Genomic DNA, 56,644 nt, shown 5'->3' with positions numbered 1-56,644 from the left:
CGATGGCCAGGTACAGCGGCTCGCGCTCCGACAGGGTCGACAGCGACGGCACCAGTCCCGCCATGACGGCGTTCCAGTCGGGCTTGACGAAAATGAGTTCGGTGAACAGGCAGGTGGCCACCGTCAGGATCAGCGCCAGCACGATCGCTTCGATCTGGCGGAAGCCCTTGCCCTTGAGGCCGAGCACCAGCAAGGTGTCGAGCGCGGTGAGCGCGACGCCGACGGGCAGCGACACGCCCAGCAGCAGCTTGAACGCCAGCGCGCAGCCGAGCACCTCGGCCAGGTCGCAGGCGATGATGGAAATCTCGGCGAAGCCCCACAAGGTCTTGGCCACCGGCGGCTTGTATTGCTCGCGGCAGTGCACGGCCAGGTCCTTGCCGGTCACGATGCCCAGGCGCATGCTCAGGCATTGCAGCACGATGGCGGCCAGGCTCGACAACACCACCACGAACAGCAGCTGGTAGCCGAACTGCGAGCCGCCCTGGATCGCCGTGGCCCAGTTGCCCGGGTCCATGTAACCGACCGAGACCAGCAGGCCGGGACCGGCGAAGCGCAGCACTTTCTTCCAGAAGGGATCGCCCTCGGGCACCTGGACGGTGCCGGCCACTTCCGACGGGCAGAACGGCGCGGTGGCGGTGGTGGGGAGCTTGAAGGGGAGTGAGAACATGGGCATCCTGATAATGAATGCCCAAATTCTACTTGAGTTGGTGCAACTTCGTCCCTATCCCTTGCGGAGCGGATAGGGACGTATGGCTTATTTGCCGGCGTCGTTGGCCGCTTCGTCGCCGTGGCACTTCTTGTACTTCTTGCCGCTGCCGCAAGGGCAGTCGTCGTTGCGGCCGACCTTGGGCTCGTCGCGCTTGACCGTGGCCACCGGCGCCTTGCGGCGTGGCACCCAGAACTTGTAGATCAGCGGCAGGTTCGCTTCCAGGTCCTGGGCCAGCTTGTGGGCCTTGACCGGATCTTCGACCAGCGGCAGTTCCTCTTCCTCGATCTCGTCGGCGCCGAGCAGGTAGATCGGCTTCATCAGTTCCTGCACGTCCGAGTCCCAGATCTCCTGCCACGAGCCCGGACGCAGCTCCATGCCTTCCCAGAAGCCCCAGCACCACGCCTCGGCGTCGATCAGGGTCTGGCCTTCGTGCTCGTGCTCGACGAACAGCGGCTCGAACTCCTTCGGCGCGACCTCGAACGTCACCAGCACCTCGTTCATGAAGCGCATGATCAGGTTGAGGATGCGTTCCTCTTCCTTCGGGTTCTTGAATTTCGGGACGTCGGCTTCTTCCTGGCCCCACACGCGCTTGAGCCACTCGGCCGGCATGATGGTTTCCGGGCCGATGGCGATGGCGGTCAGGTAACCGTGCAGCATGTCCATCGTCATCGCGTCCTCGGGGCTGCGCTCCGATAACAGGAAATTGTCTAATTCGTCGAATTCTTTGTCGCTCAGTGGCTGGTCGAGTTGCATGGCTTGCTCTTTTTCTTGGATTGAAGGCCACAGTATACACGCCGCGCCCCGTACAATGCGGGGATGAACCAAGATAACCAAGATCACTTAGACGACGAAGAAGAAGACGCCCGCGCCGCCGCGCTGGCCGCCGCCATGGCCGGGCCGCAGGGCGGCGCCGATTCGGCCGATGACGAAGGCGCCGCGGCGCCGGCGCACGTGCCGCACCCGTATTCCGCGCTCAATCCCGAATGCGTGCTCGACGCGCTCGACAGCATCGGCCTGCGCGGCGACGGCCGCCTGCTGGCGCTGAACAGCTACGAGAACCGCGTCTACCAGGTCGGCATCGAGGACGCGTTGCCGCTGGTGGTCAAGTTCTATCGTCCGGGACGCTGGAGCGACGCCGCCATCCTCGAGGAGCACGCCTTCACCGAGGAGCTGGCCGCGCGCGAGATCCCGGTGGTGCCGGCGCTGGCGCTGGACGGCAGGACCCTGCATCACTTTAACGGCTTCCGCTTTGCCGTTTTCACCCGCCACGGCGGCCGCGCGCCCGAGCTGAGCGATCCGTCGGTGCTGGAGTGGACCGGGCGTTTCATCGCCCGCATCCACGCGGTCGGCGCGGTCAAACCGTATCTGGAGCGGCCGGCGCTCGACATCGCCACGTTCGGCACCGAGCCGTGCGAATTCTTGCAGACCAATCAATTCATTCCGGCGGATTTGCAAGAGGCGTATGCCAGCGTCTCGCAGCAGGCGCTCGACGGCGTGCGGCGCGCGTACGACCGGGCGGGGGAGTTGCCGCAACTGCGTTTGCATGGCGATTGCCATGGCGGCAATGTGCTGTGGACCGACGCCGGGCCGCACTTCGTCGACTTCGACGACAGCCGCATGGGGCCGGCGATCCAGGACTTGTGGATGATGCTGTCCGGCGACCGGGGCGAGCAGGTGCGGCAGATGAGCGATATCCTGGCCGGGTACGAGGATTTCTGCGAATTCAACCCGCGCCAGTTGCATCTGGTCGAAGCGCTGCGCACCTTGCGGTTGATTCACTACTCGGCCTGGCTGGCGCGGCGCTGGGACGATCCGGCGTTCCCGGCAGCGTTTCCGTGGTTTAATACACAACGTTATTGGCAGGATCGCATTCTGGAGTTGCGCGAGCAGGTCGCGTTGATGGAAGAGCCGCCGTTGCCGGTTTGATATGAAACCCAAACCCGTCAACCAAGCCGTCGTGGCGCCGGCGCCTGGGTTTGGGGTCGTACCCCGTACGGGGTACGATCCCGCTTGGCCGTGCGGGTTTGCCCTTCCGCGATGGGTTAAACTGGAATAAGCGGGTTTTCTCCCCTCTGCTTGCCATTCGGCCCGCATGTTCCCTGTTTGATAATGAGAGCAGTCCCGTCATGTGCCGGGGCACATCGTCAAGCGAGAAACCTCATGCAAGCAGAACTGGCTCAACGCGAAAGCGCAATCGAAGACGTCCAATTGGGCGTGGCTTTTTCCGCCGATACCGTTCCCACCGTCGTCTTGCATGACCCCGACGAACCGCTCGCCAACGTGCCGACCCCGCGCGCGGCGATGGAAATGAAAGCCATCCAGGAAGCCATCGCCCGCGTCGAAGCCGAAGCCAAGGCCGCCTGCGCCGCCGAGAGCCGCGCCCACGCCGAAGCCCGCGCCCGCGCGCTGGCCGAGGACCGCGCCGCCATCGACGCCGCCGCCGCCGCCGTCGCCCAGCAAAACGCCCAGGCATCGGAAGAAGCCATTGCCGCCAACCGCGACCGCCTCGAATCGCTGCGCGCCGCCGCCCAGGCCAGCGTCGCCCGCCTCGACGCCGTCAAACAGGAAACCGCCGAACTGCGCGCCCGCGTCGAAGCCGACACCCAAATCCGCCTGGCCGCCGAGACGCGCGCCAAGGCCGAAAGCGAAAGCCGCCAGCGCGCCTTCGAGCAGATCGCCGCCGAATCCGAGTTGGCCGAGCAGGCAGCCCGCGCCGCCGAGGAACTGCAAGTCCAGACCGAACAAGCCCGCCTGCAGGCCGTCGAGCGCGTCGCCGCCGTGCAGGCCGCCAAGGATGAAGTGGTCGGCATCGCCAGCGCCGACGCCCGCGTCGCCACGCTGGCGCGCGAACGCGAGCGCCAGGCCTACGCCGCGCGCCAGACCGCGCAGATGCTGGCCCAGGCCGAGGCCGAAGCGCTGGACCTGACCGTGCAGCGCGAACGCGCCGACCAGATCGCGCTCGAATCGGCCTTCAACCGTGCCGCCGCCGAGGTGCGCGCGCTGGAAGAGGCCCGTGCGCTGGCCCATCTGGAACAGGAGCGTGAACAGATCGCCCTGGCCAAGGCCGAATCGGAACGCAGCGCCGCCCAGTCGCTGCACCTGCGCCTGCAAACCGAAAAAGAGATCCGCGACGCCGCCATCCACCGCGAACGCCTGGAAATGGTGGCCGCCGCCAGCGCCAAGGCGCGCCGCGACGCCGACGCCAGCATCATGGCCGCGACCGAGGCGCGCATCGAAGTCGACAGCCAGCTGCGCGCCGTCGCGCTGGCCCGCGTGCAGGCCGAGCAGGAAGCCGAGCTGAGCACCCATGCCAAGGTCGAAGCCGAGTCGCTGGCGCTGGCGCAAGCCAAACAGCGCCAGGCGGCGGACGAGGTCGCCGCCGAGGCGGCCCGCGCCGAGACGCAGGAACAGCAGCGCGCCGCCGCGCTTGCCGAGGAACGCGCCGCGCTGTCGCGCGCCGCCGCCGAGCTGGCCGCCAGCGTCAACGCCGCCGAGCAAGAGGAAGTGGCCACGATCGCGCGCCAGGTCGAGGCGCAACGCCAAGCCGACGCGCTGGCGAAACAAAAGGCCGATCAGGCCGAGGTGTTGCTGCAAGCCGAGCAGGCGCGCGCCGCCGACGAGCAGCAAGCCATCGCCGCGCTGAAGGAGAAGTTGGCGGCCGAGGAGGGCGCCAGCGCGGCTGCCAAGCATCGCATCGCCGCCGAGCGCGCGCAGACCGAGGCGCTGCGCCGGCAGCAGGAAGCCGAACAACGCCTGGCCGACGCCGCCGACAAGCAAGCCGACGCGGCAAGCGTGATCGCCGCGCAAGTGGCGCTGGAAGCGGAGCAGCAAGCCACCGCGGCCCAAGCGCTGGCCGCGCAGGCGCGCCTGGCCGTGGAATTGGGCGTGGTGCACGCCGAGCGCGCCCGGATCGAGCAGGACAAGGCCGCCGCCGCCGAAGCGCTGTTGCAGGCCGAACGTGAATTCATCGAAACCGAGCGCGAGTCGCTGGCGCTGATCGAGCAGAAGCTGGCGCAGCAACGGTTGACCACGGCGTCGGAAGTGCGGGCGTCGAAGGCGATCGCGGGGCGTCTGGAGGCGGAGCGGCAGATGGCCGAGGCGGCGCGTCAGCGCGCCGACGCGGAGCAGGCGGAAGCGGATGCGATGGCGCAGCGCGCGCAGGCCGAACGGGCGGCGGCGCAAGCTGCGGTGGACAAGGCCGCAGGCCAGTTGGCGTTGCTGGAAACGGCCAAGGCGCATGCCGACATGCAGCGCAAAGTGGCCGACACGACGGTTGCGATGACCGCGGCCAAGCAGAAGTTGTTGGAATTGGAGACGCGCCGTCATGGCGCGGTGCAAAAGGCGCTGGATGGCGTGCAGGCCAAGGTGGACGCGGCCGAAGGCGCCGTGGTCGAAACGCTGGATGCGGCCCGCGCGCGCAAGGAAGCGCGTCAAGCCCAACCGGTGTGGCGCGCACGCTGATCCGGGAACGCGGCTGCGGGGATTCGTGGAGACACGTAGGGCGGATTAGGCGGAACGCCGTAATCGGCCATTTATGAGCCGTCGGCGGCGTAACCATGGCCGATTACGCTACGCTAATCCGCCCTACGTGGTTTAGAAGGGATCGAGTGTCAATGGCCAGGCTTTTATTTTACGGCTGCACCTGCACCTTGGTGATGTAGTACTCCGTCTCGCCGAAACACTGCGTCGGTACGCCCTTGTGCTGCGAGTAGCTCAAAATCACACGCTTGCCGGTGGCGTCGGTCAATTGCTTGGCCACCGCCTCATCGCGCACGCTGAACTCGAACTTCTCCGGTATCGCGCCCGGCATCGAGGTTAGCAAAATCTCCCCCTCCCAAGTCTTGCATATCCAGCCACGGGTGGAAAACTTTTGCAAATAGCCCGCGCGCTCGCCATCCGAGTAGGAAATATGCAACATCGCCCAAGTATAAGCGACGAAAACCAGCAGGGTGGCGGCCACCAGGGCGATGAAGTACAGCACGATACGCGATGATTTTGTCATAAGTAAGCCGGTTGGATTTCCAAATTAGTCTGCAATGTTTTCAATCTTATCACGCGGGGTGCAGGCGCCTGTGACGGATCGACGACCATAGCGACACGGCGATGAACGCCACCCCGGACAAGCCCGTAAACCACTCCGGAATATGGTATTTGACACTGGCCAGCATGATCAGTGCCAGAATCCCGATCGCATAGTGCGCGCCGTGCTCCAGATAGACATATTCGTCCAGTGTGCCCTTGTGCACCAGGAACACCGTCAGCGAACGCACGAACATGGCGCCGATCGCCAGACCCAGCATGATGATGACGACATCCTTGGTGATGGCGAACGCGCCGATCACGCCGTCAAAACTGAACGACGCGTCCAGCACCTCCAGATACAGGAAGCCGCCGATGCTGCCGCGCGACACGGCCGAGACCACGGCGCCGACGCCGGCCTCGGTGGTGTCGCCGTCCTCGGCCGGCGGGTCTTCCTCCAGCAGGCTGCTGATCCAGCCCACCGCCAGATACACCAGCACGCCGACCACGCCGGCGGTCAGCACGCTCAATTTCTCCGCTTCCGGCACCAGGTAGACGCAGCCGAACACCGCCGCCAGGGTCAGCAGCACGGCCAGGCTTTCGGTGCCGTGTTCGCCCAGCTTGGCCTCGATCCAGCCCAGCCAGTGCAGCTCCTTTTCCTCGTCAAACAGGAAGTTGAGGAACACCAGCAGCAGGAAAGCGCCGCCGAAGGCCGCCACCTGGGCGTGGGCGCCGGTCAGGTAGCGTGAGTATTCGTCCGGATTGGTGGTCGCCATGGTCCACACGTCGAGCAGGCCCAGGCCGGTGGCCATGGACACGATCAGCAGCGGAAACAGCAGCCGCATGCCGAACACCGCCACCAGGATGCCGACCGTCAGGAACAACTTGCGCCAGAATTCGTTCCAGTGGCGCAGCACGGAGGCGTTGACAACGGCATTGTCGAACGAAAGCGACACTTCCATGATGCCCAGTACTGCGCAAATCCACAACGCCTGCAGCAGACCCGAGCTGCCGCCGTGATTGAAGCCCCACCAGCCGGCCAGGCCCAGGAGGATGAAGGTGACGAGGAAGGAAATGCCGAAATGTCGCATGTGTATTTTTTTGAAATGATGTGATGTATTGAATTTTATCTGAGTTGCTTCCGCCACTGTGAACCCATCTGCGATAATTGCGCCACAAAAATGCAAAGGAACTACCGATGGACATCGCTTACCTCGTCACGCCCCTGATTACCTGGCTCACCGTCGGCCCGATCAAGTTTCTTATTAATAGCGCCAAGGCGCGCAAATGGGCCTTCAATTTGGTCGGCAACGGCGGTTTTCCGAGCAACCATAGCGCCGTGGTGTCGAGCATGGCGACCCTGATCGCGCTGCGCGAGGGCATAGGCCACCCGGCGTTCGGGGTTGCCGTGACCTTGTGCTTCATCGTCGTCATCGACGCCAACAGCCTGCGCCAGCACGTCGGCAAGCAGGCCGCCGCCATTAATAGGCTGGCGTCGGCGGAGAGCCGGCCCGCCGCCGTGCCCGCCGGCCACACCTGGCTGCGCGAGCGCATGGGCCACACCGTGGTCGAGATCATCGGCGGCTTGTGCACCGGCATCGCCATCGCCCACGCCATCCACGCCGTTTTCGGGCGCGGGTGACCCTGGCCGGGCGCCCGTCACCGGTACCGTTCAACCCGCACGGCGGCACACAGGAGTCGTGCCCCGTACGGGGTACGACCCCGCCTCACCGGGTCACAGCCGGGCTCAATCGGCTGCCGTAATTCCCTTCCGCTCTACCGTTCATCCTACTATTCGGCATTTCAGCCACAAATTCTGCCGTCCGTCGCACGTCGATTGACCTCTGCCGGCCACTCGGGGATACTCTGCGCGCTGTAGTCTGGCTAAAATACTAATAGCACCACGTCCACTTTCTCGGAGAACTTTATGTTGCGCAAAACCCTACTCGCTCTCGCCGTCGCTGCAGCCTTGGTTGCATGCGGCAAGTCTGCCAAGGAGCCCGAGAAAGGGGCGGCGGCCTCCGCCACCGCCAAGGCGGACGGCAAGGGCGACAAGGACGCCAAGAAAGAGCCGGAGGTGGTGTTGCAGATGGCCCAGGAGGATATCCTCGCCGTTGAATCGAACGCGCTCGCGTCCGGCCCGGTGATCACCGGCTCGATCCAGCCCGAGCGCCGCGCCGACCTGCGCGCCGAGGTGAGCGCGGTCGTAATTCAAGTACTCAAGGAAAACGGCGAGGCCGTCAAAAAGGGCGATGTGCTGGTGCGCCTCGATGAAACCTCGATCCGCGACAGCCTGACCTCGGCCGAGGAAGCCTCGCGCGCGGCCCAGCAGTCGCTGGCCCAGGCAGAGCGCATGCACGAGCGTAACACCACGCTGCGCGCCTCCGGCATGGTCTCGACCCAGGCGCTGGAAGACGCCGAAATCCGCCGCAACAACGCCCTGAGCGACCTGTCGGCGGCCCGTTCGCGCCTGGTGGCGGCGCGCCAGCAGCTGAGCCGCACGACCGTGCGCGCGCCGTTCGACGGCATCGTCAGCGAGCGCAAGGTCTCCAACGGCGACACCGCCCAGGTCGGCAAAGAGTTGATCAAGGTGATCGATCCGTCGAGCATGCGTTTCGAGGGACTGGTCTCGGCCGACAAGATCGGCGAGGTCAAGGTCGGCCAGCCGGTGCTGTTCCGCGTCAACGGCTATCCGGGCCAGAACTTCAGCGGCAAGGTCAAACGGGTCGATCCGGCCGCTAACGCCGTCACCCGCCAAGTCGAGGTGCTCGTCGAGTTCGCCGAGTCGGCGCAGCCCCGCGTGGCCGGCCTGTACGCCGAAGGCAGGGTCGAGTCGAAATCGTCGTCGTCGCTGATGGTGCCGCCGTCGGCGCTGGTGCAGGCCGGCGACAACAACTATGTGTGGCGCGTCAAGGGGGGCACCCTGAGCAAGGCGCCGCTGACCATCGGCACGCGCGACGAGCGCAGCGGGCGCTGGCAGGTGCTGTCCGGCCTGGCCGCCGGCGACACCATCGTGCGCGTGCCCGGCTCGGGCTTCAAGGACGGCCAGAAGGTCGTGCTCAGCGCGCCGAAGGCGGTCGCCGCCGCGTCGGCCTCGGCCTCCACCGTCGCAGAAAAATAAGGAATAACCGCGATGTTCTTATCCGATTTCAGTATCAAACGGCCGGTCGCGACGATCGTGCTGATCCTCGCCATGATGTGCCTGGGGCTGATGGCCCTGAGCAAATTGCGGGTCAACCAGAATCCCGACGTCGAAGTGCCGTTCATCGTCGTCATGATCCCGTACCCGGGCGCTTCGCCCGAGACGGTCGAGCGCGAGATCGTCAACCGGCTGGAAAAGTCGTTCCAGTCGATCACCGGCGTGACCGAGGTCAACTCGACCGCGTCCGAGGGCCAGGCGCGGGTGTTCATCAAGTTCGCCTTCAGCAAGAACCTGATCGAGGCCTCCGACGAGATCCGCAATTCGATCGCGTCGGTGCGCTACAAGCTGCCGATCGAGATGCGCGAGCCGATTTTGCAGCGCATCGATACCTCGGCCCAGCCGGTCATGCAGCTGGCGCTGTCGTCGAGCGTGCAAAGCCACGCCGTCATCTCGCGCCTGGCCGAGGACAAGCTGGCCGACCGCTTCCGCGGCATCGACGGCGTGGCCTCGGTCAACATCGACGGCTCGCTCAAGCGCGAGCTGAGCGTGCTGCTCAAGGCCGAGAAGCTGCGCGAATACAACGTCTCCGTCGGCGACGTCGTCAACGCCTTGCGCAACCAGAACACCAACGCGCCGGTGGGCAAGGTCAAGGGCGAGCTCGACGAGAAGAGCATCCGCCTGGTCGGCCGCATCGAGCGCCCCGAGGACTTCCAGCAAGTGGTGGTCAAGCGCAACGGCGACGAGCTGGTGCGCCTGGCGCAGGTGGCGACGATCGAGGACGGCTTCGCCGAGATGAGCTCGCTTAGCGTGCGCTCGGGCAAGCCCAACGTCGGCATCTCGATCACCCGCTCCAAGGACGCGTCGACCGTGACGGTGGCGCGCAAGGTCAAGGCGATGGTCGAGGAAATGCGCAAGGAATTGCCGACCGGCGCCACGCTGGAAGTGACCGAGGATGGCGGCGAGGACGCCGAGAACAGCCTCAACAACGTGATCGAGGCGCTGGTGTTCGGCGCCGGCCTGACCATTTTCGTCGTGTACGCGTTTTTGAATTCGTGGCGTTCGACGATGATCACCGCGCTCAGCCTGCCCACTTCGGTGATCGCCGCCTTCATCGGCGTCTGGCTGTGCGGCTTTACGCTGAACTTCATGACCTTGTTGGGCCTGTCGCTGGCGATCGGCGTGCTGATCGATGACGCCATCGTGGTGCGGGAAAACATCGTGCGCCACATGCAGATGGGCGCCGACCGCCGCACCGCCGCGCTCAACGGCACGGCCGAGATCGGCATGGCCGTGGCCGCCACGACCTTCTCCATCATGGCCGTGTTCATTCCGGTGGCCTTCATGCCGGGCATCACCGGCGAGTGGTTCCGTCCGTTCGCGCTGACGGTGACGTGCTCGGTCGCGGTCTCGCTGCTGATCTCGTTCACCTTGGACCCGATGCTGTCGGCCTTCTGGGGCGACCCGCCGGACCACCACACGGCGCCGCGCAAGGGCCTGGGCCGTGTGCTCGAGCGCTTCAACAACTGGTTCGACCATCAGGCCGACCGCTACGGCAACGTCATCGCCTGGGCCTTGCACCACCGTAAAGCGATGGCCGTGCTGGCGGTGCTGACGTTCGCGGCCGCGCTGGCGCTGCAAGCCAAGCTGGGCGGCTTCAGCTTCCTGCCGTCGTCGGACTTCGGCACCATCGCCATCGACGTGCGGGCGCCGTCGTCGGCCAGCCTGGAATACTCGCGCCTGAAACTGGACCGCGCCGCCAAGGTCGCGTTCACGATCAAGGAAACCAAGCAGACCAACGCCTATGTCAACCCGACCGGCGGGCGCATCTATGTGGACATCGGCAAGAAGACCGAGCGCAAGCGTTCGGCGATCGAGATCGCCAAGGAATTGCGCGAGAAGCTGGCCGGACTGGTCGGCGCCGAATACACGGTGCTGGAAGACTTGAGCAACAACGCCAGCAAGCCGGTCGAGATCCAGTTCACCGGCGCCGATTCGCGCAAGCTGATGGAAATCACCAACGCCTACATGGACCGCCTGCGCAAGGTGCCGGGCGCGGTCGACGTCAGCCTGTCCGAGCAGGATCCGAAGGACGAGCTGCAGATCGAACTGAACCGGGGCTTGGCCAATTCGATGGGCATCGCCGCCGGCGACGCCGCCCAGGCGCTGCGCGTGGCCTTCGCCGGCATCGAGGTCGGCGACTGGGTCGACCCGACCGGCGAGTCGCGCGACGTCGCCGTGCGCCTGGCGCCGGAGGACCGCACCAGCGCCGAGAACATCGAACGCCTGCCGATCAGCGTGGCCGGCACCAACCAAATGGTGCCGCTCGACCAGATCGCCAGCGTGACGATGGGCAAGGGGCCGTCGACGATCAAGCACAAGGACGGCAAGCGCATCATCTCGGTGAGCGCCAACGCCCAAGGCCGTTCGCCGGGCGAGGTGACCAACGACGCCATGAAACTGGCCAAGGAAATCGACTTCCCGCCAGGCTACGGCCTGTCGCTGGGCGGCGCCGGCCGCGACATGAACGAGGTGTTCAGCCAGATGATGATCTCGCTGCTGGCCGGTATCGGCCTGATGTACCTGATCCTGGTGATGCAGTTCGGGTCGTTCACGGCGCCGATCGCCGTCATGCTGTCGCTGCCGCTGTCGCTGATCGGCGTGGTGCTGGGCCTGTTGATGACCAACGGCACGATTAACCTGATGAGTTTGATCGGGGTGATCATGCTGATGGGTCTGGTGGCCAAGAACGCCATCCTGCTGCTCGACGCCGCCCGCAAGCGCGAGGAGGAGGGCTACAGCCGCGAGGACGCGCTGATGTACGCCGGGCGCATGCGTCTGCGGCCGATCCTGATGACCACCTTCGCGCTGATCGCCGGCATGTTCCCGGTCGCGCTGGCGTTGGGCGAGGGCGGCGAGTTCTACCGTCCGATGGCGATCGCCATCATCGGCGGCACGATCACCTCGACCGTGCTGACGTTGCTGATGGTGCCGACCTTCTACGACAGCATCGAGATCAACAAGGACAGCCTGGCGCTCAAGTTCCACCGCCGGATCGAGCGCTGGACCGGCCGTTTCGGCGCCTGGGGCACGGCGGTCGCGTTCGTGCAGACGGCGATCGAAGTGCTGTTGTTCCTGACCTTGATCCGCTTCGTCTACCGCTCGCTGAAGTGGGTGTTCAACAAGGTCACCGGCAAGCGCGGCGGCGGCACCCCGGCCATCGTGGCGCCGACCGTCTCGCTCAACAAGAGCGCCTTCGATCCGCAGTAAGCCAGCGAGGCCTAAAACAGTGGGTTGGAAAAGGGCTTCGGCCCTTTTTTTATGCCTGGAATGCAGAGCAAGTGCTCGGTTTCAAGGTGAAAATTAGTGCTTGCCCTCTAGTAACACCTCTTTCGGTAAACTTTATAAATGTAGTAAGCTGCTGGCCTTCCCGCACCAAATCCGGCCTGAACGGTTTGATTTGCTGCCGGACCAGAAAAAAACCTGGCGCACAGTCGCCGACTACAATGAGAGACTCCACCATGCAACGCAAGCACCTTCCCCTGATTATCGCCGCCGCCCTGAGCCTGATGACCACCGGCGCCAGCGCCTCCGGCTACCGTTTCGGTTCGCAGAGCGTGGCCGCCCAAGGCACCGCCGACGCCAGCGGCGCCGAAGCCAACGACGCTTCGACCATCTTCTACAACCCGGCCGGCATGTCGCGCCTGGAAGGCACGCAGATCAGCGCCGGCGCCACCGTCGTGGTGCCGCATTCGACCTATGCCGATACCGGCTCGACCCGCTTCACCGGCTCGCGCACCGGCGGCACCCAGGCCAACGACTACGCGCCGAATTCGGTGACCGCGCCGTCGTTGTACGCGACCAAGAAGTTGAACGATCAATGGGCGGTCGGCCTCGGCCTGTTCGTGCCGTACGGCGCCAAGCTGAACTACGGCAGCACCTGGAACGGCCGCTACGCGCTGACCGACGTGCTGGTGGAGGCGATCACGCTCAATCCGTCGGTGTCGTTCAAGCTGAACCAGCACCACGCGTTCGGTTTCGGCATCGACGCGGAACACATGAAGGCCGAACTGGGCCAGGCTGTCGACGTGCCGGGCACCATCGCCGCGCTGCGCACGCCGGCCAACGCCGCGCAAGGCGCCGCGCTGATTCGTCAGATCACTGCGCTGGGCGGCAATCCGGCGCTGCTGGCGACCGCCGGCGACGGCCGTGGCGAGAACGAGGTCAAGGATTGGGGCTTCGGCTTCAACCTGGGCTATCTGTTCACCCTGGACGAGAACACCCGCTTCGGCTTGAGCTATCGTTCGTCGATCAGCCACAATATGCGCGGCAGCACTCTTTGGGACTTCTCGAAATCGACCAGCGATCCGGTCGTCAACGGCGTGCTGGCGGCCGCGTCGCATCGCGCCAACTCGGCCGCGCTGGTATCGCTGCGCACGCCGGATACCTTGTCGGCCAACGTCTTCCACCAATTCGATTCCAAATGGGCCGGCATGGCCGACGTGACCTGGTCGCGTCATAACCGTCTGGGCAACCTGGACATCGAGTTCCCTGGCACGACCGAAGGCGCCGAGGTGATCCGTCAGCAGTGGAAAAACACGGTGCGCGTGGCGGTGGGCGGCAACTATGTCTACAACGAGAACGTGACCTTGCGCGCCGGTGTGGCGTTCGACGAGTCGCCGGTGCAAAACGCCGAACTGCGCCACCCGGCGCTGCCGGACAGCGATCGCATGCAGTACTCGCTGGGCATGAACTGGAAGCTGGACGCACGCTCGTCGATCGATCTGGCGTACAGCTATGTGGACTTCAAGGACGCGCAGGTGAACTACACGAACCTGTGCAACACCTTGTCGCGCACTTGCACCGGCAATGGCGAGACCACGCGCGGTACGTACAACACGCACCTGTCGTTGATCGGCCTGTCCTACAACTACAAGTTCTAATCCCGCGCCAGCGCGCCGCGACGGTGCCGTTGCCGTCGCCAACAATGCCGTCCAGCTAACCCTGGACGGCATTTTTTTTGTCGCTACGTCCGCGCCGAATCTATCTTTTTGGAAAGAATAAATTTCCACCTGGAAATTCATGTAGTATTTGCGTATCGGACGGTGTGCCCCCCACTCGCCACATTGCCCGCATCCCAACGCCATCACGCGCCCCCTTTTTTGCCGGCCATGCCCCCGCCGTAGCACGGATCAGCCACCACGGCGATCCGTCGAGATTGTCTTGTTTCAGGAGATGCAAACATGAAAATTCAACATTTGAACATCGGCCCGCGCCTGATCGCGGCCTTTGGCGTGATTCTGGCGATGCTGATCGTCATCGCCGTGCTCGGGATCAGCCGTCTCGCCGCCATCGAGGAATCCATGGAGGAAATCACCCTGGGAAACAACGTCGAGGCCAATATGGCGTCCAGCATGCGGCTGAGCATGGATGACCGCATGATCGCGCTGCGCAATATCGTGTTGCTCGATAGTCCCGCCCAGTCGCAAACCGAGGTCGATCGCATCGCCAAGCAGGCTGAGCTTTACGCGGCGGCTGAGAAACACCTCAACGAGACCTTTGCGTTGTACGGCATCGAGGCCGACGAGCGGGCCATCCTGGCCGACATCAAGACGCAGGAGACCGCCGCGCTGCCGTTGATCGCCCAGGTGCAGCGGCTCGGCCAGGCCAATCAGAACGCCGAGGCCACCAAGATCCTCATAGGCGACCTGCGCGCGGTCCAGCGGCGCTGGCAAGCGGCGCTGGCGGCGCTCGAGGACAGCGAGAAGAAACAAAACGAGGTGGCCACCGCCGCCGCTAGCAGCAGCTATCTGCTGGCCCGCAACCTGATGATCGGCATCGGCGCTTTGGCCGTGCTGGCCGGCATCGTGATCGCCTTGCTCATCACGCGCAGCATCACGGTGCCGGTCAACCGCGCCGTGACGATCGCCCGCACCGTCGCCGCCGGCGACCTCACCAGCGAGATCGTGGTGACCGGCAAGGACGAAACCGCCTTGCTGCTGGGCGCGTTGAAAGACATGAACGAAAGTTTGCAGCACATCGTCGGCCAAGTCAGGACGCGCACCGAAAGCATGACTTCGATGTCGCAGGAGATCGCGGCCGGCAATATGGACTTGTCGTCGCGCACCGAGGAGCAGGCCAGCTCGCTCGAAGAGACGGCTTCGTCGATGGAGGAGTTGACCAGCACCGTCAAGCAAAACGCCGACAACGCGCGCCAGGCCGACAGCCTGTCGCATGCCGCGTCGGTCGTGGCGGGCAAGGGCGGGGCGGTCATCGCCGATGTGGTCCAAACGATGAGCGCGATCAACGCGTCGTCGAAAAAAATCGTCGAGATCATCAACGTGATCGACGGCATCGCGTTCCAGACCAATATCCTGGCGCTGAACGCGGCGGTCGAGGCGGCCCGCGCCGGGGAGCAGGGCCGTGGCTTCGCGGTGGTGGCGACCGAGGTGCGCAATCTCGCCCAGCGCAGCGCGGCGGCCGCGAAGGACATCAAAATCCTGATCGGCGATTCCGTCTCGAAGGTCGAGTCGGGTTCGCAACTGGTCGAACAGGCCGGCGCGACCATGATCGAGGTGGTCGACAGCGTGCGCCGCGTGAGCGACATCATCACGGAAATCTCGGCGGCGAGCCGTGAGCAAAGCCTGGGTATCGAGCAGATCAATCAAGCCATCATGCAGATGGATGGGGTGACGCAGCAAAACGCCGCCCTGGTCGAGCAGTCGGCCGCCGCCGCCGCGTCGATGGAAAGCCAGGCGGGCGAACTGGTCGAGGTGGTCGGGAAATTCGTGTTGAGACAGGATGCAACCGTCCGGTCCGTTCCAAAACCGCCGCACAGGCATCGTCCGGCGCGGTCACGGGATCTTGTCGCCGTCAATTCTTAAGTCGGTGAAGGCGCCGGCGGACAAAGTCCCGTGGCAAGTGGCGGGCCTCCGCCGGCGCGGCGCGTCCCCGCCATCGGGCAGGTCGTCATTCCAGAAAAACGAGATTTTATCGCCGACGATGCTGGCGTGGCTGGGGGCGCGCATCAGCATGCGCCAGTCGGCCGGGGCGTTCGCGTTGCCGATCAGCGCGGCGCGGCAGGAAACAAGCGCCTTTTCCATCATGACTCGCCGTGTTTTTTCCGCGCTGGGGAAGGCCTGGCTATAGAGTATCACGATGCATCCGGCGCAAGCGACCGGCACCAGGATCAAGCCCAGGATCAAGCCGGACACCGCCGGTACCGTCGCGCACCCCGGCGCTCCGGCATCAACGCTCGGCGCGCCGAGCGGCGCGCCAGATTCGGCGCGGTCGGGTTGATGAGCTGAGCGGTCAAGGAGCGGCATAGTTGCCTTTGCCTGTCGGGATGGGCGTTTCGCTTCATTCTAGAGCGTTGCTTGGCACGAATCCTCACCAATTGTTACGTGTGATCGATACGCAACAACTCAAGCCCGGATAGGGCGCGACCATGTCGCGTGGGATATCCGTCCCCGGCCTCCTTCAAAGCCCGGTCGATTACTGCCCCGGAGGCTTGGTCGGTGATTCGCTGCCGGTGGCGGGCGGCGTGGTGGCGTCCGGCATGGTGCCGGGGGCCGGGGTGGGCGTGCGCGACGGTGTCGACGGCGCCGTGCTTTCCGTGGTCGGGGTTGGTGGCTGGTCCGCCGGCCGCTTGTTGCAGCCGGCCAGCAGCGCGACCGCGAAGGCCGCGCCCAACGCTATTTTGCTTGTCGTGTGCAGGGAAGTCATTATTCTTTCCTTTCAAAAAAAGGTCAGGGAAAAAATTAGACACTCCCCGCGCGCGCGCGGTTCCCGCTATTTTCGGTCAGGCCGTCTTGCGCTCGCCGTCGCTGTCGATCGGCAAGTCGGCGTCGCTGTTGAAGACCGCGATGTCGGTCTCGCCCAGCACCCGGCTGGTGACCGTGCCGGCGGTGATCGAGCCGCTGACGTTGAGCGCGGTGCGGCCCATGTCGATCAGCGGTTCGATCGAGATCAGCAGCCCGGCCAGCGCGACCGGCAGGTTCATCGACGACAGCACGATCAGCGCGGCGAACGTGGCGCCGCCGCCGACGCCGGCTACGCCGACCGAGCCGATGGTGATGATGGCCAGCAGCGGCACGATGAAGTGCGCGGTGAACGGGTCGATGCCGACGGTCGGGGCGATCATCACCGCCAGCATGGCCGGATAGATGCCGGCGCAGCCGTTCTGGCCGATGGTGGCGCCGAACGAGGCGGCGAAGTTGGCGATGCCTTCGGAGGTGCCCAGGCGCAGCGTTTGCGTTTGCACGCTCATCGGAATGGCGCCGGCGCTGCTGCGCGAGGTGAACGCGAAGGTGAGCACCGGCAGGATCTTCTTGACGAAGCGCACCGGATTCAGGCCGGCGCCGCTGACGATGATCAAATGCACCACGAACATCAGCAGCAGCGCGCTGTACGAGGCCAGCACGAAGTCGATCAGGTGCAGGATGTCGGTGTAGCTGGAGGTCGAGACCACCTGCGCCATCAAGGCGAACACGCCGTACGGCGTCAGCCGCAGCACCAGGGTGACGATGCGCATGACGATGGCGTGCGCGACCTTGATGAAGTTGTCGAAGGAGGCGAAGATGTCCGGCTTCTTGGCGTGGATGCCGGTGGCGGCGATGCCGATGAAGACGGCGAAGACCACTACCGCGATGGTCGAGGTCTTGCGCGCGCCGGTCAGGTCGAGGAAGGGATTGGCGGGGATGAAGCTGAGCAGCATGCTCGGCAGCGAGATCGCCTGCGCCGCTTCGACCTTGCCTTCCAGGTAGACGCCGCGCGCGATGTCGGCGGCCGAGGCGGTCAGGCCGACGGCCGTCAGGTGGAACGCCTTGGCCATCAGGATGCCGATGCCGGCGGCGATCAAGGTGGTGGCCATCAAGGTGCCGATGGTCAGCGCGCTGATCTTGCTCAGCGAATCCATGCCCTTTAATTTAAGGATGGCGGAGATGATCGAGACCATGATCAGCGGCATGATGATCATTTGCAGCAGCTTGACGTAGCCGGAGCCGACGATGTCGAGGTAGTCGCCGGTGGTCTTCAGTTCGGCCGAGCCGGCGCCGTAGATGGCTTGCAGCGCCGCGCCCAGTACGATGCCCAGCCCCATGCCGGTGAACACGCGCACCGAAAAGGACGCGTGCCTGCGCTGCTGCGCGTACAGCACACCCAGCAACACCAGCGCCGCCAGCAAATTAAATACTACGTTCATAGCCATTGCTTACCCTTTGCCCCAAATTAAACAGATCGCCCGTCACCACACATTCGTTTGCCGGACGCGAAAAATGTCTAGCGGTCGGTCATTTTATATGTGTTTCTCGATATAAACGAGACCGTTATCGCGCATGTAACGAATATTTAGCTATATCGCTATTCGGTTTTTGCATAAACAAGGTTGTTGCGCATCTGCATCGTTTCTCATCATTATCCTAAGGGCGGGCGTACAATCGTTTCAGGTTCCGCCACCTCCAGGAGCGTCGCATGGCAATCAACAGCATGAAAGTGGGTACCCGGCTCAGCCTGGGCTTCGGTCTGGTCCTGATACTGCTGCTGTTCATAGCCGCGCTCGGCGTCTTCAATATGAGCACGATCCATGCCAAGCTCGACACCATCGTCAACGAGAACGTGGTCAAGAGCGAGCTGGTGGAGAACATGTCGGAATCGGTGCACATCGTCGGGCGGCTGTCGCACTCGGTGGTGCTGCTGCACGACGACAGCGCCATCCGCGCCGAGATGGCCAAGGTGGACCAGGCCCGCGCCAGCTATGCCAAGGCGGTCGGGCAGTTGGAGACGATGCCCGCGAACGCCAAGGAGGTGGCCGCGCGCGACCGCATCGCGGCGCTGGGCCAAACGGCGCGCCCGCTCAACGACAAGGCGTTCGCCCTGGCGCTGGCGCACAAGGATGACGAGGCGGTGGCGGTGGTGTTGACGCAAGCCGCGCCGGCAACCCAGCAGTGGCAGGACGCCATGGACGATTACGCGGCCCTGCACCGGCAAGACAACCATGAACATGTCGCCGCCGCCGGCAAGGCCTACCAGCGGGCGTGGATGCTGATGCTGGTGTTGTCCGGCATCGCCATCGTGGTTGGCGTGGGCGCCGCCGTGACCATCGGCCGCTCGCTGCTGCGGCAGTTGGGCGGCGAACCGGGTTACGCGGCGGAGATCGCCGGCCGCATCGCTTCCGGCGACCTGACCATGGCGGTCGACACCAGGGCCGGCGACCAGCACAGCATGTTGCACGCGATGAAGTTGATGCGCGATTCGCTGGCCGGCATCGTCGCCGAGGTGCGCAGCGGCACGGAGACCATCGCGACGGCGTCGACCCAGATCGCCACCGGCAACCAGGACTTGTCGTCGCGCACCGAGGAGCAGGCCAGCGCGCTCGAGGAAACCGCCTCGTCGATGGAGCAGCTGACCAGCGCGGTACGCCAGAACAACGACAACGCGCGCCAGGCCAACCAGTTGGCGCACGCCGCCTCCGAGGTGGCGCAGAAGGGCGGCCAGGCGGTATCGGAGGTGGTCGGCACGATGGGCGCGATCAACGAGTCGTCGCGCAAGATCGTCGACATCATCTCCGTCATTGACGGCATCGCCTTCCAGACCAACATCCTGGCGCTGAACGCGGCCGTGGAAGCGGCCCGCGCCGGCGAGCAGGGCCGGGGTTTCGCGGTGGTGGCGTCCGAGGTGCGCAACCTGGCGCAGCGCTCGGCGTCGGCCGCCAAGGAAATCAAGGAGCTGATCGGCGACTCGGTCGAAAAGGTCGAAATCGGCAGCCGCCAGGTCGAGCAGGCCGGGATGACGATGAACGAGGTGGTGGCCAGCGTGCAGCGGGTGACGACGATCATGGCCGACATCTCCAACGCCGGCGACGAGCAGAGCCTGGGCATCGAGCAGATCAACAAGGCCGTCATCGAGATGGACGGGGTGACGCAGCAGAACGCGGCGCTGGTGGAGCAGGCCGCCGCCGCGGCCGAAGCCTTGCAGCAGCAGGCGGTCAACCTGGAGCGGGTGGTGAGCGTGTTCCGCGTCGATGGCGCCGGCCGGCCGGCGAAGAGGGCGTCGCCGGCGATGGCGGTAGCGCACAAGACGGCGCTGGTGAAGCCGGCCAAGCCATTGGCACGGCTGGGGGCCGCCGCAGCCGCCCCCGCCGGCGCCGATTGGGAAGAGTTCTGACCTGAGGCAGAAGCGTCACGCGAAGGCACGTAACGCGGAGACACGTAGGGCGGATTAGCGAAGCGTAATCGGCCATGGTAGCGCCGTCGGCGGCGCATCGATGGCCGATTACGGCGTCCCGCCTAATCCGCCCTACGTGTTTGCCCGGGAACTTGCCCCGACGTCTAAGGTTTGAACCAGATATCGAACCGCGTCGCGCCATCCCCGGTCGCCGCCAGCCGATACGCAAACCCGTGCCGGTTCATCACCTCGCGCACGAACAACAACCCTATCCCCTGGCCGCCCTTCTTGGTGGTGAAAAACGGCGTGAACAACTGCCGCGCCGGCACCATGCCCAGCAGGTTGCCCGAATCGATCACCGACAACCGCACGCCATCCGCCTCGTTCACCAGCGCAAACTCGATAAACCGCTCGCCACCCGCCGCTTCCTCCACCGCCTCCATCGCGTTCTTGACCACGTTCAGCAGCGCCTGCTCGATCAAATGCCGGTCCAGTGCCACGGCCGGCGCCTCGTCGCAGCGCGCCCAGCCGATGCGGATGCCGCGGCCGCGGCACGGCTCGCGGTACAGATACAGGATGTCGTCCATGATGTCGCGCACGGCGTTCGGACGCAGCTCCGGCGCCGGCATCTTGACCACGCGCGCGAAGCGCTCGATAAACTCGCCCAGGCTGGCATTGCGGCGCTTGACCGCGACGATGGCGGTGCTGAAGTCTTCGCCGTCGCGCTCGTTCAACTGGTCGCGGTAGTACAGCAGCGAATCGAGCACCGAACCGGTGGCGGCCACCGTGTTGTTGACCTCATGCGCCAGCACGCGTATCAGCTTGTCGTAGGTATCCTTTTCCGAGCTTTCCAGCTCCTCGGTCAACTCCTCGATCAGCAGAAAATGACGGGCGAAGCCGCGATCGTAGAAGTGGCCGCGCTGGGCACGGTAGCGGCGGCCGTCGGCGTCGGTCAGCAAGCGGCTCTCGCCCAGCGGCAGCAAATCGAGCTGGGCCAGCAGGGCGGGCGAGCGGTCGTGCGCCGCCGACTCGCCGCCGGCCAGCCACGCCCGCAGCGGCTTGCCCTTGGCGTCGTCCAACCCCAGCAGCGCTTGCGCGCTCGCGTTGAACAGACTGATGCGGCCGTCGAAGTCGAACACGATCACCGCGCTGGGCGTGGCCTCCAGCAGGCGGTCGAGAAAGCCTTGCTGCTCGCCGATCCGCAGGCGTTCCTGGTAGAGCCGTCCCAGCATGGTGTTGAACAGGTTGACCAGCTCGTTGAGCTCGCGGTCGGGGCTGTGCTGCAGGCGGGACGCGTATTGCTGGTCCTGCAGAAGATCGTGGAAGTGGCGCGTGTAGCCGAGCGGTTCGAGCGCGCGGCCGATCAGGCGCACGCCCAGCATAAAGCTCAGCAGCAAAGCCGCCTCCAGGGCTATCATCAGCCACGGCGTGGTGCGCAACAGCAGCACCGTCACGGCGACGAACATCAGGTGCGTGGCGACCAGGTAGGCGTACAGCCGATGGCGCAAACTCATGAAAGAGACTCGCCGTCCGGGGCGCCGCCGAGTCCATGGCGTTCCAGCCGGCGGTACAGCGCGGTGCGGCTCAAGCCCAGCGCCTTGGCCACGCGTGAGATATTGCCCTGGTGTTGGTCGAGCGCGTGCGCGATCATGTGCCGCTCAACCTGCTCCAGGGTCATGCCGTCGACCCGCAGCGCGGAGCGCGAGCCGCCCGGCGCGCCATCGTTTTGTTCGGCGGCGATGAAATCGGCTTGGCGCAACTCGCTGCGGCCCACCAGCAGCAGGGTGCGCTCCAGGGTTTGCTTGAGCTGGCGGATATTGCCGGGCCACGCTTGCGCGCCGAGCCACTCCAGCGCTTGCGGGGTGATCGTCGCCGGCCCCAGTCCGTAGCTGGCCGACACCTCGCCGAGGATGTGCCGCGCCAGCAGGGCGATGTCGCTGCGGCGCTCGCGCAGCGGCGGCAGCCGTATCGTGATCAGGTTCAGGCGGTAGAACAGATCCTCGCGGAACTCGCCGCTGGCGACCAGTTCGGCCAGTTCGCGGTTGGTGGCCGACACCACGCGGATGTCCGCGCGCTCGGTGCGGCTGGCGCCGACGGCCTGGTAGGTCTGGTCTTGCAGCACGCGCAGCAGTTTGACCTGGTCGGAACGATTCAGTTCGCCGATCTCGTCGAGGAACAGGGTGCCTTCGTGTGCGCTGGCGACGTGGCCCTTGCGGTCGGTTTTGGCGTCGGTGAAGGCGCCGCGCACGTGGCCGAACATCTCGCTCTCGAACAGCGACGGCGTGATCGCGCCCATGTTGATCTTGACGATGGGACGCGCCGCGCGCGGGCTGTTGCGGTGGAGGGCGTCGGCGATCAGTTCCTTGCCGCTGCCGCTCTCGCCCAGGATCAGCACCGGCGCGCGGGTGGCCGCCACCTGGCCGATGGTCGCCAGCACCTTGAGCAGGCGCGGGTGTTCGCCGACGATGCCGCCGAAATCGAATTGCTGGTCCAGCGCCCGGCGCGACATGGCGGCCTGCGGGATGGCCGCCGGCTCCGCCGATTCCAGGGTCGCGCGGATCAGCGCGATCAGTTGCGTGTTGTCCCACGGTTTGGTGAAGAAGTTGGCGGCGCCGGCCTGCACGCCGCGCACCGCCAGCGCGATCGACCCCCAGGCCGTCATCAGCAGCACCGGCAGCGCGGGGCGGGCCTGCTTGATGTCGGCCAGCAGTTGCAAGCCTTCCTCGCCGCTGGTTTGCAGCGAGAAATTCATGTCCTGCAAGACCAGATCGACCGGTTGTTGCGCCAATGTGGCCAGCGCCTGCCTCGGGTCGTCGCTGCAAACGGTATCGAAGCCGGATTGCTTGAGCAGCAGCGCCAGCGATACCTGGACGGCGCTGTCGTCGTCGACAATTAATATGCGTTGCTTACGGGATGGTTCCATCGACATCAAACAGCCTTATTCATAATGCAGCGCCTGGGTGGGACTGAGGCGCGCGGCGCGCCAGCCCGGGTAGAGCGAACAGAGCAAGGATAGCAGATAGATCACAGCGGCCGATAGCGCCGCCGCCGTCAAAAACACCGGCCAGTTCAGGCTGTCGCCGAACGCGCCGGTCAGCGGCAGTTGCACCAGCAGCACCAGCGCGACCATTACCGCCCCCGTGCTCAGCAGCATTTGCTCGGCGATGATCTGCCGGTAGATGTGGCCGGCGTCGGCGCCCAGCGCGCGCCGCAGGCCGATCTCGGGAATGCGCTGGGTGGTGTTTTGCCACAGCACGCCGAATAGGCCGAAGGCGACCATCACCAGCAGGAAGGCGGCGATCACCGACATGATCACTAGCGGCAGCATCTGCAGTTTCTGCATCGTTTTGCGCGACTCGCTCAGCGGGCTGATGACGAACGACCAGTCGCTGTGCTCGCGCTTGAGGCGGGCGCTGAGACGGGCCTCGAACGCGCGCGGCGTGCCCGGCTTGAGCCTTAGCATGATGATCATGGGCGGGTCCTCGCTGACGCCGGGAACAAAGCGCGGCAGCACGACATTGACCGGGTCCATGTATTCGCCGTTCGTGCGGTACTGCTCGACCACCGCGCTGACGCGGTAGCGCTGCGGCTTGCCGATTGCCATGCCTTCGGCGTCGATGAACACCTGGCCGACCGCCGGGATGCCGGGGAATAGTTTGTCGGCCAGTAGGCGGTTGATCACGACCGGCGTTGTGTCGGCGCCGTCGTCGGCTTTGGAGAACCAGCGGCCCTGCGCCGGCGTCATTTGCATGGCGTCGAAAAAGTCGTCGGTGCTGCCCATGCTGTCGGACTCGACGCGGTTGCTGCCGTCCGGCAGCGAAAAAAAGCCCATCCTGCGTGACATTTCGTACGGCGCCACCGCGGTGAAGGCGACCTTTTCGACCTCCGGCAGATCGAGCAGGGCGCGCTTGAGCGCGTCGTACATGGCGGCGTCGCTGGGGATGCGCTGGGCGTTGCGGATGACGACCGACCACTGGTCGCGCCAGCCGAAGCCGGTCGGCATCTGTTGCAGCTGATAATTGCGCACGGCGAAAGCGACGATGGCGAACACCACCATGAAGGCCAGCAGGATTTCCAGGCTCAGCATCATGTTGCGCGATTTGCGCTTCCAGATCAGTTTGAGGAGATGGTGCAGCATCAGGTATTTCCTTTCAGCGCGCGGACCGGGTCCAGGCGCGACATTTTCCAGGCGGGGATGACCCCCGACAGCACGCCGAACACCAGCGTGAGCAGCAGCCCGTAGCCAAACACCGCCAGGTTGAGTTCGACCTTGAGATAGGGGATCAGGCCGGAACCTTCGAGCCACGACAGCGCGCCGGCGGCGCACACCAGGCCGATCGCGCCGCCGATCAGGCATAGCAGCACGTTCTCCAGCACCAGCTGCGCCACCAGTTGGCGGCTGGTGGCGCCGAAGGCCTTGCGCACGCCGATCTCGCTGCCGCGCTCCATGATGCGCCCGACATTGAGGTTGATCAGGTTGAGCGCCGGCAGCGCCATGAACAGCAGCATCAGCACCACGATGCCGGCGACGAATTTGCCCACGCCGGCGTCCTCGGCGGTGCTGCTCGTCAAGGTCCGGGCGAACAGTTCGAGCTTGGAGTCACCCCAGAACTGCGTCACATTGTATTGGTTCGGATCGTCATAGCGCACCGTCTTGGCGATGCGCACGATGTCGCGCTTGATGGCCGGCAGATCGGCCGCCGTGCGCGCCAGGATCATTAGGGTAAAGCTGCCGAATTCCTGGCTCTTGTAATCGGTGGAGGCCAGCGTGGTGGTCGGAACCCAGGCGTCGGCATAGGCGTTCACTTGCAGCGCATCCTCGACAACGCCGATGACGGTGAACGTCTGGCCGTCCATCAGGATTTTCTGGTTCAGGTAAGGCTGGCCGGGGAACAGCTTGCGCGCCGTCGACAGGTTGAGCACGGCGACGAAGCGCCCCTGTTCGACATCGTCGGCGCTGATGACCCGTCCCGCCACGACGCGGAAATCAAGTATGCGCCAATACTCGGCGTCGGTTCGCCGCAGTTGCACGTCGCTGACCCTGCCGGCCTGGTACACCGCCACCGCTTGCGGAAACATCGATGCCGACACCGCCTCGACGCCTTTCATGGGCTTGAGGTATCGCTCGATGATCTTGTAACCGAAAAACCCCCTGAACTGACCGTTCCGGTCGGTGTGACCCGACTGCATCATGACCATTTGCACGAAGCGGTCGCTCCTGCCCTCGACGCCGGTGGGGTAGAAGGTGTTTTGCAGCAGCGCGCTGACCACCATCAGCACCACCAGGGTCAGCACGATGCACAGCAGGTTGATCGCCGTGAACAGCTTGCGGCGCATGAAGACCTTCCACGCCGTCAGCAGATAATTTCTGAACATGCGGCCCCCTTAAGCGACCAGCTGGCCGTCGAACACGCGCACGATGCGGCCGGCCATCTTCGCCTCCTGCTCGTTGTGGGTGACCATGATGACGGTGGTCCCCTCGCTGTGCAGCTTGAGCAGGATGTCCATCACCTCTTGTCCCATCTTGCTGTCGAGGTTGCCGGTCGGTTCGTCGGCCAGCAAGACCTGCGGCTGGCCGACGATGGCGCGAGCGATCGCCACGCGCTGCTGCTGGCCGCCGGAGAGCTGGTTGGGGTAGTGGTCCATGCGGGCGCCGAGGCCGACTTTTTCCAGCGCCTCGCGCGCCAGCCGCTGGCGCTTCCTGGTCGAGATATTGCGGTACAACAGCGGCAGCTCGACGTTGTCGATCACGCGCAGGTCGTTGATCAGGTGGAAGCTCTGGAAGATGAAGCCGAAGGTCTGGTTGCGCAGCTTGGCGACGTACTTGTCCTTGTACGAGGCCACCGGCGTGCCGGCCACGTGGATGGCGCCGGCGCCGGGATGGTCCAGCAGGCCGATCAGGTTGAGCAGGGTGCTCTTGCCGCAGCCGCTGGGGCCCATGATGCAGACGAATTCCGCTTTCTCGACGTGCAGGTCGATGTCTTTCAGGGCCAGGGTTTCGACCTTGTCGGTCTGGTAGGTTTTGCTGACTTTGCTCAGGCGAATCATGAAGGGCCTTTCTCTCTATTAGTGGACGCTTAGTCGACGCGGATGCTGTCGCGGTCCTTGTAGTTGCGGGTATCGGAAATGATGAGGCGGTCGCCGGCGCGGGCGCCGGCCCGGATCTCGACGTTCTTGCCGTCGCTGGCGCCGATGTCGAGCAGGGTCTTGCGGGCCACGCCGTCGCGTACGACAAAGATGTCCTGCGGGCCGCGGCCGTTGAAGGCGGGGCCGCTGTCGGCCAGCAGCACGTTTTTCCTTTGCTCGGTGACGATGTTGACCTCGACGCGCAGTTTGTTGCGCAGCATCGCGTGGTGCGGATCGGCCAGGGTCACCAGCAGCTTGACGGTGCCGTTCTGGATTTCCGGCAGGACGGTGTGGACTTCGCCTTTGAGCTTGACGTTGCCCTGTTCGACCAGCACCGGCAGGCCGGCGCTGAGCGCGCGCGCATGGAAGTCGGACAGCGAGGCCTCGACCTTGTAGTTGTTCAGCTCGGACACCCTGGCCACCAGCTGGCCGGTGGCCAGGCTGGCGCCCTCGTCGGCCAGCAGGAAGGTCAGCATGCCGGCGAACGGCGCGCGCACCTGGGTTTGCGCCAGCAGTTGCTGTTGTTCTTGCAGTTGCTTTTGCAGGATGCTTTTTTGCAGCCGCGCGCCTTCGATGTTGCTGGAGGTGACGCGCTTGCTGTCCTCGATCTGTTCGCGTTTTTGCCGCAGCTGGATCTCGTTGCGCTGGACGTTGAGCTCGGCCGTGAGCAGATCCTCGGCCGAGACGCCGCCGGCCTTGCGCAAGGTCTGGTAGCGGCCCAGCCGGACGCGCGTCGCTTGCAGGTCGAGCTCCAGCAACTCGATGGCGCTCAGCAGCTCCTTGCGTTTCTGCTCCAGTTCCAGGGTTAGCGCCAGGATGCGGTTCTCCTGCTGCGCCAGCTGTTCCTTGAGGGCGTCGATCGCCAGCAGCACGGTGCGGTTGTCCAGTTCCAGCAGCAGCTCGCCGGCCTGTACCTGCTGGCCGAGTTTGGCCTGCACCTTGGCGACGCGGGTCTGGATCGGGCTGGCGACCAGCGCCTCGTGGATGGGGATGACGATGCCGGAGGCGTTGATGGTGTTGGCGATATCGCCGACACGGACCTCGGCGATGCTGACGCCGCCGGCCTCGACGCTGGGACTGACGGCGCGGTTGATGCCCCAGGCGCCGACGCACAGCGTAGCGAGCAGCGCGGCGATGGCGAGCACGGTGTTGCGGCGGCGGCCGGCGATGATTTTGGGGCTGAGGGCCTGGTCCATGGCGATGCGAGCGAAGGTTGTGTTCCCCTCACTATTGCAATCGCCGTGCCACCGGGTTGATTTTTGATTAAGCCATATAAATCAATGCGATAGCGATGGCTGCCGGGCGTCGGGCGCGGGGCCGGTTGCCCGGCTTCGCCCACCGTCGTCCGGAAACGGACACCCCGTGGCTGGCCTTAGCCGAGGCGCTTGCTCATACCGGTGTACGAGAAACGCTGGCCGTCGATGTGGAACATGCCTTCGATCTCGCCGGTTTTGTGGAAGCCGCTGCGCAGGTAGAGATTGATGGCGGGAGTGTTGGCCGACAGTACCTGCAGGTCTATCCATTCCAGCGCGGACTGCTGCGCCCACGACTGCGCATGCGCGATCAGGCGGCCGCCGAGGCCGGCCTTGCGCTGGCCGCGATCGACGCCCATTCCCAGCAGGCAGCGGTGGGCCGCGTAGCGCTCGGCATGCGCGCGCAGATCGATGTGGCCGGCGATGCGGCCGTCGGCGTCGCGTGCCACCCAGGCGCGGCGCCAGCCGGGCGCGCCCACGTCGACGCGCATGCCGGTCTTGAACGCATCCGCCTTGTCGGCGGGGAAGCGCGAATCGTCGCGCGACAGCGGCTGGAAATAGCCGGTGCCGTCGCGGCCGTTGTCCGACAAGTGGTCGTTGAGATAGGCGAGGAAAAGATCGAAATCGTCGGGACTCAGTTGCTCGATTGAAGTCATATCGTAAAGTGTGTGCCTGTGGAAATTTACCAACCGTTGATGTAAATCAATGTGTTACGGTGATGGCCAGGACATCGTCGTTGGAGGGGCTTCATGGCCATCAAAAAAAATGTTGCCGTACTGCTTATGTTGCCTGTGTTCGCCATCGCGGCGGAAGATGAAATCGCCACCGACCGGCCGGATTTCGTCGAGTCCAGCAACGTCGTCGGCAAGGGCCGCTTTCAGATCGAAACCAGCTTCGCGGCCGACCGCAACAAGGCCGACGGCATCAAGGATAAAGCATACTCGACACCGACCTTGCTGCGCTACGGCGTGAGCGAGGATTGGGAGGTGCGGCTTGAAACGGACGGGCGCATCCGCGCCACCACCACCGACATCGCCAGCGGCACGCGCTCGACCGAGAGCGGCTATGGCGACGTTTCCCTTGGCGTCAAATGGCATATCGCCGACGAGAACGGTACGTCGCCGTCGATGGGCGTGCTCGCCCACGTGGACCTCGACACCGGCTCGGCGCCATTCCGCGCGCAAGGCAAGGGCGGTTCGCTGCGGTTGGCGGCCGAGTGGGAGTTCGCCGACGACTGGTCGCTCGGCGTCATGCCCGGCCTGGCCTGGCTGCCCAACGATAATGGCGACCGCCACGCCACCGGCATTTTCGGCATCGTGCTGGGCAAGGGGTGGACCGATCAACTGCGCACCTTTGTCGAGTACTCCGACGAAAAGATCGCCCGCGCGCGCGACGGCGGCACCATCAGCACGCTGGACGTCGGCGCCGCCTACCTGCTGACCAAGACGGTGCAGCTCGACACGGCGCTGTCGCGCGGGCTCAACAGCCGCACGCCCGACTGGAGCTGGACGGTCGGCCTTTCCATGAAGTTTTAAGCAGGGGGTACCATGCGGTTGACGATCAGGCAGCGCTTGCTGTTATCCAATGTGGTCACGCTGGCCTTCGTCAGCCTGGTGGGCATCGTCGGTTACGTCGCGGTGCAGGTGCTCGACGGGGCGATCGGCGCCATCAGCACCAACAGCGCGGCGATGAAGGATCAGTTACAGGCCGATATGATGCACGACGCGTTGCGCGCCGATGTGCTGGCCGCGCGCCTGGCCGCCGAGAAGAACGATCCGGCCGAGGTGAAGGGCGTGCGCGAGGACCTGGCCGAGCACATGGCCCTGTTCCGCAAGGGCATCAAGGATATGGAGGCGGCCGACATCGATGCCGAAGTCCGCGCCGCCATCGCCACCGTGCGGCCCGACGTCGAACGCTACCTGAAAAACACCGAGGAGATGGTCGAGCTGTCGCTGACCAACAAGGACGCGGCGCAGGCCAGGTTCGGCGGCTTCATGGACAGCTTCCGCGCGCTGGAAAAAAGCATGTCGACGCTGAGCGACCTGATCGAGAAGAATTCGGAGTCGGCCAAGGAGGTCGGCGACAGCGCGGTGGCGAACTCGCGCTATCAGATCATCGGGTTCTCGCTGCTGGCGGTGGTGGTGGCGCTGGTGATCGGCCAACTCATCACCCGCTCCATCATGCAGCCGCTGAACGAGGCGGTGGGGTTCGCGGAGCGCGTGTCGAAGGGGGATTTGTCCGGCAGCATGACGCTCGACGCGGCCGACATCTCGGAGACGGGCCTGCTCAAGCGCGCGCTTTCCAATATGAACGGCAGCCTGCACGCCATCGTCAGCCAGGTGCGCAGCGGCACCGACGCGATCGCGCTGGCGTCGAATGAAATCGCCTCCGGCAATATGGACCTGTCGTCGCGCACCGAGTCGCAGGCCAGTTCGCTCGAGGAGACGGCCTCGTCGATGGAGGAGTTGACGTCGGCAGTGAAGCAAAATTCCAGCAACGCGGGCCAGGCCAACGACCTGGCGTCGTCGGCGGCCAGCGTCGCCAGCAAGGGCGGGACGGTCATGACGCAGGTGGTCGAGACGATGGGCGCCATCAACGCCTCGTCGCAAAAGATCGTCGACATCATCGGCGTGATCGAGGGGATCGCCTTCCAGACCAATATCCTGGCGTTGAACGCGGCGGTGGAAGCGGCGCGCGCGGGCGAGCAGGGCCGTGGCTTCGCGGTGGTCGCCTCGGAGGTGCGCAGCCTGGCGCACCGGTCCGATTCGGCCGCCAAGGAGATCAAGCAGCTGATCGACGCGTCGGTCGCGCAGGTGGGGGCGGGCAGCGTGCTGGTTGGCCAGGCCGGCGGCACGATGGACGAGATCGTCACCGGCATCAGCCGCGTCAACACCATCGTCGGCGAGATCGCCACCGCCAGCCGCGAGCAGGAACTGGGAATCGAGCAGATCAATCAAGCGATCGGCAGCATCGACAGCACCACGCAGCAAAACGCCGCGCTGGTGGAGCAGGCGGCCGCTGCGGCCGGCGCCTTGCAGGCGCAGGCCGACCAGCTGGCCGAGGCGGTCAAGGTCTTCCGGCTGTCGCGCTAGGACCGGCGCAGCCGCATGGCGCCGACCAGCCCCAGTCCGGCCAGCAGCAGCGTCACCGAACCCGGCTCAGGCACCGCCGACGCGCTTTGGAAGCTCAGGTCGTCCATCACGTACGAACCCTGGAAGCCGGTCGATACGACGATCGCATCAATGGCGCCGTCCCAGCCGGCATCCAGGAAGGCCGGCGTTTCCGACAGCTGCAGCAGTGCCGAGCTGGCCACCAGTCGATTTCCGCTATACAAGTCAAAGCGCACACTGCTGTCGCCGTAACCCGAGAACCAGGCGCCGTTGAAGACGGTTGGCGCCAGGAAGCGGATGGTGCTCGCGATCGGCCCGCCGTCGATCCAGTCGGTCGTCACCCTGCCAGTGCCGGAATGCGGGGTGAAGGGCGCCTGTTCACCGGTGAACACCGACAGGCCGGAGCTCGACCAGTCCAGTCCACCGTAGTTGTCGGGCACGTGGGCATAACCGTCGGGACCGACGATGTCGTCGAAAGTGAGCACGCCGGCCGAGGCCCAAGGTGTGCACAGGGCGATGGCGGCGCTGAAGGCCAATTTGCGGATGATCGGATACATGAATGTCCTGTTGAAGTGAAGTTAAAAAACAGCGGCGGCCGGGCGCGCCGGCCGCTTGCCTGTGCTTAAGCCTGGCCCAGGGCCGGGTCGCTGACCGTGTGCCTTCCGGTCTCGACGCGGCCGGCGAAGCGTCGCAGGTAATCGGGCTGGCCCGACACCGTGGCGCTGAAGTCATACCAGCAGCCGTTGCCCGCCACCGGAATGCGCAACACCAGTTCGCTGCGCGGCGCGACCGTGTGAAGCTGCTTCAGCGGCGCATAGGCGTTGGCGTTCAGGTTGAAGGTGCAGGCGGTGGCGCCCGTGTTGACAAGGCGGATCACAAGCTCCGCCGTGGTTGCGTCGCAGCGCACCTGCACGTCCGGGCGCGGCTGGCCCGCCGCGACGGCGCGCAGCGCGCTGCCGGTGAAGTGACGGTGGTAGCCGTTCGGCCCCAGCACCCACAGGTCATAGGCGCCGCCGACCGCCGGCGTCCAGGCATCCGACAGCGATTTGCCGGGCTCGACTGTGTAGCGGCGCGGCACGGCGGCCAGGTCCTTGCGGTCGTACACATGGAACACGGCGGCCTGGCGACCGGTATTGAAGAAGCCCAGGGCGACCCGCGCGGCGTTCATCGTGGCGCCAGGCTGCACCTCGCAGGTGGTCGCCAGCTCGTAGGGCAGCGCGCGCGACGGCCGGGTGCCGGCGGCCTGCACCGGCATGCTCGGCGCGGCAGGAGGCCGGATTTGCGACAGCCGCTGCTGCGCCGCGCGCAGGGCGTCTGCCTGGCTTTTGTTCTTTTTCCCCGCGAGCTGCGGCAGTGCCTCGGAATTGGGCGTGGCAAAGTTGAAGGCGCTCGTCAAATCGCCGCAGACGGCACGGCGGAACGGGCTGATGTTCGGCTCCTGCACACCGAAGCGCGCTTCCAGGAAGCGCAGCACGGAGGTGTGGTCGAACACCTGGGAGTTGACCCAGCCGCCACGGCTCCACGGCGAAATCACGAACAGCGGCACGCGCGGCCCCGGGCCATAGACGCGGCCGTCCGGGGCGGGCTGCCCCGCGCTGCCGGCCGGTTTGGGATAAGTGTGGTACTCGGGTGACAGCTGGGCTTGGGCCAGCGTGGTCTTGCCGGCGTAGCCGCCCTTGCCGTCGGGCGAAGGCGCGGACGGCGAGGGCACGTGGTCGAAATAGCCGTCGTTCTCGTCATAGGTGACGATCAGCACGGTCTTGCTCCAGACCTCGGGGTTGGCCGTCAAGGCGTCCAGGACCTCCTGCACGAACCACGCGCCCTGCACCGGGCTGGACGGGCTAGGGTGCTCGCAGTAAATCGACGGCGCGTTCACCCACGACACTTGCGGCAGCTTGCCTTCGCGGATGTCGCGCTTGAACGCATCCAGGTACTGCTCGGGTTGGCTACCCGGAAGGGTGTTGGCGACGCCTTTGTACAGCGGATTATTGACGTTGTCGGTCGCCGCGTCGTAGGCGTGATACGGCAGTGCCTGGCCGGTATTGGTGTAGGGCCGGCCGGGCGCGCCGCCGCTGGAGACGGGGTAGCCCGACGCGATGTTGGCGCGCCTGAATTGCCGGAAAGCCCCCAGCATATTGTCGCCCCATTCATCCGGCATGTTCTGGTAGCTCATCCAGCGTACGCCGGCGGCTTCGAGACGTTCCGCGTAGGTGGTCCAGGTATAGCCGGTGTCGACGCCGCCGGCCAGGCCGTCGATGGCATCCCACTCGTTGCTGACGAAGGCCGTGCCGGTCGGTACCGCGCCATTCGTGCCGGTCAGGAAGAACGAGCGGTTCGCGTCGGTACCCGTGTGCATCGCGCAGTGGTAGGCGTCGCACAGGGTGAACGCGTTGGCCAGCGCAAACTGGAACGGGATCTCGGCTTCCTTGAAAAAGCCCATCGAAATCGGGTTCTTGTAGCGCGGCCACTGGTCCATGCGGCCGTGGTCCCAGGCCAGCTGGCTATCGAGCCAGTCGTGTGGCGTGCCGCTGGCGCGCTGCGCGTTGCCGGTGCTCCCATCCAGATGGAAAGGCGATATCACGTCGCCGTTCGCCGTGCGCTGTTGCCAGATGTTGCGGCCCTCCGGCAAGGGGATGGGGAAACGGTCGCCGAAGCCGCGCACGCCGGCGAGCGTGCCGAAATAATGGTCGAACGCGCGGTTCTCCTGCATCAGGATCACCACATGCTCGACGTCCTGGATGGTGCCGGTCGCATTGTTGGCGGGGATGGCGAGCGCGCGCTGTATCGATGGCGGAAAGGCTGCGTAAGCGCCGGCGGCGATGCCCGCGCGGGCGCTGTTGAGGAGGAAGCTGCGTCGTGAGGTCATAAATTTGATGTGAGGACGTTAAGGGGTACGCGGCGGGGCTGCGCGTTGCGGTGTTGTCTTCGTGATACCGTTTTGCTGTGCGGCCCCGCTACTTTAGGTCGCAAGTGTTACGGCTCAATGACAGGCGGGAGGCGTGACGGTCAAAGTTTTCCGGCGCCTGCGCCAAGCAACGTCCCAGGCGACCACCGGATTTGACTTACCGTTGGTACCGTTTCCATATAAACTTGGCATTCTGCTCATTTTGCCAAGGTCAATGGAACCGATGAACGCCCCTTCTTCCCGTCTGGATGTGATCGATGCGCTGCGCGGCTTCGCCATCGTGTCGATCATGCTGCTTCACAACATCGAACATTTCGACTTCTATTTTTCCCCCAGCGGCCTGCCCGAGTGGCTGAAGCTGATCGACAAAATGATCTGGGACAGCATGTTCTTCCTCTTCGGCGGAAAGTCCTACGCCATCTTCGCCTTGCTGTTTGGCATAACTTTTTATATCCAGTGGCATAGCCGCGAGCAGCGCGGCGAGGATTTCCGGCCCCGGTTCGCGTGGCGGTTGGCATTGCTGCTGGCATTCGGCCTGTTCAATTCGCTGTTCTATCAGGGCGACATTCTGAGTATTTACGCCGTCCTGGGATTCGCGTTGATACCCGTCGCGCGGCTGCGCAGCGGAACCGTGCTCGCCATCGCCGTGATATTGCTGCTGCAGCCCTACGCATGGCTGGAGTTTTTCCAGGCACTGCCGAATCCCGACGAGAAACTAGCCGATCCGGCGTCGTGGGCTTATTTCGGCCGCACTACTGAATATATGACCAATGGATCTATTTTCGATGTCTGGTGGGGCAATCTGACCAACGGTAAAGTCGCGGCGCTGCGCTGGAGTTGGGAAAATGGCCGGATATTCCAGATCCCCGCTTTGTTCATGCTGGGTATGCTGGCCGGCCGAAAAGGCGTATTTAAAACCTCGGCCGAGAATAAAACATTCTGGCTGCGGACGCTGGTTATCGCCGCGCTGGCGTTTATTCCGCTCTATCTGCTTAAATCGAATCCGGAATCATGGAATGTCGGCCAGGCGGTACAACGTCCATTGCTGGTGATTGTCACGTCGTGGTCGAATCTGGCGTTTATGCTGGTGCTGGTATCCGGTTTTGCGCTGCTGTTTTATTTCTGGCGGTGGCTGGCGTTCTTTTCGCCATTGGGAAAGATGAGCATGACCAGTTATGTCGTGCAATCAATTGTCGGTACCTGGATTTATTATGGTTTCGGCTTGGGGATGTATCAATATACCGGCGCCAGCTACGCGCTGGCGATAGGGATAGTGCTGGCCCTGTTGCAACGTCAGTTCAGCGTGTGGTGGCTGAAGAGTCATAAGCAGGGTCCGCTCGAAACACTGTGGCACCGGGCCACCTGGATGGGCGCACCCCGGTAGAGCGTGCCAGTTATTGGCGCGAATATACCAAAATCGAGCTTGCGGGGGGGGGCGGAAGGCGGTTTCGTTATTCGCCCGCCGGCTCGTCGTCGGGGTCGATCCAGAGGATGCGGCCGTGGCCCGCTTCATTCAGGCGGGTGACGAATGGGATGGCGGCATTGTCCGCCAGGCTGAATTCAAACCTGACGTCGTCCGCGTGCGAAACATTATCGAGGCTGGCGCCCGCTATCTCGATTTCGCGGCGTATCATTCCTTCCATCGCATATGGCACGGTACAGATTAAATGACGCAGCTTGATAATGGCGATTTTCTCGGCGCTTAATAAAGCCTGCGCCACGCTGTCGGTATAAGCCCGCACCAAACCACCCGCGCCCAGTTTGACGCCGCCGAAATACCGCACGACGGTGGCCAATACCCCCTCCAGATCCTGATGCCTTAAAACATCCAGCATCGGCCGTCCGGCCGTTCCGCTGGGTTCGCCGTCATCGACCGCCGCCGATTGTCCTCCCGCCAATAATGCCCAGCAGACGTGCGCGGCCTGCGGATGTTGCGCCCATAATTCCGCCACCACTTTTTGCGCGGCGGCCCGGTCCGTCATTGGCTGCACGCAGGCAATAAAGCGGCTTTTTTTAATCAGCAATTCATGCTGGACGGGAGCGATAATGGTTTGAGGCATTGCGGTGATTTCAGGGCTGGCCGGCGGTCGGAACCGCGTATGGTGCCAGATATCATTGGGAAATACAAAAAACGGCCGCCGGAGCGGCACGATATAATCTGGCGGTGTCGCCCGAAGATCGCCGCCGCATTTCACCACTACCGCCAAGACAGCACCATGACTGACATTGCAGATCAAGAAAACGACGACCAACTGATGCGCCAGCTTGGTCTGACGGCCAAGGGTTTTTTGCTGTCCCGGATGGAAGGGCGGGTGTTTTTGCGCCTGACCGGCATTGTCGAGTATAACGGCACCCATTACCCCTACGATCTGGTGCCGGCGCAGGGCGTGCTGGCCAAGCCGTCCAAGTGGCGCAAGATGGATGGCGACACAAGGTCGGCGCTGTTGCGCGAGCGCGCCAGCGACGCCGTCGTCGCCGAGCTCCATGGTTATGTCGGCGACTTCGTGCGCGAGATGGCCGATGCCTGCGACGATTGCGACCTGGACCCGCAACCCTTCCTGCAAGCGCTGGCCGACATGCAGATCTCCGAGCCGGCCGGCACCGTGTTCGACCGCATCCGCCAGCGGCTGGAACACGCCGTCGAGCGCGAAATGGAGGAACAGCACGCCGAACGCACCCGGCAAAGCATCAATCTGGCCGAATATCCGGCATCGTTCGACGTCGCCCGCCGCATCAAACGCAAGTTCATCGCGCTGCTGGGACCGACCAATTCCGGCAAGACCCACCAGGCCATCGAGGCGTTGGCCAAGGCGCCGAGCGGCGTGTATCTGGCGCCGTTGCGTCTGCTGGCGCTGGAAAACTACGAGCGCCTGCAGGGCATGGAGCAGCACGGCAAGCCGCTGGCCGTCAGCCTGGTGACCGGCGAGGAGCGGCGCCTGGTGGCCGGCGCCACCCACGTCGCCAGCACGGTCGAGATGCTCGATACCCGCACGCCGGTCGATGTGGCCGTGATCGACGAGATCCAGATGCTGGCCGACCGCGACCGCGGCTCGGCCTGGACCGCCGCCGTCTGCGGCGCGCCGGCGCATACCGTGTACCTGGTCGGGGCGCCGGAGGCGCGCCGCGCCATCGAGGTGCTGGCCGCGCGGCTTGAATGCGAGCTGGAAGTGCATGTGTTGAAGCGCAAGGGACCGCTGTCGATGGAGCCGTCGGCCGTGCGCAAACTGACCAATCTGCGGCGCGGCGACGCCGTCATCTGTTTTTCGCGCCGGGAAGTGCTGATGTGGCGCGACATGGTGACCGAGGTCGGCCTGTCGGTGGCCACCGTCTACGGCAATTTGTCGCCGGAGGTGCGGCGCGCGCAGGCCCAGCGCTTCCGCGAGGGCGCGGCCGACGTGGTGGTCGGCACGGACGCCATCGCCATGGGCTTGAATATGCCAATTGCGCGCATCGTGATGACTACGTCCGTCAAATACAATGGATATGAAGAGGAAGAGATTCCCGCCGCGCTGGCCAGGCAGATCGCCGGCCGCGCCGGGCGCTTTGGCGTGCACGAGGAGGGGCTGGTGGCCGGCTACGACAACGAGACGCACAATGTGATGCGCTCGCTGTTGCAGGAGAAGCCGGTGCCGCTGAAAACCACCGGCTTTGCCGTGGCGCCAACGTTGGAACATTTGCACCGGATTTCGTCGGTGACCAACGAACATGGCCTGGCCAAGCTGCTCAAGCGCTTCGTGCACAACATCGACGTGCCGGACGGGTTCTTCTATCCGCGCATCACGGAGGACCAGTTCGAACGGGCCGCCTGGCTCGATACCTTGCAACTGACGGTGGCGGAGAAATTCGCGCTGTCGCTGGTGCCGATCTCGTCCAAGGTGCACACGTTGCAGCACGCCTGGGAGGGCTGGGCCACCGCGCTGGCGCACAAGAAGATCACGCGCCTCAAGCCGGAGCAGAATCCGCTGCATTTCATGAACTTGCAGGAGGTGGAGGATGCGTGCCGGCTGTATTCGGCCTACGCCTGGCTGGCCTATCGCCAGCCGGAGTACTTCCCGGACACGGAGCTGGCGCAAAAGCTGTCGCGCGAAGCGTCCGAGCGCGTCGATTCGATACTGCAGGACCAGAACTCGGCCGCCCGCAAGCGTCAGCCGAAGAAGTTCCGGCGCTGATCAGGCATCCGGCTGCGGGTCGCCGTGCAGCTTGAAGCGGCAGGATAATTTGAACGGCCGGGTTACGCCTTTGGGGTCGGAGACCATCGGCACGGCAAAGGACTGTTCGTCGAGCAGTTCCAGGGTCCAGGTGGTGGCGCCGAAGAAGTCGAAGTGGATGATGTTGGGCTCGACCAGTTCCAGGCCGGTGAAGGCGCCGGTCGAGTACATCGCGCCCAGCCGCGCGGCGTCGACGATGTCGAGCTTGGGATCGAGCAGATAGATGCGCAACGTGTCTTCGTGGATGATGTCGTCGGTCAGGAAGATCAGGAAGTGGCCCTTCCAGCACACGGCCGCTTCCAGCACCGCGCCTTCGACGATTTTTTCCGTGGTTTCGCCGTAGAGTATGAGTTCGCTGCGCGGCAGGTCGTCGGTGGTCTGCCGGGGGCGGATCGAGAGGTCGTCTGTCGAGAACAGTTTCATGATGGTCTACCAGATCGAGCTGACGCCGAAGGCCGCCAGCGCGCCCCCGACGAAAGCCCCCACTGTAACGCAAACCGGCGCGCCGGGCCCGCATGCCAGGCCGGCCAGTGCGCCGCCGGCCATGCCGCCCGCGATGCCGGCGCCGTTGATGGCGATTTCCTTGCCGGCCGCCGCCACTTTGTTGGTGGACGTCGTCACGTTGTAGATCGACAAACCCAGAGACACGAAGATCACGCCGCGCCCCACGTACGACAGGCGTGACATCGTTTGCGTGACCGCCGGATTGGACTTGCCGGCCGAGCTGACGATGGATGCGTAGACGATGTTGCGCTGTGACGCGGTCAGCCGGGAGAAGGTCGCGCCGGGGCCGTACATACGGGTGGTCTGGCGCGCCACCAGTTCGTTGAGCGTGTAGCCGCGCGCCTTGATGCGCTGGGCCACGGCCCGGCCCACCGACGTGCTGCGCGAGCGGATGATGGCCATGACGGCGTTGCGGGTTTCCTGGGCTTGCGCCGCCGCCTGGCCCCAGGTGATTTTCCCGGTGAAGGCCTCGCGGCGCAGCCGCTCCGCCATGAGTTTGATTTCGCGCGCGTAGGCGATGCGGGCGGAGGCGTCGATGGTCAAATGGGCGCCGGCGTTGGCAAGCTGCGCCTCGAGCGACCGGATCGTCTGCTCGAAGAGTTCCTGGTTCTCATCTTTTGTCGCTGTCGCCATGTCGCTCATCCCTGTCTAGTTATGGTGAAAAATTACGCTGAAAAATGAAGAGGAATTCACAGGTTAGAGATATCCGGACCGGGCGAATTGTGGCCGCGCAAGCGACTGCGCTAAGTGTTGCGCGACTAGCGATATGGCGCCTTGGTATTGCTACATGTCAATAAGTTCATCCGCAGCAATGCGATTATCGACAGCCTGTGCGGTTGGACCATCGCCATCACGGCTGGGGTCGCACGGCTTGTCACGGATGCCACGATGGAAAAACTGCTGCCGTACGTCGAACGTGAACTGAGCCTGCTGCGGCAGGCCGGCGCCGAGTTTGCCGGGCGCTATCCCAAGCTGGCCGGCAGCCTGGGGACGGACGGCGAAGGCGCCTCCGATCCGCATGTCGACCGTGTGATCCAGGGGGCCGCCGTGCTCAACGCGCGCGTGGGCAAGCTGCTCGACGACGGCTACGCCGGCTTCACCGAAGCGCTGCTCGGCATGCTGTATCCCCACTACCTGCGGCCGATGCCGTCCTGCTCGATCGCTCGCATCGACCATAGCGGCGCCGGGGCTGGTGAAATCGTCGGCGTGGGCAGGGTGCCGCGCGGCACGGCCATGACGGCGCTGGGACAGGCGAAGGTGACGTGCCGCTTCCGCACGGTCTACGACGTTGCCGTCGCGCCGGTGGCGATCACCGCCGCGTGGTTCGAGCCGCATATCGAGGCGCCGCCGGGGTTGCCGCTCCCCCCGGACGCCGGCGCGGCGATCTGCATCACCGTGGAAGGCGTTGGCGCCGCGCTTGGACCGGCCTTGCACGGCCTGTCGACGCTGAGGGTGTTCATCGATGGCGAACCGTCGCTGCGCGCCGCCTTGCGCGACGCGCTGTTCATGCGCGTCGCCGGCGCTTGCGTGGAAGCGGACGGGCGGTGGCACCTGCTGTCCGGGCCGCCCATAACGCCGGTCGGCTTTGCCGATGACGAGGCGCTGCTGCCGGCGGCCACCTCCGGGCACAGCGGCTACCGGCTGCTCGGCGAGTACTTCGCCTTCCCCGAAAAATTCGATTTCTTCGACATCGACCTGGATGCCGTGCTGGCCGATGTTCCTTCCGGCTGCACTGGTGTGACCCTGCGGCTGGCGCTGGCCGGCTGCCGGCCCGACCTGCCCGCCGCCCGGATCCTGCGCGCGCTGGTGGCGGACAATCTGGTGCTCGGCTGTACGCCCATCGTCAACCTGTACGCGCAGCAGGCCACGCCGATCCGTGTCACCCACGCGCTCAGCAGCTATCCGTTGATGCCCGACCAGATGCCCGCCAGCGGCAGCGAGATCTACAGCATCGATTCGGTGCATCTGGTGGTGTCGACGCCGGATGGCGACAATGTGACCGAGTTCTTTCCATACTATTCGCTGCGCCATGGCGGCGCGGCCAGCCGCAAGGGCCGCTACTGGCTCGCCAGCCGCGACGGGGCGCTGGCCGCCAGCGGCGCGGGCCACGATTTTTCGCTGACCCTGGTCGACCACGACTTTTCGCCGTTGCGCAACGAGCAGGCGACGGCGTCGGTGCGCGTCACCTGCACCAACCGCGATTTGCCCCACCACATGGAATACGGCCGGCCCCGGGGCGACCTTGCCACGGAGGCCGCCGTCGGCGGCTTTCCGATCCGCGTGCTGCGCCGCCCGACCACCTCGTACCGGCTGAGCGAGAACGGCAACGGCCAGTGGGGGCTGATCAGCCATCTGACGCTCAACCACCGCGCGCTGACGCATGAAGGCTTGCCGGCGCTGACGGCGATGCTGCGGCTGTATGCGCGGCGGGACAACGCCGTCTCCCAGCGGCAGATCGACGGCATCGCCGGCCTGTCGCACCGGCCCGCCACCAGGGTGGTGCGGCAAGCGCGGGGCAGCGCGTATCTACGTGGCACGGAGGTGACGGTCACTGTGGACGAGGAAGCGTTCGCCGGCACCGGGCTGCATATCTTCGCGCAACTGCTCGACTATCTGTTCGGGTTGCACGTTCATCTGAACAGCTACACCCAGCTGGTGATCGTCTCCAGCATCAATGGAAAGGAGTTGCTGCGATGTCTGCCCCGCAACGGCGCGTTGAGCTTGGCCTGATCGGCGAGCTGCTGGCCGAACCCCACCGCTTCGAGTTCTTTCAGGCGGTGCGGCTGATCGAGCTTGCGCAGCAACAGGAGGGCGGCGCCGGCTTGAGCGACGTACGCTTCCGCAACCGGCTGTCGCTGGGCTTCCCGCCCAGCCAGATCGACAACGTCAGCAGCGACGGCAAGTGCATCCGCGTCACGCCCGCGTTCATGGGCTTGCTGGGCGGCCAGGGCAGCTTGCCGCTGCATTATTCGGAGCGCATCAACCGCCACGAGAAGGGCAACAGCGACGGCGGACCGAGGGCGTTTCTCGACATGTTCTCGCATCGCGCGCTGGACATGTTTTGCGAGGCCTGGGCCCGGCACCGGCCGGAGTGCATGATCACGCCGGAAGGCGAGGACGCGTTCATGCACATGCTGATGTCGCTGTCGGGCGCGCATTGCGCAGCGGACGACGGCACCATCGAGCGCGAGACGATGGCCTTCTATGCGATGCAGATCCGCGGGCGGGCGGTCTCCGCGCCGCTGATGGCCGGCGTGTATGCGGAATACTTCGACGTGCCGTTCGCGGTGGAGCAGCTGGTGGGGGAGTGGCAGGACTTGCCCGCCGGCGACCAGGCACGGTTGGGCATGGCGAATGTCGATCTCGGCGGCGGTGTGTTGCTGGGCCAGCGGCTCTATCGCTGCGACGCCCGCGTGCGGCTGCGGATAGGACCGCTGGACCGGGAAGCCTACGACCGCTTCCTGCCCGGGAACAGCGGCGCGGTGCGACTGGCGGCCATGCTGGCGCTGCAATGTGGCGTGGACATGTGCTACGAAGTCCATCTGATCCAGCGCGCACAGGATGTGCGTGGTTTCAGCCTGGACGAGGCCAACGGCGCGCGGCTGGGCGTGGAAACCTGCCTCTACAGCCAGCCGCCCGGACGGGACCGGGAAGACTTGATGTATTTGCTGTGTACCTGAAGGTGACCGCAGACTACAAAGGGCGATTTGACCTATACAAATAGTACGCGGATTGCTCTTTTTATATTATAGTTGGGCATCAAAGTTTTCAATTAGAGATTTTCATGGTTACCTGCTATCTGCGCTACGTGATTGATCCACACAAGCTCAACGAGTTCGAGCGCTACGGGAAAATCTGGATACCTTTAGTTGAAAAGTTTGGCGGCCAGCATCACGGATATTTTCTTCCGTCGGAAGGCGCCAACAACGTGGCGCTGGCGATGTTCACGTTTCCATCGCTCGCCTCCTATGAAGAGTACCGGACCAAATCTCAGCATGACTCGGAGTGCCAGGCCGCCTTCAAATACGCGGAGGAAACCCGCTGCATCGTCAGCTACGAGCGCAGCTTCTTCCGGCCTGTCTTTGAGTGAGTTTTCATAAGCTTAACGTCGGGGTCAAGTCTGTCATTCGGACACGGCCTGAGCAATAAGGTGCACGCGACAGCTGTGCCTGTGTCCGAATGACAGACTTGACCCCCTTGTCACGTGCGGTATGATCGTTTCTCCAACATATAGCTGCCCACAACGATCATGCCGACTCCTATCACCATCGCGAAGAACGACACTCTTTCACTGGACATGCTGTCCAACCTGGTCAACCGCCACGGCTGCATCACCGGCGCCACCGGGACCGGCAAGACCGTGACCTTGCAGAAGATCGCGCAGTCGCTGTCCGAGATCGGCGTGCCGGTCTTCATGGCCGACGTCAAGGGCGACCTGTCCGGCATCGCCAAGGCAGGCGCGCTGAGCGAGAAGATGGGCGCCCGCCTGAGCGCGCTCAAGCTGGAGACGCCGCAGTGGGCCGGCTGCCCCGTGACCTTCTGGGATGTGTTCGGCGAAAAGGGCCATCCGGTGCGCGCGACCGTCTCCGACCTCGGCCCGCTGCTGCTGGCGCGCATGCTCAACCTGAACGATACCCAGGAGGGCGTGCTGCAACTGGTGTTCCGCATCGCCGATGACAACGGTTTGCTGCTGCTCGATAGTAAGGATCTGCGCGCGATGCTGCAGCACGTCGGCGACAACGCGGCGGACTTCAAGACCAGTTACGGCAACATCAGCGCGGCCAGCATCGGCGCCATCCAGCGCGGCCTGATCGCCATCGAGGAGCAGGGCGGCGACCAGTTCTTCGGCGAGCCGATGCTGAACATCGACGACCTGCTGCAGACCGACGCGCGCGGCAAGGGCCTGATCAACATCCTCGCCGCCGACAAGCTGATGAACGCGCCCCGCCTGTACGCGGTGTTCCTGCTGTGGATGCTGTCCGAGCTGTTCGAGAACCTGCCCGAGGTGGGCGACCTCGACAAGCCGAAGCTGGTGTTCTTCTTCGACGAGGCGCACCTGCTGTTCACCGACGCGCCCAAGGCCTTGCTGCAAAAGATAGAACAGGTGGTGCGCCTGATCCGTTCCAAGGGCGTGGGCGTGTTCTTCGTCACGCAAAATCCGATCGACATCCCGGATACGGTGCTGGGCCAGCTCGGCAACCGCGTGCAGCACGCGCTGCGCGCTTACACGCCGCGCGACCAGAAGGCGGTCAAGGCCGCCGCCGAGACGTTCCGCCCCAATCCGGCGCTCGATGTGTCGCAGGTGATCACCGAGCTGGGCGTGGGCGAGGCGCTGGTGTCCTTCCTGGACGAGAAGGGCGCGCCGCGCATGGTGGAACGCGTCTTCATCCTGCCGCCGGCCAGCCAGCTCGGCCCGCTCGATGCGGCCGAGCGCAAGGCCGCCATCGACGGTTCCATCGTGGCGGGCGTCTATGAAAAGACGGTCGACCGCGAATCGGCCTATGAAAAGCTGAACGGCCGGGTGGCGGCCGGCGCCCGCTCGGCCCAGGACGCGCCCGACGGACGCGCGACGTCGCCGGCGCAACAGCCGCCGGGCCAACCGCGGCAGCAACCGCAAGAGGCCGCCGGCGGCTCGATGTTCGGCGACGTGCTGGGCGGTTTGTTCGGCCAGACCGGCAAACGCGACACGGCGGTGCAGGCGATGGTCAAGTCGGCCGTGCGCAGCATCGGCTCCCAGGTCGGCCGCGAAATCATTCGCGGCGTGCTTGGATCGATCATGAAGAAACGTTAATTCCCTAACGTAACACGGCCACGCGCGCGCCCCCGATATGCCAGCCTCGGCTATGATAGCGACCGGTCTACAACATTGACAGCAATTTAATTGCTTTTCGACATGTTGTTGAATGGTTTTTGGCATGGCAAGGAATGGGAATGACGTTAGTGGTAAAAGGAGCGGTTGGGGCGGAGAAACGACCGCCATCGCAGTTTGGCTTGATCAATCTGTTGAAGGCGGGGGCGGCGCAGCTGATCGTGCTGCATCATCTCGCCTTCTATGGTCCGATGGCCGATCACGTGCGACCGATGTTGCCGGCGCTAATAAATTGGCTGGGGGACAGTGCGCGCATCGCGGTCCAGGCCTTCCTCGTCATCGGCGGCTTTCTGGCCGCCAAATCCCTTGCGCCCACGGGCCACGCCGGCCTTGCCGACCCCTTGGGCGCGATCTGGCGCCGCTATTCCAAGCTGGCACCGCCGTTCATGGTTGCCACATTACTCGCCGCAGCCGCGTCCATGCTGGCAGGCAAGTTGATGGCGCATGACTCCATCTCGGAGCCCGCCACCCTGAGCCAGCTGGCCGCGCATGCGCTGTTGTTGCACGGTGTGCTCGGCTATCCCTCGCTGTCCGCGGGCGCCTGGTACGTTGCCATCGACTTCCAGCTCTATGCGCTGATGGCGCTGATGCTGTGGATCGGGGGCCGTGTCGCCGCCGACCGCCGGTCGCCGTGGCTGATGCCGGGCCTGATCGCGCTCGCCGTCGCACTTTCCCTGTTGTACTTCAATCTGGACGCCGACTGGGACAACTGGGCGCCATATTTCTTCGGCAGCTACGGTTTAGGGCTGATGGCCTGGTGGGCCAGCGATCCGCGCCGCAAACCCGGCGCCGCCGCGTTGCTCGTGGGAATGGCATTTCTGCCCGTGCTGGCCGCCCAGGCACTCGATTTCCGCAGCCGCATCGCGCTGGCGATGGCGGTCGCCTGTGTTTTGGTGCTGTTTGGTCGCGCCAAAACAACATCTAGTGGTCAGGGATGGGCTGTGGTCAACGGTTTGGCGCGGATATCGTATTCCGTGTTTCTGATACATTTTCCGGTATGCCTGCTGGTGAACGCGGCGTTCACCCGTTTTGTGCCGCCCGAGCCTGAATTGCAGGCGTTCGGCATGCTCGTGGCGTGGGCCGCGAGCCTGGCGGCGGGGGCCGTGTTCTTCAGCTGTGTAGAGGCGCCGTTGGCCCGCCTGGTCCAACGCGGCGGCGATCGGAGCGTCCCGCGTCCGTCGCCCGCGTAGACGGTTTCAAGCCTCCGCCGTAGCGCCGAAAGCCAATCCATCACGGGTTGGCTTTTTTTCATTTCGCGCCGGAACAAAAAGCCAAGGTTGCTAGTTATATGATTTTGGAATATGAATTTGCAAATAAATGATAGATTGGCATGCTTGAGGCGGGCGTAATATGAAAGTCATGCAGCCATGGCAAGTACAAAAAAGGACTGCAATAACAACATAGGAGACAACAATGACAACGCCTCAGACCCGTATGCGGAAGACTGTATTAGCCGCCCTCATCGCCGAAATGGTGATTTCCCTCAGCGCCTCCGCGCAAACGGCCGATCAGCCGGTTATCGATCCTTCCGCGACAGTCGTCGTCAGCGGGATTCGCGCTTCCCTCAGTTCCTCGCTGAACACCAAACGCATGCAGGACGGCGTGGTCGACGCCGTTTCGGCCGAGGACGCCGGCAAATTCCCCGACACCAATATCGCCGAGTCCCTGCAACGTGTGACCGGTGTGCAAATCCAGCGCAACGGCGGCGAGGGGCGCTACATCTCGGTGCGCGGACTGGGGCCTGAATTCAACAATGTGCTGGTCAACGGCCGGACCATGACCAGCGACACCGGCGGCCGCGAGTTCTCGTTCGACATGCTGTCGTCCGATCTGATTTCCAAAGTGCTGGTCTACAAGACCTCGCAGGCCTTCCTGCCCGAGGGCGGCATCGGTTCGACCGTGGATATCCAGACCGCGCGTCCGTTGTCGGGCAAGGTGGGGCATTCGACGGTGTTCAACGCGTCCAGCTCCTACGACGACAATTCGAAAAAGTACACGCCCAACGCCAGCGGCATGTATTCGTTCGCCAACGAGGCGCGCACCTTCGGCGTGGCCGGCTCGGTGTCGTACACCGACCGCGCGTCCAAGCAGAACAAGGCCGTCACCGACGCCTGGAACTACCGCGACGTGGCGATGATCAACGGCGACCTCAATTCCAAAGGGTTGACGATGGCCGACGTCACCACCCGCAAGCTGTATATGCCGCAGAGCTACGGCTTCCAGCAGGAGGAGGAAAGCCGCAAGCGCCTGGTCGGTAACTTGGCGGTGCAATACAATCCGTCGCCGACGTGGAAGCTTAGCGCCGACGCCCTGTTTTCGCGTCTGGACCAGAAAAACGCGGTGGTCGCCGTCAGCGACTGGAATAATCCGACCCAGCTCGGCGTGAAGTACGACAACAACGACCAGGTGACCAGCTTCCTGCGCCCCGGCTCGACCTTTTACGCCAACAATCCGGAGATCGCCGGCGCCGGCAAGCTGCTCGGCGAAGCGAACTCGAACGACATGATCGTCAAGGGGGGCGACCGCCTGTCGATCACCCGCGCCTTCGGCCTGAATTCGAAATGGAAGATCGCCGACGAATGGCGCCTGGAGGGCGATGTGTCGACCTCGCGCTCGACATCGGCCTCGCCGGACATGTGGGTGGTGGCCGGCATGGTGCCGAAAAACGGCGACGTGCTCAGCTTTAACGGCACGCCCAGCATCACCTTCGGCGACGGCCTGGCCGACCCGACGGCCGTGCGCGCGCACGCCGTCTCCAACGGCCAGGTCAACCTCCACGACAGGTTGAAAGAAGGGCGCATGAACCTGTCGTGGGACCACGAGATGGGCTACTTCAAGGGCGCCGATACCGGTGTCGGCTATTCGCAGCGCGAGGTCGGCCGCCTGACCTACAGCAGCGACTCGTGGAACGCCTTCAGCGGCTACCACGTGGGCCTGCCGGCCAGCCTGTTCACCGTGACGCCGCTGGAAAACTTCCTCGGCGGCGGCGCCCAGGTGCCGTCGGCGTATCTGCGTTTCGATCCGCACGCCTACATCAATTACCTGAACCAGCCGTCGCTGCTGCCGCAGTCCAACGACCCTGCGCTGTATTCCGATAAGACCAAGTATCCGAACGGCCCGATGGCGATCGACTACACCAAGCCGTCGTCGTGGGGCGTGGAGGAAAAGGTCAAGAGTTTGTTCCTCGACACGCGCTGGGAGGGCAGCGGCTGGTCGGCCAACGCCGGCATGCGCATGGTCCGCGTGAACTCGAGTTCCACCGGCACCAGCCGCGTGCTGCTGTCGGCGGTCAAGAGCCCGAATGACACGACCTTCATTTCGCAGTGGGGACCGTACCAGATTATCACCGTCGACAACAGCTATAACAGCTACCTGCCGTCGGCCAATTTGAAAATCGACCTGACCAAGGACATGCTGCTGCGCTTTGCCGCCTCCAAGACCGAGACCCGGCCGACGTTGAGCCAGATGAGCGTGGACAACTGGTACGGCGGCCGCTTCGGCGACGTGCAGACCGGCGGCGGCAATCCTTACCTGAAGCCGATGCAGTCGAAGAACTTCGACGTGTCGTATGAATGGTATCTGTCGAAGACCAACTATGTCAGCACGGCCGTCTTCATGAAGAAGGTTTCCGACTTCCTCGAGACGACCTTGCAGGACATGCGGATACCGCAGTTCGACGAAGTCGTTCACGACTCCCGCATCCGCAACGGTCAGAAAGGCAAGATCAAGGGTATCGAGATCGCCGGCCAGTACGCCTTCGACGAGTCGATACCTTGGCTGCAGGGCTTCGGCGTGGCCGCCAACTACACCTACGTGGACGCCAGCGCCGAGCGCGCGGGCGGTGCGCCGGCCTGCGGTTATCCGGGCTTGTCGCCACAGTCGTACAACGGCTCGCTGTTCTTCGAGAACACCCAGTTCTCGGCGCGTGTGAGCTACAACTGGCGTAACCACTTCTCGGTCGATTGCGGCGGCGGCAGCACCATGCCGCGCAACCGCGCGGCGTATGGCCAGACCGATGCCAGCTTGCGCTACAACATCACGCCGAAGATCGCGCTGTACCTCGATGCGATCAATTTGAACAACGCGAGAATGCGCGAGTACGCCAACAACGAAAGCCAGTTCCTGACGCTGGAAGATGTGGGCCGCCGTGTGAACGTTGGCGTGCGGATGGCTTTCTAAGTCCCGCCTGAATAGAACGGCCGGGTTCCGCATCGCATGCGGGGCCCGGCCGTTTTTTTATGGCGCCGGCCCTGCGCTAACGCCCCAGCAGTCGCGGCGGCTCCGACGCGTAGATTTTCGGCAGCAGCGGATGGGCCAGGGTGAAGCAGCGGCCGGCGCTGGCTTTCACCAGTTCGATTTCCTTGGCGAAGTAGCGCGCGGTCAGCGCGTCGAGCGATCCATCGCGTTTGGCCATCGACAGGCCCGTCTCGAGCCGTTGCGCCAGCCGCGGCTCGTTGGCGCTGACGTAGTAGACCACCGGCAAGGGGTAGTACAGCATCAGCCCCGGCACCAGCGCCAGGGTGTCGACCAGTTGGGCATGCTCCTTCATCAGGAAATCCGCTTCGACCACGCTGATCGGCAGGTAGTCGAAGCGGTGGCTGACCAACATGTCGAGCAAGGTCGCGATGTTGCCGCTGTCGACGACCTGGTAGCCATTGTGGCGCAGCACGGCGTTGTCCACCCAGCCCCGGCCTTGCCCGGCCACAAGCCGTTTTAATTGTCCGGCGGTGGAAATGTCTTTAAATTTCGACAGGTCGCTGCGGCGTACGATCAGTCTGCGATAGCCCAGCAAGCCACCCAGCACCGGCGTGCCGATCATGATGGCGCGCTCCAGCGGATCGTCGGCGTCCAGGTCGCGCCACGGGCCGGCATGAACGTTCATGCGCTTGCCGGAATGGATTTCGCGCCGGATGCGCGAGGTGCTCATCGTATCGACCACGCGCTCCACCGAGTACGGGCCATACGCCGCCAGCGTCTTTTGCAGGGCCAGATTGAGGGCGGCGGTCTGGTACTGGTCGCGCTTCGGGGTTTTGCCCCAGTCCCAGTAACGATAGACCATCGGTTCGGGTGCCGCCAGCGCGTTGCGGGTACTAAATGCCGAGGCGGCCAAGGTGGCCAGGGCCAGCAGGGTGGTCCTGCGTGGGGTGCTGACTTGCGTGCCAGGGGAGAAATGTGTCTTGAACAATGAATGCATACTGGAAATTTTAACACCGCCTAATACCAGCGCGGCGCCTGCCAGCCCGGCTGCGGCTTTGTCGCGAGTAATTGCCGCAAATCAGGCGAAGGTTTGCAGCAGCCAGCGCAGCGTGCTCGGGCGGACTTCGAAAATCAGCGACTGGGCCAGATTGGCGCGTTGTTCCAGTTTGGTGACATCGGGGCAAGAGGCGACGCGGATCAGGAATCCGGCCAGCATGCTGCGGTACCTTTTGTTCTCGGCGGCATTGAACAGGTGGGATTGGCGGAAGTAATTTTCCTTGTGGAAGGCGAGCGTTTCGCGCGCGAGCAGTGCTTCGTCCGTGGTCAGCGCCTGGTCGTGGTGGCGGTAGCGGGCCACCGTGCGGTCGAGGAAGCCGATCCGCGCCGTTTCGGCGAACCGGTACCACATCGAGATGTCGTCCAGGATGCGGTAACGGACGTCGAAGCGCTGGCCGACGATGACCTCGCGCCGGCACAGGATGGTTTGCGTGCTCATGCCGGTCTGAAGGCCCGCCATGCACCCCCAGAAGTTGCGGCACCGGTACAGCCCGTCGCCCAGCGGCTCCAGGTAGTCGCGCGCCGTCGATGTGAACTCCCTGTGGGCCAGGTAGCCGCGCTGCCCGCGCAGCGCCTCGCCGAACGGTTCGAAGTCGGCGAAGAGGATGTCCAGTTCGGGATGTTGCCCGAAGATGCGCGTGGCGTGTTCCAGCTTGTCCGGCAGCATCACGTCGTCCTGGTCGCAGAAGGAAATGTAGCGGCCCCTCGCCAGAGACAAGCCGACGTTCTTCGGCAGCGCGGGCGCGCCGGAATTGACCGCCGTCGATACCACGCGCACGCGGGCGTCGCGCGCGGCATACTCGGCCGCGATCGCCGCCGAAGCGTCGGTCGCGCAATCGTTGACGATGATCAGTTCGAGATCCGCGCAGGTCTGCCGCAGGATGCTGTCGATCGCCTCGGCCAGATAGGCTTGGCCGTTGTAGGCGGGCATGATGACGGAGTGCTGTGGCATATCGTGTCCTAGCGCCGTGCCGGTTTCGGAAGCAGGCGGCGCAGCAGTGGACGTGTCGTCGCCATCAGGTCCGGCTTGATTTCGTGGTTGAGCAAGACTATTCCCGCCAGCCAGCAGAGCAGCGAGGCAGAACCGGCGAGCGCGAGCAGGACTACGGGGCTGGCGTCGTCGAGGCCGGGCGACAGCATAGTCAGCGCCGGGCCGGCCACCGTCAGCGCCGTCAGGGCGGCCGAACGGGCGACGCCCCGGCCGAGTTCCGCCAGGCGCATGCCGGTCAGCGCCGCCAGGCTGCGGTACAGCAGGGCCGAGCGCAGCAGTGAGGTCGCGGCGATGCTCCAGGCCACCGCCTCCAGCCCGAACGGCGCCGCCACGACGATGCCGGCGATCCGTACCGACACGCCGATCGCCTCCAGTTGCGCGCGCAGCCGCACTTGTCCCATGGCGACGAACAGGTCGCGCGCCATGCTGAACAGGCAGAACGTGGCGCTCGAGACGCACATGACGCGCACCAGCGGCGCGCTGGCATCCCACTGTGGGCCGTACAGCAGCCGCGTCAGCGGCGTGGCCAGCACGGCCAGCACGGCGAAGAACGGCCACGCCAGCCCCGCCATGTAGGCGATGGTGCGCAGGTACAGCCGTTTGACGTCGTGGCCGTCGCGGACGTTGGCGGCGAACAGCGGCAGGATCACGGGCGTGACGGCCCGCGTGATCAGCATGTTGAAGATGTTCAGCGTGGCCTGCGCCTTGCCGAACAGTCCGACCGCCTCGACATCGATGAGCTTGCCGATGATCATGTCCGGCGCGGCGACCCCGCACTCATCGATCACGTTCGAGCCGGTCGCGTAGGCGCCGAAGCGCAGCAGCTTGCGCATGCCGGTGAAGCCGGGCAGCCAGGGCATGTCGGCGGGCCGGAAAGGCAGGCTCGCCAGCACCGTCACCAGGCTGCCGGCGACCGCCGCCCACGCCAGGCTCAGGTAGCCGAAGCCCAGTTTGATCAGCACCAGGCAGACCACCAGGTTGGTCAGCGCGTTGGCCACGTTGATCCAGTAGAGCGCGCGGAAGCGCAGTTGCCGGCGCAGCACGGGCAGCGTGATGGAGCCGAACGGGATCAGCAGGACGTTGAGCGCCAGCACGCGCAGGACCTCGCCGACACCGGGCTCGTCGTAGAAAGCCGCGACCGGATCGCCGGCCAGCGCGAGCAGGGCGGCCATGCTCCAGGAGATCAGCATCGTCAGCGTGTAGGCGGCACGCAGGCGCTCCGTGTTCAGGTCCTTTTCCTGGATCAGATATTGGCCGATGCCGAAATCGCGCACCATCTGGGTGATGCCGACGACGACGGCGCCGATCGAGAAGATGCCGATCTGGCCGGGTGTCAACAGGCGTGCGATGACCATGCCGCCGGCCATGCCGATCACCAGCACGGTGTACTTCTCGGCAAACGACATCAGCAGGGAACTTTTAATCGCGTTCATTCTCGGGTGGTCCGCATTGAACGCGGCGGCAACATGCGTAAGGGGGGCCTTCGCATGGTATTGCTATTTTTGTTCTCGGGAATTGATTTGGAACGAACCCTGGCGATGTGGGTTGGCGGGGTGTTTCAAACTGATCGCTGTTAAAGTGTTACTCTTGTCATGTTCCTACGCGGATACGCGCGTAGCGGAAGTACTCTTCATTTGCTCAATCTCGAGGGTGCACACATGGTCAATGAATTCATGCTCGCGACACCGGTCGCGCTTCCCGTCGAGTCTGGCGTCACCCATGTTTATCGGTCGGTCAACCTGGCCGACGCCTATGCGATACGGCTGCCCTCGAGCGCATCCAACGATCCGGATGTGTTGGCAAGGTTTATCTTCTCGCAGCAGCCATCTTGGATTGGAACGCTTCTCGGCCTGCGGGATGTGCTCGTCGCCGGTTTCGGTCTGAAGACGAGCAAGCAGTTGGCGGTGGTCGCCGCCGGGGCGAAGACGTCCGAGCGTGTCGGAATCTTCAAGGTCTACAGCACCAACGAGACCGAGATCGTGTTGGGGGAGGACGACAAACACCTTGATTTCAGGTTGTCGGTTCTATGCTCGACGGATGCGGCGCCCGACAGCGGCCGCCAGCTGACTCTTTCCACGGTGGTGCATTGCCACAACCTTCTGGGGCGTGTCTACATACTGGTTATCGCTCCGTTTCATCGCATGGTGGTCAAAGCCAGTCTGCGTCGTGCCGCAAGGGTCGGTTGGCCCCGGGCCTAGTGGCGCAGGACGATGGTGAGCAGCGCCACCGAATTGGCCACCGCCCGGACCGCGTGCGGGGCGCCGCCTTCCAGGTACAGCATCTCACCGGCCTTGAGCGTGACGGGCTGGCCGCGCGTGGTGAACGCGATTTCACCGGACACGCATAGCAAGGTGATCTCGCCTTTGACGTGGTGCTCGGGCATCTCTTTTCCGGCGGGCAGCACCAGCCGGATCAACTCGATCTGCTCCGTCTTGGCCAGCGCTATGGAGGAAAAGGCCGAGGCGTCCTCGCCCGCGTGTGTCAATGCGATGACGTCTCCGGGTTTCGCGTGTTCCAAAGCCATGATGCCTCCAACGTCGATGAGTGAATTTCCATGTTAGCACCGCTTGCGATAACCGGCAGGGCAACAGGACGCGCGTATGCATCGGCTCGTGTAGAAATTGTGGACCTGACCCCGGAGCCCCGCTATAGTGGAGTTCCCTTGCCACTTCGATCACTTTATACAGATGAAGAACATCGCTTTGGCGCTCGCCGCCGCCACCTTCGTCGCGCCGCCGGTTCAGGCCGCGCCCGCCAAGCCCTTGCGCGTGCTGATCGTCAGCGGTGGTGGATACCATAACTATCCGGAACAACGCCGTCTGCTGGAAAATGGTCTGGAGGCGGAGCTCAATGTCGAGGTGTCGCACTTGTTTAACGAGACGAGCGGCGCCGACCGGCGTCCGATTATCGGCAACGCGAACTATGGCGATGGTTACGATGTGATCATCCACAATGAGTGCTCGTCCCAACCGGGCGACACGGTTGCGCTCGACAATGCGTTGGCGCCGCATCGGCGCGGCGTCCCGGCCGTCAACCTGCACTGCGCGATGCATTCATATCGGTTGGAAACCTGGCGTGAGCCGGCCAAGCCCGGCGCCGCAGATGCGCGTTGGTTCGCGTTCACCGGCATCCAGTCCACCGGCCACGGGCCGCAGTCGCCGATCAAACTGAGCGCGATCAACGCCGGGCACCCGATCGCCAAGGGACTGGAGCTGTGGACCACGCCGAACGAAGAGCTCTACAACAATCTGACGGATTTCGGTGTCACGCCGATTCTGGCGGGGATCCAGTCGAATGCGGTAAAGGAAAGCGAGCGCAGCCAGCAGTTCACGGTGGCCTGGACGCACGAGTACGGTCCGGCCAAGGCCAAGGTGTTCAGCCTGACGCTGGCGCATAATGAGAACACCATGGCTGATAAGCGTTATCTGAATCTGGTCGCGCGAGGGGTTGCCTGGGCGACTGGTCATCTGAACGCCGACGGCAGTTTTGACGCAGTGATTCGACCTCAGAAGTAGAAGGTCACGGTCACTTGTCAGCAAGGCCGGGGAGGGCTGACTTAGTTCGAGGTTTTTCCATACTCCCCGAGTGGACGGCATTCGAGTGAAAACTCGACATGATAATGCTCGTCATGTTTGATCCAAGGTGTTGTCTTCATGAAGGGCACCGAGTCCCGCAGCACGCCGCCGCGCTTTGTCTGAAAAAGTAATTCTCTGAGTTCCTTTTGGAAGATCACGGTTTTAATCTTCACATGGCGCTTCTTCGCCGCTTCGGCAAGTTGGTAGATGTGCTCCGCCATGGCTTCGAAGTCGATCTGCAAATCATCCAGCGACCCGCTGTCATCAAATTCCAGTCCGTAGCCAAACTTGTTCTGTATGGTCGTCGGCAGCAGCACGGACCTGTGTGCGCGGTCGATTACGGGCACCATGAAGTCGACCGAGATACCGGAGTGGTGAGTTCGGTGCGGCTTGAATGGCCCGCCGGTTGCGAGACCTGTTTCGCCATACATGAAACGCTTTTCGGGCGCGCTGATCCGCATCGCCTCGTAGGCGTCGACGACGATATCGCGTACGGTCTGGTGCACGTAGGTTCTGCCGAGCGCGACGCCCAGCGTGCTGTAGGGGACGTAATTTTGTCCTTGGCTGGGAAGCGGTACGCCGCCTTGCAGGCGCCCTTGGCCCGGCGCGCCGTAGCACGTGCTGCCGGCGGCGCTGGCAGTCGCCAACGGAAGCGCAAGGACAAGTGCTGCCCGCAAGATCCGATTCATTTTTCCTCACAGATTGATGCTTATCACTCTGCGATTGTACGTCGGACAAACCGCATCGTACCGGGTCAATCAGGGGCATTGATCAAGATCAAGAGAGCAGCGGCTATGAATTATCTGGCTCGGTCGGTCGATTTGCCGTCCAGTGGGAGTTCGGAAGTGGCAAATCAGAGCCGCTGCAGGATTGCCTATTCGCCGTTGAGTGTGCGTCCCCCATCGACAATGATCTCCGAGCCCACGGTCCATTTGGACTCGTCGGAGGCGAAGTAGAGCACGGCTTTTGCCACCTCTTCCGGTGTTCCCATGCGGCCCAACGGGATGTTCGCGACGATTTGCTTGCCGACCTCATCACGGTAGGCCGCCGGGATGCCGAGCTTGTCGTACAGCGGGGTGTCGACCGGGCCGGGACTGACCGCGTTGAATCGCACGCCGCGTCCGAGCAATTCGCTCGACAGCGTCTTGGACAGGCTCAGGAACGCAGCCTTGGTCGCCGCATATACCGACGAGTTCGCAGCGCCCACGTGCGCGTTGATCGATGTGTTCAACACCACCGACGCGGGATTGGCGAACACTGGCAACAGAGCCTGGACCAGGAAATACGGCCCCTTGACGTTGATATCGAAAGAGCGATCAAACATCTCGTCCGTCCAGTTTTCGATTGGTGCCCAGACCGAAACGCCGGCGTTGAGGAACGCGACGTCGAGCTGGCCGTAATGATCTTTCACCGCCTGCGCCAACTGCTTTTGCGCCGCGACGTCGGCCGAGTCGGCGCGCAACACCAGCACCTCGGAACCTAGTTCAGCCTTCGCCTTGGCGATGGAATCGGGATTGACGCCGGTGACGACAACGCGCGCACCTTCCGCCTGAAATTGCTTGGCCGTTTCAAGACCGATACCGCTAGTGCCGCCCGTGATAAGCGTACGTTTTCCTTGCAATCGAGACATGTGACTTCCTTTATTGTTGAGTGACTGTCGACCCGGCGCCACGCGCCGCATCAAGGTCGTCAGCATGCACTCATCCACTAAAATGGATAAGCCCAGGTTTATGCATATAATTCATGCTTCCAATGTATGAATGAAGAAAATGGACCGATTTTTATTGATGACATGTTTCGCGCGTACTGTGGAGCTAGGCAGTCTGTCGGCGGCCGGCCGCGATTTGGGGCTCAGCCAGCCCAACGTCAGCCGGTATGTGGCCGCATTGGAGGAGCACCTGCAGATTCGGCTGTTGCATCGCTCCACACGCAAGCTGAGCCTCACGCAAGAGGGTGAGCGGTACTATGCGGAGGTCCGCACGATCCTGGACGCGGTGAAAGAATCGGAGTCGGCGGTTCGCGCCAACGTCGAACCATCCGGTTTGTTACGCGTCGCTTGTCCGACCACGTTGGCCCATACGTTTGTATTGCCACATGTGCCGGAGTTTATGGGGCTGTACCGCGAGGTGGCGCTTGATTTGCAGATGAGCGATCGATACGTCAATCTGGTTGATGAAGGGTTCGAGCTCGCCATCCGCATTGGCCACCTCGACGACAGTACGTTGCGTGCGCGGCGCATCGGGCAATTCGAGCGTGTCTGCGTCGCCAGCGAGCGGTATATCGCCGCGCATGGCAGTCCGGAAAAACCAGAGGATTTGCGTGACCACGATTGCGTGATTTTCACGCAGCTCTTAACGGGCGGCACCTGGCGCTTCCGGAGTGGTGAAGTTCCTGTGTCGGGCAGAATCAGTGTCAATTCACCGGAGGCGGCGCGTGAGATGGTTTCGGCCGGCCTTGGCATCGGCTGCGGCCCGCAGTGGCTGTTCGAGGCTGGATTAAGGGACGGCAGCTTGCGGCTCATCCTTCGCGATCACGTGCCGCCGCCGGTGCCGATCAATATCCTGTATGCGGCAAACCGGCTCATGCCGGCGCGGGTACGGGCGTTCATGGATTTCATCACGCAGAAGTTTCTGTTAATACCGGCCTTCAATGGCCGGGTGCCAGCCCCAATCGGGCTGTCGGGTTAGATCGAACGGTAATCCCCCCTGCAAATGATCGCCATCAGAAGTAGAATTTTCTCAATTAGCTTTTTGAAAGTTCTGCAATGAAGACTTCCCGATTCACCGACAGCCAAATCATCGCCATCCTGAAGCAGGCAGA

At 64.1% G+C, this 56,644-nt stretch carries 46 protein-coding genes (1 of these 46 cut by a window edge); 21 read left to right on the top strand and 25 right to left on the bottom strand.

Translation table 11 applies throughout. From position 1 onward, the window contains the following. Together MRBLMU1_RS17295 and MRBLMU1_RS17290 are read right to left on the bottom strand one after the other, a co-directional pair. Positions 1-667: the 5' portion of an Nramp family divalent metal transporter gene (locus MRBLMU1_RS17295; protein ID WP_363503562.1), read on the bottom strand. It extends 665 nt beyond the left edge of the window; the window shows 667 of its 1,332 coding nt (coding positions 1-667); the start codon lies at positions 665-667; the stop codon falls past the left edge of the window. A gap of 87 nt (positions 668-754) precedes the next feature. Continuing rightward, a complete protein-coding gene (locus MRBLMU1_RS17290) occupies positions 755-1,462 on the bottom strand; it encodes a UPF0149 family protein (protein WP_363503560.1) in 708 nt (235 codons plus the stop codon). Between the two features lie 135 nt (positions 1,463-1,597). On the opposite strand from MRBLMU1_RS17290, the gene MRBLMU1_RS17285 reads away from it, so the two are divergent. Beyond that, complete coding sequence (locus MRBLMU1_RS17285; RefSeq protein ID WP_414646091.1) at positions 1,598-2,635, top strand: serine/threonine protein kinase; 1,038 nt, start codon at positions 1,598-1,600, stop codon at positions 2,633-2,635. 234 nt (positions 2,636-2,869) lie between these two features. Further along, the gene (locus MRBLMU1_RS17280; RefSeq protein WP_363503556.1) at positions 2,870-5,170 is read left to right on the top strand and encodes a hypothetical protein; all 2,301 of its coding nucleotides are present in this window, start codon (positions 2,870-2,872) and stop codon (positions 5,168-5,170) included. A gap of 169 nt (positions 5,171-5,339) precedes the next feature. Here the strand turns inward: MRBLMU1_RS17280 and MRBLMU1_RS17275 are convergent, their stop codons facing one another. After that, on the bottom strand, positions 5,340-5,711 hold the full coding sequence (locus MRBLMU1_RS17275; RefSeq protein ID WP_363503554.1) for a hypothetical protein: 372 nt from the start codon (positions 5,709-5,711) through the stop codon (positions 5,340-5,342). Positions 5,712-5,760: 49 nt separating this feature from the next. After that, the gene (locus MRBLMU1_RS17270; protein WP_363503552.1) at positions 5,761-6,819 is read right to left on the bottom strand and encodes a DUF475 domain-containing protein; all 1,059 of its coding nucleotides are present in this window, start codon (positions 6,817-6,819) and stop codon (positions 5,761-5,763) included. 107 nt (positions 6,820-6,926) lie between these two features. On the opposite strand from MRBLMU1_RS17270, the gene MRBLMU1_RS17265 reads away from it, so the two are divergent. The 5 genes from MRBLMU1_RS17265 to MRBLMU1_RS17245 all read left to right on the top strand — a co-directional run bounded on the left by MRBLMU1_RS17265 (position 6,927) and on the right by MRBLMU1_RS17245 (position 15,751). Beyond that, the gene (locus tag MRBLMU1_RS17265; RefSeq protein WP_363503550.1) at positions 6,927-7,370 is read left to right on the top strand and encodes a divergent PAP2 family protein; all 444 of its coding nucleotides are present in this window, start codon (positions 6,927-6,929) and stop codon (positions 7,368-7,370) included. A gap of 285 nt (positions 7,371-7,655) precedes the next feature. Continuing rightward, a complete protein-coding gene (locus MRBLMU1_RS17260) occupies positions 7,656-8,849 on the top strand; it encodes an efflux RND transporter periplasmic adaptor subunit (RefSeq protein WP_363503548.1) in 1,194 nt (397 codons plus the stop codon). A 12-nt stretch (positions 8,850-8,861) separates the two neighbouring features. Continuing rightward, complete coding sequence (locus tag MRBLMU1_RS17255) at positions 8,862-12,137, top strand: efflux RND transporter permease subunit (protein ID WP_363503546.1); 3,276 nt, start codon at positions 8,862-8,864, stop codon at positions 12,135-12,137. 251 nt (positions 12,138-12,388) lie between these two features. Next, positions 12,389-13,810, top strand: a complete 1,422-nt coding sequence (locus tag MRBLMU1_RS17250) for an OmpP1/FadL family transporter (protein WP_363503544.1) — start codon at positions 12,389-12,391, stop codon at positions 13,808-13,810. 300 nt (positions 13,811-14,110) lie between these two features. After that, complete coding sequence (locus MRBLMU1_RS17245) at positions 14,111-15,751, top strand: methyl-accepting chemotaxis protein (RefSeq protein WP_363503542.1); 1,641 nt, start codon at positions 14,111-14,113, stop codon at positions 15,749-15,751. On the opposite strand, the gene MRBLMU1_RS17240 is transcribed toward MRBLMU1_RS17245, so the two are convergent. From MRBLMU1_RS17240 to MRBLMU1_RS17230, 3 genes are all read right to left on the bottom strand, one after another. Further along, a complete protein-coding gene (locus tag MRBLMU1_RS17240) occupies positions 15,722-16,192 on the bottom strand; it encodes a hypothetical protein (RefSeq protein WP_363503540.1) in 471 nt (156 codons plus the stop codon). The genes MRBLMU1_RS17245 and MRBLMU1_RS17240 overlap by 30 nt on opposite strands. 169 nt (positions 16,193-16,361) lie before the next feature. Continuing rightward, positions 16,362-16,592: a hypothetical protein gene (locus MRBLMU1_RS17235; protein ID WP_363503538.1), complete on the bottom strand. Its 231-nt coding sequence runs from the start codon at positions 16,590-16,592 to the stop codon at positions 16,362-16,364. A gap of 76 nt (positions 16,593-16,668) precedes the next feature. Continuing rightward, positions 16,669-18,075 (bottom strand): L-cystine transporter, encoded by a 1,407-nt coding sequence (locus MRBLMU1_RS17230; RefSeq protein WP_363503535.1) that lies wholly within the window; start codon positions 18,073-18,075, stop codon positions 16,669-16,671. Positions 18,076-18,338: 263 nt separating this feature from the next. Here MRBLMU1_RS17230 and MRBLMU1_RS17225 point away from each other — a divergent pair, with 263 nt between their 5' ends. Next, complete coding sequence (locus MRBLMU1_RS17225) at positions 18,339-20,030, top strand: methyl-accepting chemotaxis protein (RefSeq protein ID WP_363503533.1); 1,692 nt, start codon at positions 18,339-18,341, stop codon at positions 20,028-20,030. Between the two features lie 164 nt (positions 20,031-20,194). On the opposite strand, the gene MRBLMU1_RS17220 is transcribed toward MRBLMU1_RS17225, so the two are convergent. The 7 genes from MRBLMU1_RS17220 to MRBLMU1_RS17190 form a co-directional block, all read right to left on the bottom strand. Further along, positions 20,195-21,544: a sensor histidine kinase gene (locus MRBLMU1_RS17220; protein WP_363503531.1), complete on the bottom strand. Its 1,350-nt coding sequence runs from the start codon at positions 21,542-21,544 to the stop codon at positions 20,195-20,197. Next, positions 21,541-22,953 carry a sigma-54-dependent transcriptional regulator gene (locus MRBLMU1_RS17215; protein ID WP_363503529.1) on the bottom strand — a complete coding sequence of 471 codons (1,413 nt, stop codon included), beginning with the start codon at positions 22,951-22,953 and terminating at the stop codon, positions 21,541-21,543. Before MRBLMU1_RS17215 ends, MRBLMU1_RS17220 begins: the two co-directional genes overlap by 4 nt. Before the next feature lie 15 nt (positions 22,954-22,968). Beyond that, complete coding sequence (locus tag MRBLMU1_RS17210; RefSeq protein WP_363503527.1) at positions 22,969-24,168, bottom strand: ABC transporter permease; 1,200 nt, start codon at positions 24,166-24,168, stop codon at positions 22,969-22,971. Then, the gene (locus MRBLMU1_RS17205) at positions 24,168-25,406 is read right to left on the bottom strand and encodes an ABC transporter permease (protein ID WP_363503525.1); all 1,239 of its coding nucleotides are present in this window, start codon (positions 25,404-25,406) and stop codon (positions 24,168-24,170) included. Before MRBLMU1_RS17205 ends, MRBLMU1_RS17210 begins: the two co-directional genes overlap by 1 nt. 9 nt (positions 25,407-25,415) lie before the next feature. Then, a complete protein-coding gene (locus MRBLMU1_RS17200) occupies positions 25,416-26,078 on the bottom strand; it encodes an ABC transporter ATP-binding protein (protein ID WP_363503523.1) in 663 nt (220 codons plus the stop codon). 29 nt (positions 26,079-26,107) lie between these two features. Continuing rightward, positions 26,108-27,352, bottom strand: coding sequence for an efflux RND transporter periplasmic adaptor subunit (locus MRBLMU1_RS17195; protein WP_363503521.1), 1,245 nt, complete (start codon positions 27,350-27,352; stop codon positions 26,108-26,110). Positions 27,353-27,528: 176 nt separating this feature from the next. Further along, positions 27,529-28,065 carry a GNAT family N-acetyltransferase gene (locus MRBLMU1_RS17190; protein WP_363503519.1) on the bottom strand — a complete coding sequence of 179 codons (537 nt, stop codon included), beginning with the start codon at positions 28,063-28,065 and terminating at the stop codon, positions 27,529-27,531. A 93-nt stretch (positions 28,066-28,158) separates the two neighbouring features. Here MRBLMU1_RS17190 and MRBLMU1_RS17185 point away from each other — a divergent pair, with 93 nt between their 5' ends. After that, complete coding sequence (locus tag MRBLMU1_RS17185) at positions 28,159-28,944, top strand: transporter (RefSeq protein ID WP_363503517.1); 786 nt, start codon at positions 28,159-28,161, stop codon at positions 28,942-28,944. Between the two features lie 12 nt (positions 28,945-28,956). Further along, entirely contained in the window at positions 28,957-30,501 is a 1,545-nt protein-coding gene (locus MRBLMU1_RS17180; RefSeq protein WP_363503515.1) for a methyl-accepting chemotaxis protein, read from the top strand. On the opposite strand, the gene MRBLMU1_RS17175 is transcribed toward MRBLMU1_RS17180, so the two are convergent. Then, the gene (locus MRBLMU1_RS17175) at positions 30,498-31,076 is read right to left on the bottom strand and encodes a PEP-CTERM sorting domain-containing protein (RefSeq protein ID WP_363503513.1); all 579 of its coding nucleotides are present in this window, start codon (positions 31,074-31,076) and stop codon (positions 30,498-30,500) included. The two genes, MRBLMU1_RS17180 and MRBLMU1_RS17175, sit on opposite strands and share 4 nt — an antisense overlap. A 65-nt stretch (positions 31,077-31,141) precedes the next feature. Beyond that, entirely contained in the window at positions 31,142-33,385 is a 2,244-nt protein-coding gene (locus MRBLMU1_RS17170; RefSeq protein WP_363503511.1) for a phosphocholine-specific phospholipase C, read from the bottom strand. A 133-nt stretch (positions 33,386-33,518) separates the two neighbouring features. Here MRBLMU1_RS17170 and MRBLMU1_RS17165 point away from each other — a divergent pair, with 133 nt between their 5' ends. Continuing rightward, on the top strand, positions 33,519-34,808 hold the full coding sequence (locus MRBLMU1_RS17165) for a DUF418 domain-containing protein (RefSeq protein ID WP_363503509.1): 1,290 nt from the start codon (positions 33,519-33,521) through the stop codon (positions 34,806-34,808). 67 nt (positions 34,809-34,875) lie between these two features. Here MRBLMU1_RS17165 and MRBLMU1_RS17160 read toward each other — a convergent pair whose 3' ends face one another. After that, positions 34,876-35,484: an IMPACT family protein gene (locus tag MRBLMU1_RS17160; RefSeq protein ID WP_363503606.1), complete on the bottom strand. Its 609-nt coding sequence runs from the start codon at positions 35,482-35,484 to the stop codon at positions 34,876-34,878. Positions 35,485-35,640: 156 nt separating this feature from the next. Here MRBLMU1_RS17160 and MRBLMU1_RS17155 point away from each other — a divergent pair, with 156 nt between their 5' ends. Then, positions 35,641-37,593: a helicase-related protein gene (locus MRBLMU1_RS17155; protein WP_363503507.1), complete on the top strand. Its 1,953-nt coding sequence runs from the start codon at positions 35,641-35,643 to the stop codon at positions 37,591-37,593. On the opposite strand, the gene MRBLMU1_RS17150 is transcribed toward MRBLMU1_RS17155, so the two are convergent. Together MRBLMU1_RS17150 and MRBLMU1_RS17145 are read right to left on the bottom strand one after the other, a co-directional pair. Further along, a complete protein-coding gene (locus MRBLMU1_RS17150) occupies positions 37,594-38,055 on the bottom strand; it encodes a hypothetical protein (RefSeq protein WP_363503505.1) in 462 nt (153 codons plus the stop codon). A 6-nt stretch (positions 38,056-38,061) separates the two neighbouring features. After that, a complete protein-coding gene (locus tag MRBLMU1_RS17145) occupies positions 38,062-38,769 on the bottom strand; it encodes a hypothetical protein (RefSeq protein ID WP_363503503.1) in 708 nt (235 codons plus the stop codon). A gap of 255 nt (positions 38,770-39,024) precedes the next feature. On the opposite strand from MRBLMU1_RS17145, the gene tssF reads away from it, so the two are divergent. From tssF to MRBLMU1_RS17115, 6 genes are all read left to right on the top strand, one after another. After that, positions 39,025-40,866, top strand: a complete 1,842-nt coding sequence (gene tssF / locus MRBLMU1_RS17140; RefSeq protein ID WP_363503501.1) for a type VI secretion system baseplate subunit TssF — start codon at positions 39,025-39,027, stop codon at positions 40,864-40,866. Next, entirely contained in the window at positions 40,830-41,816 is a 987-nt protein-coding gene (gene tssG / locus MRBLMU1_RS17135; protein WP_363503499.1) for a type VI secretion system baseplate subunit TssG, read from the top strand. The genes tssF and tssG overlap by 37 nt, the downstream gene beginning before the upstream one ends. Before the next feature lie 104 nt (positions 41,817-41,920). After that, positions 41,921-42,226 carry an NIPSNAP family protein gene (locus MRBLMU1_RS17130; RefSeq protein ID WP_363503497.1) on the top strand — a complete coding sequence of 102 codons (306 nt, stop codon included), beginning with the start codon at positions 41,921-41,923 and terminating at the stop codon, positions 42,224-42,226. Between the two features lie 159 nt (positions 42,227-42,385). Next, positions 42,386-43,927 carry a helicase HerA-like C-terminal domain-containing protein gene (locus MRBLMU1_RS17125; RefSeq protein WP_363503495.1) on the top strand — a complete coding sequence of 514 codons (1,542 nt, stop codon included), beginning with the start codon at positions 42,386-42,388 and terminating at the stop codon, positions 43,925-43,927. Positions 43,928-44,067: 140 nt separating this feature from the next. Further along, entirely contained in the window at positions 44,068-45,195 is a 1,128-nt protein-coding gene (locus tag MRBLMU1_RS17120; protein WP_363503493.1) for an acyltransferase family protein, read from the top strand. A 223-nt stretch (positions 45,196-45,418) separates the two neighbouring features. Next, complete coding sequence (locus tag MRBLMU1_RS17115) at positions 45,419-48,184, top strand: TonB-dependent receptor (RefSeq protein ID WP_363503491.1); 2,766 nt, start codon at positions 45,419-45,421, stop codon at positions 48,182-48,184. Positions 48,185-48,260: 76 nt separating this feature from the next. Here the strand turns inward: MRBLMU1_RS17115 and MRBLMU1_RS17110 are convergent, their stop codons facing one another. The 3 genes from MRBLMU1_RS17110 to MRBLMU1_RS17100 form a co-directional block, all read right to left on the bottom strand. After that, positions 48,261-49,190 carry a transporter substrate-binding domain-containing protein gene (locus tag MRBLMU1_RS17110; protein ID WP_363503489.1) on the bottom strand — a complete coding sequence of 310 codons (930 nt, stop codon included), beginning with the start codon at positions 49,188-49,190 and terminating at the stop codon, positions 48,261-48,263. Between the two features lie 90 nt (positions 49,191-49,280). Continuing rightward, positions 49,281-50,210 carry a glycosyltransferase family 2 protein gene (locus tag MRBLMU1_RS17105; protein WP_363503487.1) on the bottom strand — a complete coding sequence of 310 codons (930 nt, stop codon included), beginning with the start codon at positions 50,208-50,210 and terminating at the stop codon, positions 49,281-49,283. Between the two features lie 8 nt (positions 50,211-50,218). Further along, on the bottom strand, positions 50,219-51,682 hold the full coding sequence (locus tag MRBLMU1_RS17100) for a lipopolysaccharide biosynthesis protein (protein ID WP_363503485.1): 1,464 nt from the start codon (positions 51,680-51,682) through the stop codon (positions 50,219-50,221). Positions 51,683-51,907: 225 nt separating this feature from the next. Between MRBLMU1_RS17100 and MRBLMU1_RS17095 the strand changes: the two genes are divergently transcribed. After that, positions 51,908-52,447 carry a DUF2867 domain-containing protein gene (locus MRBLMU1_RS17095; protein ID WP_363503483.1) on the top strand — a complete coding sequence of 180 codons (540 nt, stop codon included), beginning with the start codon at positions 51,908-51,910 and terminating at the stop codon, positions 52,445-52,447. Here the strand turns inward: MRBLMU1_RS17095 and MRBLMU1_RS17090 are convergent. Next, positions 52,444-52,773: a cupin domain-containing protein gene (locus tag MRBLMU1_RS17090; protein ID WP_363503481.1), complete on the bottom strand. Its 330-nt coding sequence runs from the start codon at positions 52,771-52,773 to the stop codon at positions 52,444-52,446. The genes MRBLMU1_RS17095 and MRBLMU1_RS17090 overlap by 4 nt on opposite strands. A gap of 163 nt (positions 52,774-52,936) precedes the next feature. Between MRBLMU1_RS17090 and MRBLMU1_RS17085 the strand changes: the two genes are divergently transcribed. After that, positions 52,937-53,764: a ThuA domain-containing protein gene (locus MRBLMU1_RS17085; protein WP_363503479.1), complete on the top strand. Its 828-nt coding sequence runs from the start codon at positions 52,937-52,939 to the stop codon at positions 53,762-53,764. 41 nt (positions 53,765-53,805) lie between these two features. On the opposite strand, the gene MRBLMU1_RS17080 is transcribed toward MRBLMU1_RS17085, so the two are convergent. Continuing rightward, positions 53,806-54,513: a penicillin-insensitive murein endopeptidase gene (locus tag MRBLMU1_RS17080; RefSeq protein WP_363503477.1), complete on the bottom strand. Its 708-nt coding sequence runs from the start codon at positions 54,511-54,513 to the stop codon at positions 53,806-53,808. 185 nt (positions 54,514-54,698) lie between these two features. Continuing rightward, positions 54,699-55,454: an SDR family oxidoreductase gene (locus MRBLMU1_RS17075; protein ID WP_363503604.1), complete on the bottom strand. Its 756-nt coding sequence runs from the start codon at positions 55,452-55,454 to the stop codon at positions 54,699-54,701. Positions 55,455-55,593: 139 nt separating this feature from the next. On the opposite strand from MRBLMU1_RS17075, the gene MRBLMU1_RS17070 reads away from it, so the two are divergent. Beyond that, positions 55,594-56,511, top strand: coding sequence for a LysR family transcriptional regulator (locus MRBLMU1_RS17070; protein ID WP_363503602.1), 918 nt, complete (start codon positions 55,594-55,596; stop codon positions 56,509-56,511). Positions 56,512-56,644 lie beyond the last annotated feature (133 nt).

It is taken from the genome of Burkholderia sp. LMU1-1-1.1 (assembly GCF_040675865.1).
In the GTDB taxonomy this organism is placed as follows: domain Bacteria; phylum Pseudomonadota; class Gammaproteobacteria; order Burkholderiales; family Burkholderiaceae_D; genus Rugamonas.
The sequence above is the reverse complement of the archived record's forward strand: the minus strand, read 5'-3'. Positions and strand labels throughout refer to the sequence as shown.

Bases quoted from the DNA above. Each gene is read 5' to 3' on its own strand.
- MRBLMU1_RS17085 (WP_363503479.1), top strand. From the start codon at position 52,937: ATGAAGAACATCGCTTTGGCGCTCGCCGCCGCCACCTTCGTCGCGCCG.
- MRBLMU1_RS17280 (WP_363503556.1), top strand. From the start codon at position 2,870: ATGCAAGCAGAACTGGCTCAACGCGAAAGCGCAATCGAAGACGTCCAA.
- MRBLMU1_RS17220 (WP_363503531.1), bottom strand. From the start codon at position 21,544: ATGAGTTTGCGCCATCGGCTGTACGCCTACCTGGTCGCCACGCACCTG.
- MRBLMU1_RS17070 (WP_363503602.1), top strand. From the start codon at position 55,594: ATGGACCGATTTTTATTGATGACATGTTTCGCGCGTACTGTGGAGCTA.
- MRBLMU1_RS17260 (WP_363503548.1), top strand. From the start codon at position 7,656: ATGTTGCGCAAAACCCTACTCGCTCTCGCCGTCGCTGCAGCCTTGGTT.
- MRBLMU1_RS17120 (WP_363503493.1), top strand. From the start codon at position 44,068: ATGACGTTAGTGGTAAAAGGAGCGGTTGGGGCGGAGAAACGACCGCCA.
- MRBLMU1_RS17190 (WP_363503519.1), bottom strand. From the start codon at position 28,065: ATGACTTCAATCGAGCAACTGAGTCCCGACGATTTCGATCTTTTCCTC.
- MRBLMU1_RS17215 (WP_363503529.1), bottom strand. From the start codon at position 22,953: ATGGAACCATCCCGTAAGCAACGCATATTAATTGTCGACGACGACAGC.
- tssF (WP_363503501.1), top strand. From the start codon at position 39,025: ATGGAAAAACTGCTGCCGTACGTCGAACGTGAACTGAGCCTGCTGCGG.
- MRBLMU1_RS17275 (WP_363503554.1), bottom strand. From the start codon at position 5,711: ATGACAAAATCATCGCGTATCGTGCTGTACTTCATCGCCCTGGTGGCC.
- MRBLMU1_RS17075 (WP_363503604.1), bottom strand. From the start codon at position 55,454: ATGTCTCGATTGCAAGGAAAACGTACGCTTATCACGGGCGGCACTAGC.
- MRBLMU1_RS17180 (WP_363503515.1), top strand. From the start codon at position 28,957: ATGCGGTTGACGATCAGGCAGCGCTTGCTGTTATCCAATGTGGTCACG.
- MRBLMU1_RS17155 (WP_363503507.1), top strand. From the start codon at position 35,641: ATGACTGACATTGCAGATCAAGAAAACGACGACCAACTGATGCGCCAG.
- MRBLMU1_RS17185 (WP_363503517.1), top strand. From the start codon at position 28,159: ATGGCCATCAAAAAAAATGTTGCCGTACTGCTTATGTTGCCTGTGTTC.
- MRBLMU1_RS17240 (WP_363503540.1), bottom strand. From the start codon at position 16,192: ATGCCGCTCCTTGACCGCTCAGCTCATCAACCCGACCGCGCCGAATCT.
- MRBLMU1_RS17160 (WP_363503606.1), bottom strand. From the start codon at position 35,484: ATGCCTCAAACCATTATCGCTCCCGTCCAGCATGAATTGCTGATTAAA.
- MRBLMU1_RS17250 (WP_363503544.1), top strand. From the start codon at position 12,389: ATGCAACGCAAGCACCTTCCCCTGATTATCGCCGCCGCCCTGAGCCTG.
- MRBLMU1_RS17285 (WP_414646091.1), top strand. From the start codon at position 1,598: ATGGCCGGGCCGCAGGGCGGCGCCGATTCGGCCGATGACGAAGGCGCC.
- MRBLMU1_RS17290 (WP_363503560.1), bottom strand. From the start codon at position 1,462: ATGCAACTCGACCAGCCACTGAGCGACAAAGAATTCGACGAATTAGAC.
- MRBLMU1_RS17195 (WP_363503521.1), bottom strand. From the start codon at position 27,352: ATGGACCAGGCCCTCAGCCCCAAAATCATCGCCGGCCGCCGCCGCAAC.
- MRBLMU1_RS17080 (WP_363503477.1), bottom strand. From the start codon at position 54,513: ATGAATCGGATCTTGCGGGCAGCACTTGTCCTTGCGCTTCCGTTGGCG.
- MRBLMU1_RS17235 (WP_363503538.1), bottom strand. From the start codon at position 16,592: ATGACTTCCCTGCACACGACAAGCAAAATAGCGTTGGGCGCGGCCTTC.
- MRBLMU1_RS17090 (WP_363503481.1), bottom strand. From the start codon at position 52,773: ATGGCTTTGGAACACGCGAAACCCGGAGACGTCATCGCATTGACACAC.
- MRBLMU1_RS17265 (WP_363503550.1), top strand. From the start codon at position 6,927: ATGGACATCGCTTACCTCGTCACGCCCCTGATTACCTGGCTCACCGTC.
- MRBLMU1_RS17270 (WP_363503552.1), bottom strand. From the start codon at position 6,819: ATGCGACATTTCGGCATTTCCTTCCTCGTCACCTTCATCCTCCTGGGC.
- MRBLMU1_RS17230 (WP_363503535.1), bottom strand. From the start codon at position 18,075: ATGGCTATGAACGTAGTATTTAATTTGCTGGCGGCGCTGGTGTTGCTG.
- MRBLMU1_RS17175 (WP_363503513.1), bottom strand. From the start codon at position 31,076: ATGTATCCGATCATCCGCAAATTGGCCTTCAGCGCCGCCATCGCCCTG.
- MRBLMU1_RS17200 (WP_363503523.1), bottom strand. From the start codon at position 26,078: ATGATTCGCCTGAGCAAAGTCAGCAAAACCTACCAGACCGACAAGGTC.
- MRBLMU1_RS17225 (WP_363503533.1), top strand. From the start codon at position 18,339: ATGGCAATCAACAGCATGAAAGTGGGTACCCGGCTCAGCCTGGGCTTC.
- MRBLMU1_RS17115 (WP_363503491.1), top strand. From the start codon at position 45,419: ATGACAACGCCTCAGACCCGTATGCGGAAGACTGTATTAGCCGCCCTC.
- MRBLMU1_RS17145 (WP_363503503.1), bottom strand. From the start codon at position 38,769: ATGGCGACAGCGACAAAAGATGAGAACCAGGAACTCTTCGAGCAGACG.
- tssG (WP_363503499.1), top strand. From the start codon at position 40,830: ATGTCTGCCCCGCAACGGCGCGTTGAGCTTGGCCTGATCGGCGAGCTG.
- MRBLMU1_RS17150 (WP_363503505.1), bottom strand. From the start codon at position 38,055: ATGAAACTGTTCTCGACAGACGACCTCTCGATCCGCCCCCGGCAGACC.
- MRBLMU1_RS17170 (WP_363503511.1), bottom strand. From the start codon at position 33,385: ATGACCTCACGACGCAGCTTCCTCCTCAACAGCGCCCGCGCGGGCATC.
- MRBLMU1_RS17245 (WP_363503542.1), top strand. From the start codon at position 14,111: ATGAAAATTCAACATTTGAACATCGGCCCGCGCCTGATCGCGGCCTTT.
- MRBLMU1_RS17100 (WP_363503485.1), bottom strand. From the start codon at position 51,682: ATGAACGCGATTAAAAGTTCCCTGCTGATGTCGTTTGCCGAGAAGTAC.
- MRBLMU1_RS17210 (WP_363503527.1), bottom strand. From the start codon at position 24,168: ATGCTGCACCATCTCCTCAAACTGATCTGGAAGCGCAAATCGCGCAAC.
- MRBLMU1_RS17130 (WP_363503497.1), top strand. From the start codon at position 41,921: ATGGTTACCTGCTATCTGCGCTACGTGATTGATCCACACAAGCTCAAC.
- MRBLMU1_RS17205 (WP_363503525.1), bottom strand. From the start codon at position 25,406: ATGTTCAGAAATTATCTGCTGACGGCGTGGAAGGTCTTCATGCGCCGC.
- MRBLMU1_RS17255 (WP_363503546.1), top strand. From the start codon at position 8,862: ATGTTCTTATCCGATTTCAGTATCAAACGGCCGGTCGCGACGATCGTG.
- MRBLMU1_RS17095 (WP_363503483.1), top strand. From the start codon at position 51,908: ATGGTCAATGAATTCATGCTCGCGACACCGGTCGCGCTTCCCGTCGAG.
- MRBLMU1_RS17125 (WP_363503495.1), top strand. From the start codon at position 42,386: ATGCCGACTCCTATCACCATCGCGAAGAACGACACTCTTTCACTGGAC.
- MRBLMU1_RS17105 (WP_363503487.1), bottom strand. From the start codon at position 50,210: ATGCCACAGCACTCCGTCATCATGCCCGCCTACAACGGCCAAGCCTAT.